The 57,671-nt window shown below is 34.1% G+C and carries 38 protein-coding genes and 23 tRNA genes (2 of these 61 only partly in view); 40 read left to right on the top strand and 21 right to left on the bottom strand.

What is annotated here, in order from left to right; translation table 11 throughout:
- From CHB80_RS06760 to CHB80_RS24555, 32 genes are all read left to right on the top strand, one after another.
- Window positions 1-296, top strand: partial view of a PKD domain-containing protein gene (locus CHB80_RS06760; protein WP_089370632.1) — the 3' end only. The gene continues 5,467 nt to the left of window position 1, outside the view; 296 of the gene's 5,763 nt are visible here — the last part of the coding sequence; its start codon lies beyond the left edge, outside the window; the stop codon is at window positions 294-296.
- Window positions 296-2,230: a contractile injection system tape measure protein gene (locus CHB80_RS06755; RefSeq protein ID WP_089370631.1), complete on the top strand. Its 1,935-nt coding sequence runs from the start codon at window positions 296-298 to the stop codon at window positions 2,228-2,230. Before CHB80_RS06760 ends, CHB80_RS06755 begins: the two co-directional genes overlap by 1 nt.
- Window positions 2,231-2,251: 21 nt before the next feature.
- Complete coding sequence (locus CHB80_RS06750) at window positions 2,252-4,213, top strand: eCIS core domain-containing protein (protein ID WP_089370630.1); 1,962 nt, start codon at window positions 2,252-2,254, stop codon at window positions 4,211-4,213.
- 13 nt (window positions 4,214-4,226) lie between these two features.
- The gene (locus tag CHB80_RS06745; RefSeq protein WP_218823077.1) at window positions 4,227-4,829 is read left to right on the top strand and encodes a hypothetical protein; all 603 of its coding nucleotides are present in this window, start codon (window positions 4,227-4,229) and stop codon (window positions 4,827-4,829) included.
- A 22-nt stretch (window positions 4,830-4,851) separates the two neighbouring features.
- Window positions 4,852-5,301 (top strand): hypothetical protein, encoded by a 450-nt coding sequence (locus tag CHB80_RS06740; RefSeq protein ID WP_089370628.1) that lies wholly within the window; start codon window positions 4,852-4,854, stop codon window positions 5,299-5,301.
- Window positions 5,302-5,312: 11 nt separating this feature from the next.
- Window positions 5,313-5,636 (top strand): hypothetical protein, encoded by a 324-nt coding sequence (locus CHB80_RS06735; RefSeq protein ID WP_089370627.1) that lies wholly within the window; start codon window positions 5,313-5,315, stop codon window positions 5,634-5,636.
- A 78-nt stretch (window positions 5,637-5,714) separates the two neighbouring features.
- Window positions 5,715-10,268 carry an eCIS core domain-containing protein gene (locus CHB80_RS06730; protein ID WP_089370626.1) on the top strand — a complete coding sequence of 1,518 codons (4,554 nt, stop codon included), beginning with the start codon at window positions 5,715-5,717 and terminating at the stop codon, window positions 10,266-10,268.
- 33 nt (window positions 10,269-10,301) lie between these two features.
- The gene (locus CHB80_RS06725) at window positions 10,302-10,640 is read left to right on the top strand and encodes a hypothetical protein (RefSeq protein WP_089370625.1); all 339 of its coding nucleotides are present in this window, start codon (window positions 10,302-10,304) and stop codon (window positions 10,638-10,640) included.
- Window positions 10,641-10,643: 3 nt separating this feature from the next.
- Complete coding sequence (locus tag CHB80_RS06720; protein ID WP_089370624.1) at window positions 10,644-11,084, top strand: immunity 22 family protein; 441 nt, start codon at window positions 10,644-10,646, stop codon at window positions 11,082-11,084.
- A 60-nt stretch (window positions 11,085-11,144) separates the two neighbouring features.
- Window positions 11,145-15,422 (top strand): eCIS core domain-containing protein, encoded by a 4,278-nt coding sequence (locus tag CHB80_RS06715; protein ID WP_089370623.1) that lies wholly within the window; start codon window positions 11,145-11,147, stop codon window positions 15,420-15,422.
- The gene (locus CHB80_RS06710; RefSeq protein ID WP_089370622.1) at window positions 15,422-16,069 is read left to right on the top strand and encodes a hypothetical protein; all 648 of its coding nucleotides are present in this window, start codon (window positions 15,422-15,424) and stop codon (window positions 16,067-16,069) included. The genes CHB80_RS06715 and CHB80_RS06710 overlap by 1 nt, the downstream gene beginning before the upstream one ends.
- A gap of 19 nt (window positions 16,070-16,088) precedes the next feature.
- Complete coding sequence (locus tag CHB80_RS06705; protein ID WP_089370621.1) at window positions 16,089-16,904, top strand: peptidoglycan-binding protein; 816 nt, start codon at window positions 16,089-16,091, stop codon at window positions 16,902-16,904.
- A gap of 154 nt (window positions 16,905-17,058) precedes the next feature.
- Window positions 17,059-19,653 (top strand): patatin-like phospholipase family protein, encoded by a 2,595-nt coding sequence (locus tag CHB80_RS06700; protein WP_089370620.1) that lies wholly within the window; start codon window positions 17,059-17,061, stop codon window positions 19,651-19,653.
- An 18-nt stretch (window positions 19,654-19,671) separates the two neighbouring features.
- Window positions 19,672-21,018 carry an ATP-binding protein gene (locus CHB80_RS06695; RefSeq protein ID WP_229746907.1) on the top strand — a complete coding sequence of 449 codons (1,347 nt, stop codon included), beginning with the start codon at window positions 19,672-19,674 and terminating at the stop codon, window positions 21,016-21,018.
- Window positions 21,019-21,985: 967 nt separating this feature from the next.
- Window positions 21,986-22,057 (top strand) — tRNA-Lys (locus CHB80_RS06685).
- Between the two features lie 36 nt (window positions 22,058-22,093).
- Window positions 22,094-22,180: transfer RNA gene (locus CHB80_RS24565), tRNA-Ser, on the top strand.
- Between the two features lie 4 nt (window positions 22,181-22,184).
- Window positions 22,185-22,271, top strand: a tRNA-Ser gene (locus tag CHB80_RS24560).
- Window positions 22,272-22,277: 6 nt separating this feature from the next.
- Window positions 22,278-22,350 (top strand) — tRNA-Asn (locus CHB80_RS06680).
- Between the two features lie 5 nt (window positions 22,351-22,355).
- Window positions 22,356-22,428 (top strand) — tRNA-Cys (locus CHB80_RS06675).
- Window positions 22,429-22,526: 98 nt separating this feature from the next.
- Window positions 22,527-22,609: transfer RNA gene (locus CHB80_RS06670), tRNA-Tyr, on the top strand.
- Between the two features lie 6 nt (window positions 22,610-22,615).
- Window positions 22,616-22,687, top strand: a tRNA-Gly gene (locus CHB80_RS06665).
- Window positions 22,688-22,796: 109 nt separating this feature from the next.
- A tRNA-Asp gene (locus CHB80_RS06655) sits at window positions 22,797-22,869 on the top strand.
- 163 nt (window positions 22,870-23,032) lie between these two features.
- Window positions 23,033-23,104: transfer RNA gene (locus CHB80_RS06650), tRNA-Pro, on the top strand.
- A gap of 40 nt (window positions 23,105-23,144) precedes the next feature.
- Window positions 23,145-23,218: transfer RNA gene (locus tag CHB80_RS06645), tRNA-Ile, on the top strand.
- Window positions 23,219-23,329: 111 nt separating this feature from the next.
- A tRNA-Met gene (locus CHB80_RS06640) sits at window positions 23,330-23,403 on the top strand.
- Window positions 23,404-23,413: 10 nt separating this feature from the next.
- Window positions 23,414-23,485: transfer RNA gene (locus CHB80_RS06635), tRNA-Val, on the top strand.
- A 6-nt stretch (window positions 23,486-23,491) separates the two neighbouring features.
- A tRNA-Glu gene (locus tag CHB80_RS06630) sits at window positions 23,492-23,563 on the top strand.
- Window positions 23,564-23,572: 9 nt separating this feature from the next.
- A tRNA-Leu gene (locus CHB80_RS06625) sits at window positions 23,573-23,645 on the top strand.
- Between the two features lie 106 nt (window positions 23,646-23,751).
- Window positions 23,752-23,824 (top strand) — tRNA-Leu (locus CHB80_RS06620).
- Window positions 23,825-24,944: 1,120 nt separating this feature from the next.
- A tRNA-Arg gene (locus tag CHB80_RS06610) sits at window positions 24,945-25,016 on the top strand.
- Window positions 25,017-25,046: 30 nt separating this feature from the next.
- Window positions 25,047-25,117, top strand: a tRNA-Gln gene (locus CHB80_RS06605).
- Between the two features lie 32 nt (window positions 25,118-25,149).
- Window positions 25,150-25,220, top strand: a tRNA-His gene (locus CHB80_RS24555).
- Window positions 25,221-25,298: 78 nt separating this feature from the next.
- Here CHB80_RS24555 and CHB80_RS06600 read toward each other — a convergent pair.
- From CHB80_RS06600 to CHB80_RS24940, 3 genes are read right to left on the bottom strand one after another with little or no spacing between them, the layout of a single operon-like run.
- Window positions 25,299-25,607: an STAS-like domain-containing protein gene (locus tag CHB80_RS06600; protein ID WP_089370618.1), complete on the bottom strand. Its 309-nt coding sequence runs from the start codon at window positions 25,605-25,607 to the stop codon at window positions 25,299-25,301.
- Between the two features lie 19 nt (window positions 25,608-25,626).
- Window positions 25,627-26,508: a hypothetical protein gene (locus CHB80_RS06595; protein WP_089370617.1), complete on the bottom strand. Its 882-nt coding sequence runs from the start codon at window positions 26,506-26,508 to the stop codon at window positions 25,627-25,629.
- A 27-nt stretch (window positions 26,509-26,535) separates the two neighbouring features.
- Complete coding sequence (locus tag CHB80_RS24940) at window positions 26,536-28,578, bottom strand: cytidine/deoxycytidylate deaminase family protein (protein ID WP_089370616.1); 2,043 nt, start codon at window positions 28,576-28,578, stop codon at window positions 26,536-26,538.
- A 152-nt stretch (window positions 28,579-28,730) separates the two neighbouring features.
- On the opposite strand from CHB80_RS24940, the gene CHB80_RS24550 reads away from it, so the two are divergent.
- Window positions 28,731-28,801: transfer RNA gene (locus tag CHB80_RS24550), tRNA-His, on the top strand.
- 65 nt (window positions 28,802-28,866) lie between these two features.
- Here CHB80_RS24550 and CHB80_RS06585 read toward each other — a convergent pair.
- On the bottom strand, window positions 28,867-32,376 hold the full coding sequence (locus tag CHB80_RS06585; protein ID WP_089370615.1) for a T9SS type A sorting domain-containing protein: 3,510 nt from the start codon (window positions 32,374-32,376) through the stop codon (window positions 28,867-28,869).
- A 608-nt stretch (window positions 32,377-32,984) separates the two neighbouring features.
- Between CHB80_RS06585 and CHB80_RS24545 the strand changes: the two genes are divergently transcribed.
- The 6 genes from CHB80_RS24545 to CHB80_RS06570 all read left to right on the top strand — a co-directional run bounded on the left by CHB80_RS24545 (window position 32,985) and on the right by CHB80_RS06570 (window position 37,752).
- Window positions 32,985-33,057: transfer RNA gene (locus tag CHB80_RS24545), tRNA-Phe, on the top strand.
- A gap of 35 nt (window positions 33,058-33,092) precedes the next feature.
- Window positions 33,093-33,163 (top strand) — tRNA-Trp (locus CHB80_RS06580).
- Window positions 33,164-33,170: 7 nt separating this feature from the next.
- Window positions 33,171-33,243 (top strand) — tRNA-Phe (locus CHB80_RS24540).
- A gap of 161 nt (window positions 33,244-33,404) precedes the next feature.
- A tRNA-Leu gene (locus CHB80_RS24535) sits at window positions 33,405-33,483 on the top strand.
- Window positions 33,484-34,234: 751 nt separating this feature from the next.
- Entirely contained in the window at window positions 34,235-35,335 is a 1,101-nt protein-coding gene (locus CHB80_RS06575; RefSeq protein ID WP_089370614.1) for a slipin family protein, read from the top strand.
- A gap of 224 nt (window positions 35,336-35,559) precedes the next feature.
- Window positions 35,560-37,752 (top strand): T9SS type A sorting domain-containing protein, encoded by a 2,193-nt coding sequence (locus CHB80_RS06570; RefSeq protein WP_089370613.1) that lies wholly within the window; start codon window positions 35,560-35,562, stop codon window positions 37,750-37,752.
- Between the two features lie 275 nt (window positions 37,753-38,027).
- On the opposite strand, the gene CHB80_RS06565 is transcribed toward CHB80_RS06570, so the two are convergent.
- From CHB80_RS06565 to CHB80_RS06505, 12 genes are all read right to left on the bottom strand, one after another.
- Window positions 38,028-38,462 (bottom strand): phage holin family protein, encoded by a 435-nt coding sequence (locus tag CHB80_RS06565; protein ID WP_089370612.1) that lies wholly within the window; start codon window positions 38,460-38,462, stop codon window positions 38,028-38,030.
- Window positions 38,463-38,868: 406 nt separating this feature from the next.
- The gene (locus tag CHB80_RS06560; RefSeq protein ID WP_089370611.1) at window positions 38,869-39,447 is read right to left on the bottom strand and encodes a hypothetical protein; all 579 of its coding nucleotides are present in this window, start codon (window positions 39,445-39,447) and stop codon (window positions 38,869-38,871) included.
- A gap of 233 nt (window positions 39,448-39,680) precedes the next feature.
- Window positions 39,681-40,232 (bottom strand): hypothetical protein, encoded by a 552-nt coding sequence (locus CHB80_RS06555; protein ID WP_089370610.1) that lies wholly within the window; start codon window positions 40,230-40,232, stop codon window positions 39,681-39,683.
- A 77-nt stretch (window positions 40,233-40,309) separates the two neighbouring features.
- Window positions 40,310-40,567, bottom strand: coding sequence for a hypothetical protein (locus CHB80_RS06550; RefSeq protein ID WP_089370609.1), 258 nt, complete (start codon window positions 40,565-40,567; stop codon window positions 40,310-40,312).
- Window positions 40,568-40,636: 69 nt separating this feature from the next.
- Window positions 40,637-41,107 (bottom strand): hypothetical protein, encoded by a 471-nt coding sequence (locus CHB80_RS06545; protein ID WP_089370608.1) that lies wholly within the window; start codon window positions 41,105-41,107, stop codon window positions 40,637-40,639.
- Window positions 41,108-41,421: 314 nt separating this feature from the next.
- Complete coding sequence (locus tag CHB80_RS06540) at window positions 41,422-41,826, bottom strand: SMI1/KNR4 family protein (protein ID WP_089370607.1); 405 nt, start codon at window positions 41,824-41,826, stop codon at window positions 41,422-41,424.
- A gap of 171 nt (window positions 41,827-41,997) precedes the next feature.
- On the bottom strand, window positions 41,998-42,468 hold the full coding sequence (locus tag CHB80_RS06535; protein ID WP_089370606.1) for an SUKH-3 domain-containing protein: 471 nt from the start codon (window positions 42,466-42,468) through the stop codon (window positions 41,998-42,000).
- A 369-nt stretch (window positions 42,469-42,837) separates the two neighbouring features.
- A complete protein-coding gene (locus CHB80_RS06525; RefSeq protein ID WP_089370604.1) occupies window positions 42,838-43,260 on the bottom strand; it encodes a hypothetical protein in 423 nt (140 codons plus the stop codon).
- Window positions 43,261-43,264: 4 nt separating this feature from the next.
- Window positions 43,265-44,368, bottom strand: coding sequence for a hypothetical protein (locus CHB80_RS06520; RefSeq protein WP_089370603.1), 1,104 nt, complete (start codon window positions 44,366-44,368; stop codon window positions 43,265-43,267).
- 229 nt (window positions 44,369-44,597) lie between these two features.
- Window positions 44,598-45,008 carry a hypothetical protein gene (locus CHB80_RS06515; protein WP_089370602.1) on the bottom strand — a complete coding sequence of 137 codons (411 nt, stop codon included), beginning with the start codon at window positions 45,006-45,008 and terminating at the stop codon, window positions 44,598-44,600.
- Window position 45,009: 1 nt separating this feature from the next.
- Window positions 45,010-47,412, bottom strand: a complete 2,403-nt coding sequence (locus CHB80_RS06510) for a hypothetical protein (RefSeq protein ID WP_089370601.1) — start codon at window positions 47,410-47,412, stop codon at window positions 45,010-45,012.
- Between the two features lie 168 nt (window positions 47,413-47,580).
- Complete coding sequence (locus CHB80_RS06505) at window positions 47,581-51,051, bottom strand: hypothetical protein (RefSeq protein ID WP_089370600.1); 3,471 nt, start codon at window positions 51,049-51,051, stop codon at window positions 47,581-47,583.
- A gap of 683 nt (window positions 51,052-51,734) precedes the next feature.
- On the opposite strand from CHB80_RS06505, the gene CHB80_RS06500 reads away from it, so the two are divergent.
- Window positions 51,735-52,556, top strand: coding sequence for a S24 family peptidase (locus CHB80_RS06500; protein ID WP_229746906.1), 822 nt, complete (start codon window positions 51,735-51,737; stop codon window positions 52,554-52,556).
- A gap of 99 nt (window positions 52,557-52,655) precedes the next feature.
- On the opposite strand, the gene CHB80_RS06495 is transcribed toward CHB80_RS06500, so the two are convergent.
- The 5 genes from CHB80_RS06495 to CHB80_RS06470 all read right to left on the bottom strand — a co-directional run.
- Window positions 52,656-53,519, bottom strand: a complete 864-nt coding sequence (locus CHB80_RS06495) for a cupin-like domain-containing protein (RefSeq protein ID WP_089370599.1) — start codon at window positions 53,517-53,519, stop codon at window positions 52,656-52,658.
- A gap of 96 nt (window positions 53,520-53,615) precedes the next feature.
- The gene (bioB, locus tag CHB80_RS06490) at window positions 53,616-54,707 is read right to left on the bottom strand and encodes a biotin synthase BioB (RefSeq protein WP_089370598.1); all 1,092 of its coding nucleotides are present in this window, start codon (window positions 54,705-54,707) and stop codon (window positions 53,616-53,618) included.
- Between the two features lie 63 nt (window positions 54,708-54,770).
- A complete protein-coding gene (locus CHB80_RS06485) occupies window positions 54,771-55,736 on the bottom strand; it encodes an alpha/beta fold hydrolase (protein WP_089370597.1) in 966 nt (321 codons plus the stop codon).
- A gap of 217 nt (window positions 55,737-55,953) precedes the next feature.
- Window positions 55,954-57,384 (bottom strand): flotillin family protein, encoded by a 1,431-nt coding sequence (locus tag CHB80_RS06475; RefSeq protein ID WP_089370595.1) that lies wholly within the window; start codon window positions 57,382-57,384, stop codon window positions 55,954-55,956.
- 9 nt (window positions 57,385-57,393) lie between these two features.
- On the bottom strand, window positions 57,394-57,671 hold the end of the coding sequence (locus CHB80_RS06470) for a hypothetical protein (RefSeq protein ID WP_089370594.1). The gene runs 298 nt beyond the window's last position; 278 of the gene's 576 nt are visible here — the last part of the coding sequence; its start codon lies beyond the right edge, outside the window — the gene reads right to left on this strand; the stop codon is at window positions 57,394-57,396.

Raw genomic sequence — 57,671 nt, 5'->3', positions numbered from 1 at the left:
TTATATTTGCATCAAAGTACTTACGAGTACAAATTAGACTCCTAATACATATTCTCCATTGCCAAGATGATTTAAACGATCAAGATATAGCAAATCTAGATCCAGTTATGGATGTTGTTAAAACTGCACTAGGTTCACTTTCAAATACGGAATTTGATATAGGGGATCCTGATCCAAAAAAATTAGAAGGAACTTTAAGAGAATTCTTAATGCAATGTCTTAATAGTGATACGCTACCTAACTATACAAGAGTACGTATACAAGACTTTATAGACCTAATTGCACCTATATCATAATGATACTAGAACAAGAACATATCATAAACAAGGTTTTCCTTGAGATTGAGACCAACAGCACAACTGTAGCGTATGATCTCAAGGATCGCCTTGGAATGTTCTTAAAGGAAGATATTCTTCCCTATCTAGAAAATTATTTTAAAAGTATAGAGCAAAAACTTCCATCAGAAATTGTACAAATACCACAATTAAGACTGGATATCAAAGCGACAAATCACAATGATTTTAAAACTTTAAAAACAGATACAAAAGAAAAATTAGTTCAAAAAATTGATGCCATTTTAAAAGCACCTTCAAAAGCTACAGAAGAAGTACTGCTTATAAATACCCAAGAACACCATCAACGATCGTTACTTTTTTTTATTGAAAACGGATATACACCTTGGTGGAAATCTACAGGAGATTCATTGCAATTTACACATCAGGAAATTACAGAGATTGCTGCAAGTAGTTCTTTTGCAAACCAATACAAGAATTTACTTCACAAACCTATTTGTAAAAAACGCTCTATTCAACAGTTTACAGACCCAGAGTTACAAACAATACTGAAAGCTACCTTTAAAAACAGTGCTCAAACTAAAGTCCTACATGATGACATCATAAAGTCGTTCAGTTCTTTAAGCGAAATAGCTAGAGATTATATGTGGAGTGAACTCATCACTTATTTACAATCAAAAAATCTCACTGTTTTTATAGAAACGATTTCTTCGGTTGTTATAAAAAATACAGCGATTCAGGATAAAGATGTATACGCTTTCGCGAAAGCGGTCTTAGCCATGATACAACAGGCATTTAAAATTTCAAAACCTGATACCCTTACGATCTTACAAAGTGACGTAAAAAACACCTCTGAAACACACATATCACGAGTAGCACATCTCATACACACTTACAATGAGATAGGTCTTTCTGGGGAAGCATCAATAGTGTTACAACCAGTATTACAATTACAAAAATCGAACACTATAAAACCGAAAGAAATAGAAGAAAACACTGCAAATACTAATGAAAAATTTCCAAATGATAACGTCTTAACCAACCTCATAAAAGATAATGAACAAGTAATGTTTAAAGAAAATATAACTATTCAAAATGAGGCAGACAAAGAAGCATCATCAGAAGAAAATGATCTCAAATCACAAAAAGAAACACAGAGTATTACAGATATAAATGCAGATGTAGATGTAGACAATAAACCCAAAAAAGCATCACAACAAATCAATAAAACAGAAGACAATACAATAGCTGATTCTACACATATTTCAGGAGATAAAAAACGATTTGATAATCATCTTCAAAAAGAAGTATCAGAAAACAAAAACGAAGATGACAAAGAAATTACATCACTACCTCAAAAAGAAAACAAAAGCGAGTCCCTTACTATAGATACTTACATAAAAGAAATCACAACACAACGAGAAGAACTCGTATTTACAAATACAGGGACATACTATGTGCCTAATGCTGGGCTTATCATTTTACACCCTTATTTAAAACATTTTTTTAGGAATTGTGAAATCACAAATGACAATAATGAAATTATAAATAAGGAGTTAGCAATTCATGCATTACACTATCTAGCAACAAAAAAAGAGCAGCAATTAGAAAGTCAGATGCTATTTGAAAAATTTCTATGCGGTGTTCCTGTGAAAACACCCATTAGAAGACACATCCAATTATCAGATACTATTAAAGAGCAAGCAGAAGAATTGTTGACATCTGTGATTGAAAATTGGGGAGTACTTCATAATGCATCTACAGATTTATTACGTCACGAATTTTTACAAAGACAAGGTAAATTAAGTTTTAAAGAAGACAATCCTAAGATTGTTATAGAACGAAAAACACAAGACATTTTAGTAGATAAACTTCCATGGGGAATAGGCATTTGTAGATTCCCATGGCTTGATCATATGATATTTACTAATTGGTAATAAAAATATAAAACGCGGATTATGAGAAGGAGGCAATCAAAACTTCCACCAAACCAAGTTCTGGGTGGAGATTCATTTTTTAAACCAAAAGTCCAACCAAAATTGGCTATGGGAAGTCCTGGTGATAAGTATGAAGTAGAAGCAGATCATATGGCAGACAAAGTTGTCAATAAAACAGGATCTGGTGAGGCTGTACAAAAAATGGAAGGAGAAGAAGAAGTACAACAAAAACCACTTGCCGAAAGTGTGACTCCTTTAGTACAAAAAATGGAAGCTTCAGAAGAAGAAGCGCCTGTCCAGAAAATGGAGGAGGAAGAATCTGTGCAGATGATGGAAGAAGAAGAACCCGTTCAAAAAATGGAGGAGGAAGAACCTGTACAGATGATGGAAGAAGAAGAACCTGTACAGAAAATGGAGGAAGAGGAGCCTGTACAGATGATGGAAGAAGAAGAACCCGTACAGAAAATGGAGGAAGAGGAACCTGTTCAAAAAATGGAAGAAGAAGAACCCGTTCAAGCCATGGAGGAGGAAGAAGCTGTGCAAACAAAATGTGCAGAATGTGGACAAGAAAAAGAATCTGTACAAGCAAAATGTAGTGAGTGCGAAAAAAAGAAAATGTCAAAAAATGAAAATGAGGAATCTCCATTACAAAAAAGCAAATCCCAAAATTCCACACATTCAAAATTAGAAAGTTCCTTAAGAAAAGGAAGAGGTGGAAGAAAAATGGATCCTAGCACTTTATCTTCAATGGAATCAGGTTTCAATGCTGATTTTGGACATGTTAAAATTCATACAGATAGTGAATCTGTTCAAATGAATAAAGAAATAGGAGCACAAGCCTTTACGCATGGCAATGATATTTATTTCAATGAGGGAAAGTATAACCCAAATTCTAAAGACGGGAAGCATCTATTAGCTCATGAATTAACTCATACGATTCAGCAAAAAGGAATGGTTCAGAAAAAGGTCCAACTAAAAATAGGTGATGGCCATGATTTCCCTCCTGCTAGCCGATTTTCTAAAAATAAAGCTTTAGAAGCTACTTTTGATAATCACAGAACTATAACTAATGGAAACAAAGGAACCCATGTAAGAAGAATTCAAGAGGTATTAATAAAATTAGGGTATCCTTTACCTAATTTTGGGGTAGATGGTGATTTTGGATCAGAAACAAATAGAGCCGTTAGAGCATTTCAAACCGATGTAGGAATAACAGTAGATGGCATTGTAGGAACCAATACCATAGATTTTTTAGATAAAAGAGACCGAGGAGCAGAAGTAAATCCTCCTATAAGACCTGTAATTGCAAATGCTCCATTTAATGTGGCAAATGCAATTGTTCAACCTGGAGCCGTTCCTTCAATTCCTTTAGGAGCATGTGATTATGGGCTCACATTTCCAGAAAATGTTCAAGTAAGAGTAGATGTCATAAATACGGGTGCAACTTGGCAACCTATATTGTCTGAAGTAGTAGGTAATTACTCTTTACAACAAAGAATATTACCTAGTCAAACAGAAGTTACGGGACCTGGAGGGAATACAACAGCTGCAAACTATTGCGCTCAAATCACAGAATTAAATAGTTTAGGAAATTGTCCTCCTACAGCACAATGGTATATGCAAGAAGCAGTACTAGCACATGAGCGCGTTCATGCTACACGATTTAGAAATGCGCTTATAGACCCTTCTGTAATCACACCGTTAGAAACAGCCATAGAAGCTATAAATATCCCCGCATCCTTATTGGTAAATAACCCAACTATAGCAGAACTTTTTATAAGGTTTGACCCAAGATTTATCGCTGCTCTTAGAACTGCTCAAGCAAACTGGCTTACTCAAATCTTAGTTTTAGTTGCTAATGATCATAATGCAGGTGGAGCAACCGATACTGCCGAACACGCAATTGTTGACCCAATGGTAAGAAGAATTTGTAGACATGCTAGAAGAAATAGATGGCCATCTTGTCCTCCAGTGTGTCCATAATAACCAATATAGTATGAAAAGTAAGAGCCTATTTTTTATTACAATAATAACAATCGTTTTGTCAAATTGTAATCATAAAAACAAAACAAAAATGGAAGAAAACAAAACAACATATAAATTCGTAAATCATTCAGAATCCTCACCATTATCTGAACTCAAATCAATTGATGTTATCGCAATTATAGATTCTACAGAGATTGGTAATATTGAAGTAAAGCTTACAAACAATCATAGTAATTCAATATCATTAAATAACCCCATCTATTTTTTAACATATCAGCTATATGATAGAAAAGGGAAATTAATCCCAAGTATAAATAAACCTCCCATCCCATTAATTAATAATAAGGAAACACTCGATCCTAAAGAGGATTGGAATTTTGAAATATCTGGTATAAAAAACCATCAAGATTGGTTACCTGAAATAGAAGAAGTAAATAAACCAGTAATTACACTATTACCAGAAAAGTCATATACCTATAGATTAAAATTAAAAGAAGCAATTAATAATCAAAACAAGCCATATACTCTTAAAATGAGCTTGTCACTGATATCTCCCACATCAGAAGAAGGTTCAACTAGTAATGTCACATTACACACAGAAATACAATTATAAAATCATAGAAACCACAAAACTCATGAAAACACTAAAAATTTACTTCATCGCATTTGTTACCACCATATCAATAACCAGCTGTGGAAGCTCTTTGTATGATCATTTTACATACACAGAAACTATAGACACCAAACTTCAGGCATTAAGCCTTATGGATAAATCTGATGATGCCTTTTCTTCACATGAAAATGAGGTGATCGCTTTAAAAAATCAATTAGAAAAAATGCTCACTTATGAGAAAGGCAAAGGCAAGAATGAGATCACTACCAAAATGTGGGAGGTTCTTAATAATGACAATAAATTAATAAAAAGTTACCTAGCACTATGGGAGCAAAAAGGAAGTCTTAATGTTGCTTTTATTCAAGAAGCCAAACCACAAATTGAAGAAGCTTTTAATATCCTGATTCAATACGAAGAAAAAAAGGACAAAACCAATGAAAATGCAGTTGTAAACTTTATAAGTAACCTATAAAAAATAAGATTATGAATTTCGAAGAACTTTTTAACGATTTAAAAGAAGAGATTATCACAGAGGCCAAAGAAAAATTTGGCGAGCAAGGCAAGGATATTATTGCAGATATGGAAGAGTATTTAACCCATTCTAAAGAAAAACTCAAGAAATGGACACTCTTATTTGCAGAAGGCAAAATTGATAAAGAAGAACTCGCATGGTTATTACAAAGCCAAAAAGACCTTTTGATATTAAAAACACTTCAAAATGCAGGAATTAGCAGAATTAGTATTGGTCATTTCAAAAACAGAGTGATTGATAGTGTTTTCTCAAAGATTTTGGAGTTAGCCGTTTAATAAAATGAACCCTTACTATATACGCTTTCGCGAAAGCGTATAAAAACAATTCAAAAGTTTTAAAGAGACAAATAATACATGTTTGCTGCAAAAAACACAACACAATCTGCTTCTTCGGCTATAGCCAGTAAAGGAGAAAATGCTTTTATACAGCCTAAACTCAATGTTGGGAAACCAGATGATAGGTATGAAGTAGAAGCAGATAATGCAGCAGATCAAATTGTCTCAAAAAGTAATGAGCCTTCTACACAGTTCTTTCCTGCAACACCTGCTATTCAAAGACAACCTGACGAAGAAATTCAAACACAAGAAGGTAATGTAGAACAAGCTGTAGTAGCCCCAATAACCCCTGGAGTACAACTCAAGGAAGCTTCAACAGAACAGAAAACGGACGAAGAAGAAAATACGGGAGAAGAAGATCTTCAAATGATGACAGATAAAGAATCTGTAAAAGAAACATCTCCTGAAGATACGCTTCAAACAAAAGAAGCTATTGATATTACTCCTACCCTACTAGCGACACAAAAAACATCTCAAGAAGACCTTCAAAGCAAAGAAGAGGAGGACATTCAAGAAAAAGAGGATGAAGAAACTCAAACAGTACAAAAACAAGCATCTGGAGATGAAGGCAGTGTAAATCCTTCTGTAGAAAGTACATTACAAAATTCAAAAGGAGGCGGAAGTCCATTGGACACCAATACCAAAAACGAGATGGAGTCTGGTTTTGGAGCAGATTTTAGTGAGGTCCGTGTGCATAATGATAGTGATGCTATACAAATGAATCAACAACTAGGAGCGCAAGCGTTTACTAATGAGAATGATATTTATTTTAATGAAGGTAAATATGATCCTAAAAGTGATTCTGGCAAGCACTTATTAGCACACGAATTAACACACACAGTTCAACAAGGGGCTTCAAATTCAGTACAGGCAAAAGTTATTCAAAAACAGGATGCAGATCCTCCTACTGGAGATAAGAAAGACACGAATGTAAAAGTTAAAGAGAAAAAAAAGGTAACGGGTTCACAAGAAAAATACAACTCCGAAAAAGGAAAAGATAAAGGGAAAAAGGAAAAATTACCTGAGATAGAAAAAAAGGAAGGAAAAGATAAAGATATCCCTGAAAAAGGAAAAGATAAAGAAGAAAGTTATCCTGAAAAGTTAAATCAGATTTACGGTTTAGATCCTGACAAAGGAAAAAATAAGAAATCAAAAAAAGAGAAAGGCGAAAATAAAGAAAAGGAAGAAAAAGAACTTCAAGCAGAAGATTTATATAATGAACCTCAGCTTCCTGAAATTACAAAAGTATCAAAAGAGTATACTACTTTTAAGAATAATGTACTTACTCATCGTAAAGGTATTATAGAAAATAGTAAAGCTGTTAAAGAAAAAATTACTAACCGAAATAAAGCAGAAAAACAAGCTATTATCGCTGGCTTTTCATCACAAAAAGGCAACCTAAAACAGGGGCATGCTGGCAGAGTGAAAAAGATAAAAACGGCACTTACAAGAGAGAAGCTTCTCATTAGAAAAGCAGAAAAGAAAAAAATAGAAGAAGTACATGCTGCCTCATTACTAGAAGTAATTACATTATCAAATGAAAGAGATCTGCAAAAATCTGATTTAAAAGCTAAAGCAAAAAAACAATCAAAAATTGCTCGTTCTGCAGGTGATGCAGCAATGAAAGAGATTAAAGATGCTGCCGAAACAGAGTCTTTTGAAATGCTCTTTATTGCTATAAAAAAGGGAGATCAATATAAAAATTATGATAGAGCAAATCGTATCAAAGCGATGGCTAAAGAAAAAGCTAGTGCTCGAATAGAAGAAGTAAATGATATTGTAAAACAACTTAAAGATGTACGAAAACCTTTAGATGACCTAGCAGATCAAATTATAAAAGATGGAGATGAAAATGCTGGGAAATTTGATGAAGGATATACAGAAGGTGTCAAAGAAATCTGGAGGCAAAATGATGCTATTGCAAAAGCAATTAAAGAACATGCAGATAAGTCTGTAAAGCAATTAGATGAGAATGGTACACTTTTCATAGAAGCATTAAAAGCAAAAACAGATGGAGAAGAAGACAAGATGGAAAAACTGCTTGTATTGCTTAGTACTGAACTAGATAATCAAGCTCAAGATGCAATAAAACATGTAGATAAACAAACGGTAGAAGCCCTACAAATAGTTGATGATCTTCTTACTACCGTTACTACAGAAAATAGTAATTCTAAAGGAGAAGAAGCAAAAAAAGCTTTTACACAAGCCGAGGCAGAATTATTAACTATGATCGAGTCATTTAATAATGAGATAAACATTATTGGAAATGATACGATCAAGTCTATGGGTGGCACAAAAAACAATACACTTGGTAGTACTAAAAATAATAACAGCAAAGCAAGTTCTGGCATAGACGGTAGTGTAGATGCTATCATAGGAAACATTATACAAACTAGAACCAATACTGTAGATCAAATCAATAAGATTGCTCAAGATGGCAAATTAAGTATTGCAAAGATTACTACTTCATTTAAAGAAAAATCTGCTGAATCCATAAAGAAACAAAATGATGGGTGGGATAAAGCTATAGCTGACACAAAAGCAAAAGTTGATCAAAACGTTAAGCCTGCTGTTAAAAAGATTCAAGATAAATCCATAGGGCTTGAGGGAGAAATTGCCAAAGAAGCCGAGAGAATAGAAAATGAGAGTTGGTGGGAGCGTGCTTTAAATTTTATAGGAGGAATATTTGTTGGTTTCTTTATGGCTATTTATGATTTTCTGGCATTTATCTTTTCCAGTTTTTGGATGGCGGTACTTGCGATAGTTGTAATTATAGTTGTTGTAGTGCTTGCTGTTAAATTTGCAATAGTAGCAGCAGTGTTACTAGTCATAGGTATTATCGTAGCAATAGTTCTCGTTATTTATTATGTATATCAAGCAATAACTCGTGATGATCTTAGTGACTATGAAAGAGGTCAATTTGTAGGGAGAGCTGTTTTTGAAGTGGTACTTACTTTAATCCCAGCTAGATATCTAAAAATAGGAAAAGTTTTAAAAATAACAAGGAGTATAAAAGGCCTTAAAAATGCTGACCCCATCAGAATTAGCAAATTAATCAAGGCCATGGGTAGTGCTGATGAAGCAGAAAAACTATTAAAGTTAACCAAGGATGTCGCGCTTGCAGAAAAGCTTTTTAAGCAAATAGGTGATGTATCTAAAATTGAAAGATTTGTACTATCATTCAAGAGTGTTGATGATGCAATGGCAGCATTAAAAAAGCTAAAAGAAGTATCTCGAATTGAGAAAATAATAGCAAAAGTAGGGGCCGAAAACTTTGCAATTCTTATAAAAAACAGCAAGTTTAAAAACGCCTCTTTAAAACAAATTGATGACTTTTTCAATGTATTTGGTGCTGACGATATTGAAAAAATCATGAAACTTGTTGCATCTGATAAATTAAAATCATTACAACAAATTAATACTGCTATTTCTAGGTTTGGGAAGAAAAACTTTATGAGTTTCTTTACTAATTATAAGTTTAATAAAGCAACCTTAGCACAAGTAGATGAGTTATTAAAGTCCTCAAAAATTGCAAATGGAGAAGATTTTGTTAAACTAATACTATCAAGTAAGGTCAAATCAATAGAGCAACTCAATACTATTTTAGCTAATGCAAAAGTTCCTGGGTCAAAAAATATTTTAAAAGCATTTGACCAAACAAAGTTTACAGGAGAAACATTATTAAGAGCTCTTGATTCTAAACTAATAAATTCTATAGATGAGCTCACCTCTTTAGGAAGATTAGTAAAAAACAAAGGGAACTTTTCAGGTAAAGCCATTGCAGAATTACTACATCATTCTTCAGTAAAAAAGCTAGAAGATTTAAAGAATCTATTTAAATTTAGTAAAATTAAAGGAGGTACTAAACAAATTACCGATGCTTTAGCTACTGGAAAAATAGATGACATTAAAGATCTTAATATTGTTTTAGCTAGTGATAAAGTAGATTCTATGGCAGACTTATTGAAAGTGCTTAAAAGCGAAACAATCTCTGACATCGGATTATTAAAAAAATTAGTAGCTACTAATGATCTAACTAATCTTAAACAATTTCAAAAAATACTCGATAAAGGAGTATTAAAAACAGCAGATGAACTAAAAGATATATTAAAAGAACCTGGGAAATTAAAAGAAATATTAAAAGCTATTGATGCAGCAGTACATATTCCTGGAGTTGGAGGTGGTAAATTTGCAGCTTGGTTTGATGCATTAAGTAGTAAAGAATTAGCATTGTTATTAACCAATAAAGCAAATAAAGTTACAATAGGTAATAGAATACGACACCCTGGAGGTCAACATGAATGGCTTATGGTATCTAAAACTCCACATGTTAAAGGATGGGGAACTACCATTGCCGAAATCTGGTTGCATAGAACGCCAACAAAGGATATTAGGCTTACAAATAAGTTTCCGCCTCCTAGAGATCATGGTTCTGGGCTTATGCATATAGAACTAGCGGATATAATAAGTAAATCTAGTAGTTTAGATGACTTTGCAACCAGACTTAGCGCATGGGCAAAAACTGCACTTGTAGGTGGAGTATCAGACTTACCACCAGGATTACGAAGATAAAAACAATAATAGCGACATTAAAAAACTTTAATAATGAAAAAAGCAGATTTATATAAAAAAATACTAGAGTTTCTTCTTTGGGCACAAGAAGATCCTTCTTTAAAACATCCAAGTCTTAAAGAGTTTATAGATGGGATGAAACTACTTATTGATGGAGTTTCTGCAGATGTAGAGATTTGGATGGACTGGGACTCATTAGCGCCTGATGAATTTCTCATAGAAGATTCTTTTTCCCTTTTTAAAAGTTTTTTAGAACATTGGGTTAAAAAGAAAGGATTAAATCTTTTTGATGAAATGCTATACAAATTTGATCCTGATGATTTTGATTACGACGAAAAATTAGTTCAAAAATGGGAATCACTTTTAGTATAAACAATGGGAGAAAAAAAAGGAATATTATCTATTTGGGCCGGAACCATAAGTGACATTACTTATGAGCAATTCCGTGATGATTGGATGGAAGAAAAATATAATACTGGAAATTCTGATATAGAAGGGTTCTCAAAGTTCATGCAAGTATATAATACTGGATGGTATGACCACGATTTTCAAGACATACGATTTATAGAAAAACCCATTTTGTTTTCAGAGTTTATAAAAGATTGCTCCTATTATGAAAGCTATGCAGATACAGTTATAGAAGTAGCTAATAAAAAAAAAATACACACATGTAATGTAATCATTGTATTATTTGATTTTGAGCATCAGGAAGTCAAAGATCAAATAACAGAAAATCAAGCATTATCATTTTTAGGTTCATTCCCGTATAAAGTCATTTTATCTAAAGAATTCTTAGATATTTTAAATAAAAAGTAAACAAACAAGCATTTAAACATTGAAAACTCCCCCTAAATTTCAACATAAAGCAATAGAGCCATGTTTGCCGCTGCAACTAAAAATAGTACACCATCTCGAAATCCAAGTTTATTCAACTCTGGATCAAGTACTACTTTTATCCAGCCAAAACTAGATGTTGGAAAACCCGGAGACAAATATGAAGTAGAAGCCGATAAAGCTGCCGATCAGATTGTAGCAAAAAGTAATGACACAACTACACCTTTCTTCCCTCCTGCTCCTTCTATTCAAAAAAACGCAGAAGAAGAAGTTCAAAAACAAGAAACTCAAGAGACAGACATACAACAACAGCCTGTTGTAGATACTATAATTCCAGGAGTACAACTTAAAGAAACTACTCCTATTCAAAAGACAAAGGAAGAAGAAATTCAAACGATGACAGATACGGAGCAAATCCAAGAATCATCGATAGAAAATACAACTCAGTCTAAGGAAATGTCTCAAGAAATCACCCCTCCTCTTCCAATTGTGCAACAAATGTCTAGTGAAGATCTTCAGAAAAAGGAAGAGGAAGAAGTTCAAGAAAAAGAGGAAGAAGAAGTACAGACATTACAAAAACAAACATCTGGAGAAGATAGCACAGTAAGTCCTTCTGTAGAAAACACATTACAAAGTACAAAAGGAGGCGGAAGCCCTCTTGATAACGATACTAGAAACGAAATGGAATCTGGTTTTGGAGCAGATTTTAGTGGAGTTCGTGTGCATAATGATAGTACTGCTGTACAAATGAATCAGCAACTAGGAGCTCAAGCTTTTACAAATGGTTCCGATATTTATTTTAATGAAGGAAATTACAACCCAGGGAGTGATTCTGGCAAGCATTTATTAGCTCATGAATTAACTCATACCGTTCAACAAGGTGCTGCCGATGTACAACGCAAACCGCTACAAATATCATCTGCACCTATAATGATTCAAGGTTTTGCTATTAGTGATTTACCAAGTCTTGCTGTTGATGAAATTAGAGATATCGCTAGAAGAATTCCTGGATATACATTATTTACAGTCATTATTGAATACAACCCAATTACAAGCCAAAGAGTAGAAAGAACAGCCATTAATCTTGTACAAGGTCTCTTAGAACTCATCCCTGTAGCTGGACCTGCTATTTTTGATAAACTTCAAGAATATGGTATTCTAGAAAGAGCTTTTGATTGGGTGCGTGGACAACTCAGCGAACTAGGACTGACCTCTACAGCGTTATTAGATTTAATAGGAGAAGCATGGAATGAATTAGAATTTCCATACACCAATGCCCTTGATATTTTAACACGCAAATTCGATACATTATTAAATAGAGTAATTCGATTTGTGTCTTCTCTTACAGAACAATTACTTACTTGGATCAAAGAAGCACTTATTGATGTAGCCGAACCTTATCTAGAAGAAAATCAAGCATGGTCACTTCTTAAAAAAGTAATTCATTATGACCCTTTACGTGATGAAGAAGTAAGTGCTGAAACAGTAGAGATATTAGAAGACTTCCTTATGCTCATAGGAAAAGAAACCGAATTAGAGCAGATGAGAGAACGAGGCACCTTGCAAGAAACTGCAGATTGGTTAGACACTCAAATGGGAGCTTTCTCTTCTTTATTAGGACAACTTACTAGTTTAATTGATGCCGCATGGGATGCTATTCAACCAGAGAATTTACCTAATATTCTAGATAGTCTTAGTAGTCTAGCAACACAAGCGGGTGAATTCCTTGAAGGATTATGGGAGTTTGCGAGTACTATCGCTATAGAAGTATTGAAGCTTATAAAGGATGCCTTATTAGGTTGGTTAAGTACCGTAGCTGCAGAAATTCCTGGATTTACACTTCTTACCGTTATTATCCAAAGAAATCCGCTTACTGGTGAAGTAGTTCAGAGATCTATTCAAAATATCATTAGAGGTTTTATGGGATTAGTTCCTGGTGGGGAAGCAAAATATCAGGAATTAAGAGAGTCTGGAGTAATTCCAAGAGCTGCTGGACAAATAGAAGCCTTAATTGCTCAATTAGGGATGTCGGCAGAGACGATTATCCAATTATTTACTGATCTGTGGAATTCATTTACTATAGACGATTTAGTAGATCCGCTACCAGCATTTGAACGTATCACAGCACAGTTTGGAGAACCCATCATCAAATTATTCACATTTATAGTTAAGGTTGTTAAAGTACTTATCGAATTGATATTAGAAATCATGGGAATTCCACCAGATATGATTGCTAATATAATAGCAAATGCCATGTCTGCTTTTGAAGATATCAAGAATGATCCTGTGGCCTTCCTGATGCATTTAATGGATGCGCTTAAAAATGGATTTATCCAATTCCTTAATAATATAGGCACCCACTTATTAAGCGGATTGCAAAATTGGCTATTCGGTACACTCGCAGATGCTGGCGTTGAAATACCTTCTGATTTAAGTATCCGATCCTTACTAGGCATGGCCATGGATGTATTAGGCATCACATTAGATAATATTTTAGAACGTCTAGCCATTAGAATTGGACCTGAGAGAGTTGCACAAATACGAACAGTACTTGATACACTTACAGGTGTATGGGCCTTTGTGCGAGATGTGATAGAACGAGGCCCCATTGCTATTTGGGAATATATTCAAGATCAAATAAGCAATTTATGGAATGTCATCAAAGAAGGCATTATGGGATTCATTCAAGAAAGAGTCATCCAACAAGCCATGGGATGGTTACTATCATTCTTAGATGTTACTGGAATCATGCCTGTAATTAGAGGAGTACAAACTGCTTTTAATGCGATTTCTTCTTTTATAGAAAAACTACGCGAAATTCTAGAGATTGTCAATTCATTTGTAGCGGGTATTGCAGACATAGCAAGAGGAAATATACAATCTGCCGCTAACTTCTTAGAGACGGCTCTTGCCGATGGTATTCCTGTAGCGATATCCTTCTTAGCAAAACAATTAGGCTTAGGAGATATCAGTGAGAAAATTGCTGAAATGATCGAGAATACTCGAGCCATGATTAATGAAGGGATTGATTGGTTAATAGATAGAGCATTAGCCGCAGGAACAGCCTTTTTAAATGCTCTTGGATTGGGAGGAGGTGATGAGACAGAAGCAGAACCTGAAGAAGCAGAAGAAAGAAATAGTGGAGAATTTACAGGTATTGACGAAGAGATTGATACAGCATCTGGTGAAGATCATACATTATATATAAGAGAAAATAGTAATGGTGGATATGATATCATTATAGAAAGCACTCCAACTGTTTTTGAGGATTTTATCATGTTACATTTTAATAGAATTGAAGACCCTGACGATGATATGGTTGCAGCAAAAGATGCCGCTTTAGCAAAAGCTAGAGAGGTAGATAGAATAGTAACAAGTATTACTGCCGATGAAGAAGTCTCAGAAGAAGATAGGACTCAAGTTGACCAAAAGCTAGATGAGTTAGGTCGTGTGACAATTTCATTTATGGACGCTGCTCCCGTAAGTGATATTCCTGAACATAATATAACTTGGGGTAGTAGAATAGGAAGCTTTGGAAGTTCTATGAGTATCACATATTTAAAAAGCAAAACAACAGGTGCAGAATCTAGTAACTTACCTTTCCAAGAGAATCAGATACTCATGCAAAGAAAAAATACTGGAGGTCAAAAATATTATAGAAATGGGCATCTTTTAAATGCTAATTTACACGGACCTGATGATTGGAAAAACTTAACCCCATTAAGTTCCTCTGGAAATTCAAGACATTTACATCAAATAGAAGCTCCTCTAAAAGAAGCGCTACCTTCAGAAGGTAATCCTGAGTTTAAGGCTTTTAGATATGTAGTAACAGTAAGTTATACTAGAGGGATAAACACCTCATTAATTGCCCAAGTAGAAGCATCAGAAAATGAATATGTGGAAGCTAATAGAGATACTATTATAGAAATTATAAGAGCTGAAAGATATGTTCCTATATCTCTTAGAGCCCAATCTGTTGAACTTGAAGATGTAAATGGAAGTTGGGTAGAAAAATCTTCTGGAAGATATAATATTAGCACTCCAGACATTCCAAACCCTATTGGAGATCGCCCTGAAGATTATAGAGTTACTAATGAGAGAGTATTAAGCTATCCTGTATCATACCGTAATGCATCGAGAGAAGACTTTTTAATTGCTGGATTAACCGAACCAACTGTTAATGCCCTCTTGACTGTTAGGGAAAATCCAAGACTCTCTATTACTGACCATGATACATTACATAGTGAACTATTAAAAGTAATTTCTGGAAGTGGAGGAAGAGTAAGAAAACAAACATTAATTGATAGAATAAATTTATAATGAAAACAAAAGAAGAAATTGAAAACTGGTTTTTTGATATTTACGATTCAATTGTTCCTATAATTAGAGCAAAAGAAAAAATTCTAGACATTGACAGTAATTACGGCAGAGCCGAAAGTCAAATTAATGATACGCAAGAAAAAATAGTTTTAGATCAAAACATCATTGCTTTTTATAACTGTAATAAGTTTTGGAAATCTCATTGGAAAACTAAATCTGAATTAAATTTTAAGGCAGAAGGGACCTTTGACTTCATAACATTTGAACGAGTAATGAGTAATTCATGGGATGATGATTTAGGAGGTAATGATTGGGCGCCAGACATGAAAGGATTTAGACCACTAGACCTATTTTATGATAGCGATGGTTTTGTAGGTTTTTATGTAGAAAGGGAAGATAAAAAAGGGCTTTATCTAGTTCACTCTGACAGTTCTGTAAGCCCTCTTCATATTGATTTTGAAGGATATTTAAAACTGCTAAGTATATCTAGAGGTTTTGGATGGTGGCAAAATGCACTTGTAGAAATTTCAACAGGAAAACACCAACCTAATGTTGATAGTTTTAAAGAAAACATGCCTAAAATTTTTCCTGATTTTAAGTATGAAGAATTTAAAGAGCTATACGAATCATTACGAATTGATAAATAATCATTAAAACCAACACACCATGAAAAAAACAGATTACAAAAAAGAATTAGTTATAAAGGGAACACAAAAAAGAAACGGGTCTAATAACAGAGCGGATGTACGTAAAATACAATCATGGTTATCCCTCTATGCCATTGGCCATCCTAATGCTGGTACAGCAACAGGCATCGATGGGGATTATGGCCCTGCAACAGAACGTGCCGTAAAAAATTATCAAAAAGCAAATGATATTATGCCATCTGGCATGGTGACCCAAGCATTATTTGATAAGCTTTGCGCTCCTATGAGAGAAGCCTTTGAAACACCCTTGCAAAGCTCAAATCTTAGAAACTTAGTACTAGAAGTAGCTGAAAATCATGTGAAATCACACCCTAGAGAACTCATTATAAAAGGGCAATCTAATAGTGGTCCTTGGGTACGTAGTTATATGGATGGTCATGATGGGTCTATGTGGTTTTGGTGCATGGGTTTTGTACAAATGATTGTTGATCAAGCTGCCTCGGCACAGGGTAAAAATTTCACCACCTTAATGCCACAAACCGTAAGCTGTGATATTTTAGGAAATACGGGACTTGAAAAAGGAATTTTACACCGTAATCGCACCCTAAATCAAGATCCATCTCTCATCAAACCTGGGGATATCTTTTTAATCAAAAAATCAAGACTAGATTGGACACATACAGGAATTATCACAGATATTGACGGTACCACTATAGAAACTATTGAAGGGAATACTAATCATGAGGGCTCTAGAAATGGAATCGCAGCCATGAAGCGCACTCGGAATTTTAAAAAATCAAACATCGATGTTTTCTCAATAGAACCTTTAGTATGATTTAAAAAAAGAGAAGGTGGTATACGCTTTCGCGAAAGCGAACTTTGTGAGATTCATGACCAAAGGGAAAGTGAAACGGTAAAGCGTATAAATAAAAATTAATATATTCATAGTGAGTATTTTAACAAATTTACAAACTGTAAAAAATATACAAATGACAAAGAAATTGGTATCATTAATTAGAGGATTACGAAGCGCTACCAAAGACTTTACAAAATCTTCATTTCTAAGCTTACTAGTTTTAGGGCTTATATTATTGATCTTATTCAAAATGGATCAAGCCTATACGATGATGGTATACATGCTAGAAGAAGATAAGTCATCTTTATTCTTATGCTTCTTTTTTGTAAATGCACTAGCTGTTACATTATCACACTATCCTATCTACACCTACTACTCACAAGGATTTAATAAAAGTAAAGATGCTATTACATGGGAAGATAAAAGGATAAAATTTAGCATTTTCAAAAAGTTTAATTTCTCCTATCCATACTTTATCTACCGTTTAGACACCAAGGATTATAAGATGAGTGTTACTGCCAATGTATTACGTTATTGTATTGGTATTGTCATATATGCGGTTTGGGTCATTTTTATATACAAAAGTGTACGTCCCAACCTACTTTTTAATGATCAGTTAGGTTTATCATTACAAGCAATTGCTTGGATCATTGGGGTGTTTTTCATGTTTCCTATTATCATTTATTCGATTATTAAATATAGAATAGTCAAAGATAAAATCGTTAATAAGACCGCATTATATACCCGAATAACACGTTATTACTTTCTGGCAACACTACTCTCAGTAATACTCCTTACCTATATACTTATTAGTGACACAATATTTAGCAGGTATGGATTTATACTGGTGATGTTATGTACTTATTGTATGATGTTTTGTTATGTCTTTTTTAGATTAGTACGATCTAAAACATCAGATGTGTATGATAGTTTAGATCCTAAAAATAAGCTCCGAATCTTTATTAAAGCGCTTACGTTTTTTGAAAATCCATTGCGGTACTTACAGACATTTGTCTTTGTGTTTGTAATTGCGATGCTATTAATTACTTATTGGAGTATGATGGCTTTATTGGGAGGTGAACTAGGAAATAATGTAATCCCTATTTTACTCGTTTATTTATTTGCATATTATTGGATCATAGCTAATGTGGGAAAATATTTATTTGTAGCAAATAGCCCCTTGAAAGTTAAATCGCGTTCTGGAAAGAAAATAAAATACTGCGATACAAGAACTTATAAATTAACTTTTTTAGGCATTACCCTTCTTGCAGTACTTGCTTTTGTATCCTTCTTTTTTGCAGAACAAAAAACACATGAAATAGAAACCGTTGCTAATGTTACTAGTGCTTCGAAGGTAATTGATGAAGCTACTTTTATAAAAGCAGTAAAAGAGATCAAAGAAGATCGTGTCTTTTTTGTTTCTTCATATGGAGGAGGTCTTAAAGCCAATGCATGGACGATTAATGTTTTACAGAAAATTCAAGAAGAAACAAATCATGACTTTTTAAATCAAACCATCTCATTATCTGGAGCTTCTGGTGGTTCTTTAGGGCTTGCCATTTATACAGGATTATACGCACATTATGGTACCGATGATACTTTATTAAGGAAAAAAATAGATGCGATTTCTAGAGAGGATTATGCATCGGCAGATCTGACATTTACTTTAGGACTTGACCTTTATAGAAAACTTTGGCCACTTACCAATGGTTTAGGATTACAAGATAGATCTTATTATTCTATGATTAAATACCAAAACTTTATAGAAGAAACCCCTGATAGAAAAATATTGAGTGATATTGCCTATAGACAATATTGGGCTGATGCTTTTAAAAATGAAAAGAATGGTGCAAAAGGGTATTTTCCATCCCTTATTATGAATACTGCTGGAGTAAGAGCTAATAGAGGAATTTTATGGTCTGTTAAAGATAGTCTATCATTTGACGCTATATTTTCAAATGCCGATAACTTAGCCGATTTATATAAGAATAAAGATAAAACACTTCCCTACTACCAGGCCGTATCTATGACAAATAGATTTCCTGGGTTAAGTCCTGCGGCAAAAATTAAAGGTTACGGACATTATATGGATGCTGGAGTTATAGATAATAGTGGCTTACTGGGCAATCTAGATGTTTTCAATTATCTAAGAAATCAAACTAAAGACTCCTTATTCAGTAATAAAAAAGTAGTCTTTATTGATATTATAAATAGCAAAACTTTATACTTAGATCACTTAATGGATGAATTTATAGAAGGCGGGTTTGATGTGCGATCTATTGATGAATCAGAAAAAGACAATATTGTTGTAAATCTAACTACTGCTTTAAACTATAATAAAATACCTAAGTACTTAAGTGATTTCTTTACAAATTGGGGGAAATCTCCACATACAACTACAACATCTTTACAAGGTAAAGTAGCCTACTACCCTATTTATTTACCTCATAAAATTACGGTAAAGGATATCGAAAAACACATATCTGGCACATATGATAAAAGTAAAAAACAACAATTAGATACTCTCTTATCAAAACATAATGAGAAGATTCTTACTATGACAGGTACTGATACTATAGGCTTTTTTGATAAATGGCAATATTACGAACCCACCTTATCTAGACATATGGGAGAAAGTAGTTATAAATACATGAAACGTATGCTAGATAGTAATGAATATATAAATAAGGTAATTAATGAAGTAAATGGCTCTAAAAAAGCACATTAACTATCAATACAACAAACAATGATAGATCTTGAAATTGACAATACGACTAACACTTATGTGGCACCTATTTTTAGTTTTTTAAAAGAGTATATTAACTATAGACTCTCTTTAGAATTAATGAATGAAGAGCTTCCTATTCCAGTATTAAATATAGAAAATAACACCTCTATACTTGGACAATACATAAAAGACGAAAACCTTTCTTTTGAAGAAATCATATGCCTATGTTTAGCAATCATTCCTCATATTTCTCCTAAATTTTTAAGTAGTATTATATCTGACTTTTTACCTAATGGAGGAGAGTTTCCAGAATTTGGAGGTATAAAAGGAAAAAATCATAGGGGCATATTACCTACTGCAGAGACTGTAGTGTATATATTATCAGGAAGCGCCATTAATATGCGCCTAGAAGTCATCACATCTTTAAAAACTTCAAACAGATTACTTCAGAATAAAACCCTTTATATAGAACAAGTTCCAAAAGGAGAACCCTCTTTAAGTGGCAAGCTATTAATAAATGAGGAAGCCCTTACAAAACTGACTATTGGTTTAGAGATAAAGCCAACACTAAGTCAAGACTTCCCTGCTAGTTTAATAACTACAGAATTATCTTGGGATGATCTTGTATTAAATGACAAAACCTTAAACGAAGTTCAAGAAATCGAGACTTGGCTACAGTACAATGATATTTTATTAAATGACTGGAATATGAAAAGTAAAATAAAACCGGGTTATCGTGTTATGTTTTACGGACCTCCTGGTACTGGAAAAACATTAACCGCTGGTTTACTTGGAAAATATACAGAAAAGGATGTTTACAGAATAGATTTATCAATGGTAGTCTCAAAATATATTGGAGAAACAGAAAAAAATCTCTCTAGTTTATTTGATAGAGCTATTCACAAAGATTGGATTTTATTTTTTGATGAAGCCGATGCCATTTTTGGAAAACGAACGAATGTGAGAGACGCACATGATAAATATGCAAATCAAGAAGTGTCCTATTTATTACAGCGTATAGAGGCGCATCCAGGTCTTGTCATTCTTGCTTCTAATTTTAAAAATAATATTGATACCGCTTTTACACGTAGATTTCAATCTATAATAGAATTTGAAACTCCTACTCATAAAGAACGTTTACAATTATGGGAAAATAATTTGCCTAAGGGAGTATCTCTCGAAGAAAGTATTTCATTAGAGAGTATCTCTAGGAAATTTGCTATCACAGGCTCTAATATTGTAAACATTATACAATATGCATGCTTAAAAACAATTGCAAAAAGTACTACTATAATCACATATGATATCCTTCTAGAAGGAATCAAAAAAGAATATATAAAAGAGGGTAAAACATTAAGTATTTAGAAATTTTCTCAATCTTTTCAATAAAAAATTAGATCTATATTTTTCAGAAACCAAAAAAATATAACATATTTGTGCCGTAAATGATACGAAGAATACAACATACAGCACCGAAATCACTGTTAAGCCAGTGGTGCGATTACCGTGGGATAAATGAATTTATTGTTATGGATAAGGACGCTTGTATGTATTCTAAAGATTTTACACAATGATAGTATAACTAAGAAAAATCAAACATATATAAAGCAAGCGTCCGAGAAATTGGGCGCTTTTTTTATGCCAAAAATGTTTAAAAACCCTATGAATAAAACAAAAACAGAAAAAAAAATTAAAAAAATAGTTCATCTATTGAAAAAAGCATAATCACATAATAGAAAAACCATTTGGAAGCTAAGCAACAGAGAGACAGTCTACTGCATAAAAATCCAATATCTGTCATAAGACGGACAAGGATTCCTATGTTTAAAATTAGATATAACTATCTGATTATCAATAAAATAAATTGATTTTTTATTTGGAGAATTAAAAAATAATTCGATCTTTGCATCGCAATCAGAAACAATCTAATGTTGTTTCTAAATAGAGATAAAAACGTAATACATGAAAGCAAATAATAGGATACCGAGTTTTAGATTTCATTTAGGGAGTCGCTTTGAACAAAGAGTGCTCGGCTTATACATTGACTCGGACATATACGTCTTTTTTATAGAACAAAAACAGAAACGCATATAGGCATATATCGATTTCTTATACTATAAAAAAGGCGCCCAGAAAAGGCGTCTTTTTTTATGCACTACGATCATTGACATATTGAAAAACCAACATATATGAGTTACTTCATAAAGTACTAATGTATAATTATGAACTATTGATTTATGGTTTATTACGCTTTCGCGAAAGCGAACGCAGAAGAATCTCTATAAATCATATATCTAGAATACACTTTTATGAACTAATAAATATATACATTGACATGTAACTCAACTGGCAGAGTACCCGGCTTTTAACCGGGAGGTTATGAGTTCAAATCTCATCATGTCTACTTTAACTCGTATTCTATAGTAAAATATGAGTTTATGGAAGGGCAAGCCAATGGGCGGTGGTCGCTGTTTTGAAAACAGTTAGGAGCTAACGACTCGTGTGGGTTCGACTCCCACTCCTTCCGCTATGGAGAATAGGCAAATATTGGCTTGTTGCGCTCGACTGCTAATCGAGTCTGCGTTACAGCAGTGAAGGTTCGATCCCTTTGTTCTCCGCATTTTGATACTGTAGCTTAACTGGTAGAGCTGGGAGCTGTTAACTCTCAAAGTATAGGTTCAAATCCTATCAGTATCGCAAAAGACAAGGTGGCTGAATGGCGAAGGCAACGGATTGCAAACCCGTTATTTATGAGTTCGAATCTCATCCTTGTCTCAATGATTGAAACAGTATCAAACTTGTTTGAATACTGTAGAAATCCATTTTGTGATTTATGAAAAAGCGCGGCAATCTCATCCTTGTCTCTACTACTCGGAAGTATTGAGCAATTGGCTGGCTCGCCTGACTGTAAATCAGGTCTCGCAAGAGCATGTAGGTTCGAGTCCTACTACTTCCACAATAAGCAGTTATGGTGTTAATGGCAGCATAATAGACTTCCACTCTTTAGGTCTGAGTTCGAATCTCAGTAACTGCTCAACAGTGATAATGATCTTATTGGTAGATCAACACATACCTATGGTGTAACGGAAGCACAAAGGATTTCTAATCCCTAAGTCTAAGTTCGAATCTTAGTAGGTATTTATAGTATCGTAGCACAACGGCTAGTGCACCCGACTGTCTCTCGGAAGGTTGTGGGTTCGAATCCCATCGGTACTGCAAAGCAGCATGCGGGATGAGAAGTTTATCCTGAGCGAAATCGAAGGGAATCCCATCGGAACTGCAAAACAAATAGAGTCTAGAAAGGGCTTTCATCTAGGGATTATGATCGCAATACATAATCCCTAGATATCAAAAACAGTATGGATATATACTGTAATATCTAGGAGAATAACAATGGCTGTTTACCCGCTTTGGATGCGGGAGGTTGCAGGTTCGAATCCTGCCTCTTAGACAAAAGAATCAAATAAAGTATTCTTGAATTTGATTTTCAATGAGGTATGGCGCAATTGGTTAGCGCACCGTGCTGATGCCGCGGGGGTTTTGGGTTCGAGTCCCAATACCTCAACAATTATATAACAACAAGAGCACACTTACGTCTGAGCGCTACCCCTATATGGTAGAAGGTTCAGACGAGTGCTTTATGTTACATATTATAATAATGCATTTACTATAAACTTGGGGTATGACGCAATTGGCTAGCGTGCTGGTCTCATTAACCAGAGGTTTTAGGTTCGAGTCCTAATGCCCCAACAATTTATACTGGAGTATAACTCAGTGGTAGAGTGCTACCCTTACATGGTAGAGGTCTCAGGTTCGAATCCTGATACTCCAACTTATTGTTCCGTTGGTCAAATGGTGAAGACGCCACACTTTCTATGTGGAATTAGGGGTTCGATTCCCCTACGGAATACAACAAATTGCAGGAATGGCGGAACGGTAGACGCTCTTGATTTAGAATCAAGCTTTTGAGAGTTCGAATCTCTCTTCCTGTACTATTTATAGCTGTTTTTAATAGCAATGCTATATAAATTAAACAGAGAGATGAGAAGTTTATCCTGAGCGAAGTCAAAGGGAATCTCTCTTTCTGTACTATATAATGCTCCTCTGGCCAAACGGAAAAGGCATCAGGCTTAAAACCTGCGATTTCTTGGTTCGAATCCAAGGTGGAGCACAATACCCTTATCACATTTTGATAAGGTGAGGGCTGCTTATAGTCCTTAGATAAACTTGGTAACAAGGATAAATCTGTATGCTGGCACAGCATATGGAGACTTTTCTCTGTAAAGAAAAGAGTACACGTAAGCAAGCAACAAACATATTTCTATGAAGATTCAGGGGTAACCGCTGAGAAGATTTAGGGAGATATAGCCAACTTAAAAATAGGCTTGAGATGGAGACATCAATAGGAAAAGTTGTAGCTATTTGGTAACGTATTAACTATCCATTAGTGCGGTGCTGGTAGCAGTACGATAGGTTACCCAGCAGGAAACTGCCCGGTGATTTAAAAATACGGTGAGCTGAGAAGCTTGCAAGGAGAAGGTTGGTATTTTGTGGGCCAAAATCCATGAAGCCATCTCTGAAGCCCTTCTCCTAAGGTCAACTTGTATACCTGGGTTCGAGTCCCAGAAAAACATTCCATGTTTTTTAGCTCAGCTGGTAGAGCAGTAGATATTTAATCTACAGGACAGCAGTTCAATCTGCAACAATCAAACGCAAAAGACTTCAGGCGTTGTAACAGTTAGTAGTTGCCTAAACCCATTGCAATATATGGGATATTAGAGGCCGCAAGCCTTTAGTATGTGGTAAACATTCTCGCAAGCCGCTCGTAAGGGAGACGCTTGTTAATGGTGGGGGAGCCAACCCCTGTAGTTGCAAAGTGCGGACATAGAACCGCTATGCAAGCCTAGTCTAAGTTGCCGAACAGTTACATTGTAATCAGGCATCGGGTATGTACGTGCTTCCTCAATGCGAAGAGGAAAAGCGTGGAAAACAAGGGAAAGCATTGCTATAATCCTTGGAAAGCATATTCAAAACGACAGTATTCTCAAATCGTTTTTATTAAAATAATAATCGTATGTGATTCTTTCTGAGTACGCTTTAACGCTTCGCTCTCCCTAAGGTCGTGAATCTTACAAGTTCGATTTCTCGAAAGCATATAAAAGCGTTATACCACATACGTTCATTAGCCTAACAAACTTTAGTTGGGAAGTACGCTACGAATCTCACATAGAATATATGGGTATAGGTTACCTTCTAGTTTCTTGATCTCTATGTAACGTGGCGTACCATTTAGATCTATGGTGTAATGGATAGCACACAAGGCTACGAACCTTGGGGTAAGGGTTCAACTCCTTTTAGATCTGCAAAATCACACCTATTCTTAGGTATCATATTAACCTGTGATGTAACGGCAGCATACTAGACTTTGACTCTGGCGGTATAGGTTCGAATCCTATCAGGTTATCTATAAAATGTACTTCTTATGAGTACAACATGGTGTTTTTAACTTATGTGGTAAAGTGCTAGACTGTGAATCTAGATAACAGGGTTCGAATCCCGAAAACACCCTAAAAATTATATGTTCTAATTATAAATGTTTTCAAACATCTTATATGGAAAAGAAGGTAAATTATAATAATAGATTTTCAACTTTCTTTCTGTGCAAAATATTGTTTAGCTCTGTTAGTCACTTTTTTGAAAAGGATTAAATCCTCATCATCAACATTATTAAGTATAAGGTATGGACTTATATCTTCGGAACTAAATTTATGGTATAATTGTCCAATGGCAGCATTAAGGAAAGCAGTTGTTACTATAGATATACCTTTAAAGTCTAATATAACCTTCTCCTTTTTTTCAAGATACTCATCAACCATAGCAAAGATGTTATTACCATCATCAGTTGTTACAGCAAAATTACCGTGTATAATATTAAAAACTATTATTGAATCCATTTTCTTAAGTTACGCAAAATTAAAAAATATTGTCGATATCTACCTCTTCTTTTAACATATAAGATTTTGTGTCCGAAAAATTAAACTCAAGATTAGCAATAGTACCAGGAAATGAAGAATCTAAAGTTTCCTTTTTTATTTTTCCTTTTCTAAATTCCCAATAACCATCTGACGAAACTATTTGGATTTTCCCCTTATTTTTCTCTATAAAATCAAAAATCAAAGCTAACCCTAAACCACCACTAACATTACCTGTTTTAGTCGTATTATTTTCTTTCATTGCCCACTCTATACAATCAGCTCCATTTAAAGATTCATTCAAAAAATTATTAACATTAGTTTTAATAGTTTGTCCTAAATCAACAATTGTAAAATCCATTGTGGATTTAGTTGGAAAGTATTGTCCACAAGTATGCATATTTTCACATAGACCGTGTGTTCTTGCATTCTCGAATAGTTCACAGATACTTTGATTTATTTTTTTATTTAATAACGGAGAGACTTTAGGGAAATCTTCATTATTTAAAACTTCATTATCTACATAATTGGAAAAATTTTTTCCTTGATGTTCCTTAAATGTTCTATACTCAATCTCTGTATTGTGTGTAAATTTTGGACGTTCATAACCATAAGATTTAAGAAAACCATTCCTTGCCAAAATGTCCTTAGGAGCTCTAATATTTACAATTTGGACTGAGTTATTACGCTTCTTTAAAAATTCAATCATAGCACCAAGAGCTGCACAAAGATTTGCTTCAAACCAATATGTATTTCGTAAATCTAATATTACATTACTATTTTCCAGAAATTCAAGTTGACGATAAAAATTTATTAAATTATTATATCCTGATATTTCAGAAGTTATTTTTGCTGGAAATATTTTTGTGATCTCTTTAATCAAATTATTTATAATCTTTTGTTTAGTATTCTAACTTTTACCTTTATCTCCTTTTAAAGCTTTTGATAATAAAGCAACTACGTCATCATCTGTAAAATCAAGTGTTTTGCTTAATAAATCACTTATTTGGTTATCTTTCTTTTTAATAGACTTTAATAGTTCTTTAAATTGAATTCCAATTTTGTTATCTACCTCCATTTCTAAGGTCATAGTAACCTCGTCCTTATATGACATAAAAGCATCATAACATTTATGATAAGCTAAACCAATCGCTCCTGAAAAAGGTATCATTTTCGGTTGTGTCTCATTTCTTCCTCCCCTAAGAATTTGATCATTCGAAATACCTGGATAAGGATCTATAAAATAAATTGTATTTATTCCTAGTTGATATGCTTTTTTAGAACACAATTCACAAGGACTCGCGGTAGTGAAAAGGATTCCGTTCTCGACACCTTGTCCTCCTAGTTTAGTAATTTGAAGCATTGCATTCTCTTCCGCATGTAATGATCTTGTATGCACTTGATTAGCTTCTCCTTCATAATGATTATGCACAGTTTTAAAGCAAAAAGCGCAAGGTTTCCCATTTAAATCATTTTTCTTGGAATCTAAAGAGTTTTTAAAATAATCAGTAAGTGCATCTTTAAAATTCCCTGGATTTTCATTCTTGTATTTATAAGAAGAATTATCTGAAACTTCTCCTTTTTCAAAAGGACTATAATGTTGAGAGTTATCTAACAAATCTTTTGATATTGGGGAAATTATATCCTCAACATTTCTAAGATTACAAGGTGTATGGCCCTTTGCCACATCATTCCATCCAATTGACTTAACATGGAATGAAGAATCAGTAATTGTTGCCCCTACATTTCTTGAGATACATCCTGAGTTGAGTTTTGCAGAATTAGCAACTTGCATTGATCTTTCTACAGAACTAGGGGTTATAATTCCAGGCTGGGATATTAAAGCAATTAATTTAAGTAATTGTTCTTCGCGAGTTAAAAAATTCAATTTACCATATGGTGGACTGTAGATATCTAGGTATTTATCAACATTCTCTTTTTTAAGATTTAAAATATGATAATCACTTTTTTGAATGCAATTTTCAACGTCTGGTGAAGAAAAAATACCTTTTGAGAAATCTTTTGTCTTATACTCAGTGTTATCTAAACTTAATATTTTTTGCACTATACCCTCGCGCTTAGACTTATCACCTATAGATTTGGGTAATCTTGTTTCAATTCTATCTCTTGAATTGCCAAGTACATCCTTAGTTGATAACATGTAAAACCCTGAATAACGTTCTTTAAAAAACATTATTTCTAGTGAATTACGCAACGAATCGATTACTATTCTTGTTGGAGCACTATTATTAATATGTTTTTTAGCTTTTATAATTCGATTTATTATACTAGCAATCTCAAAGAGATTTGAAATATTTTTTTTTATTCCACCTCTAGGGTTTCCTGATTGTCTTATATTACAAGAAATATTATGAAGTAAATACGCTCTTCTGTAATATCCATTAACTTGAAGAATATTAAACACCTCATCACTTAACTCTCTAAAAGGTTGGTCAAAAAAAACATTATTTAATTTTACTAAATCATCTGAAGACTTAATCTCAGTAAATTCTTTTAATGATTTTATATCCTCTATAATAACTTTATGTCTAAATTCTATTTGTTTTAACTCCTCAAATGTTTTTCGAATAATATTGGTATTATCTTCTTTATTAGATTCTCTATAATATTCTTTGAGGATTCGCCACAATCCAAAGTTTTTTGTTCCATATCTTTTTATCAAATAAAGAAGGAGGACATCTTTATAACTAATAACATTAAATGGAATCCAATTTTTACCAGTTTCCATAAAATTATTAATGATGCTATATTTTCTAGAAAAAGTTGAATTTAAATCTTCTTCCGAACTAAATTCTCTTAAACCTTCTTCTTTCAAGTCAGAATATGGTCCGGAAAGAAGTTTTGCAATTGTTGAACAACCAGATCCTGTACGACCAGTTAAACCAATCACCATAAAGTTACTACGTAAAGAATAAAGATGTTCTAATCTCATAATTTAAATTATATTTTATTCTACTATTAGCCTGTAAGATAAGTTTTTGAGAAGATTAGCACTTCAATAAAAATAACTAAATATTTAAAAGTTCTTAACATGATTTAAACTCTATTAGAATATCAAAAATTCATTGTTATGAGTGCAATATGGTGTTTTTAACTTATGTGGTAAAGTGCTAGACTGTGAATCTAGATAACAGGGTTCGAATCCCGAAAACACCCTTATTTTTTTAGCATAAAAAATGCCTCCCAATAGGGAGGCATCTTATACTAAAAATAACGTTGGTTATTTCTTTATGAATCTTCTTGTGATAGTAATATCACCAGAAGTAATCCTAACAAAATAGGTTCCTGATTTATAATTAGACACATCAATACTTCGAATATCTGAATCATTTATTTCACTTACGAGCATTCCTAGCATAGAGAATACTTTGATATTGTCTATTGTTTTGTCTTGTACATCAATATTAAGTATTCTTTCAGCTGGATTAGGGAATATTCTAAACAGATTATTATCTTCTCTAGCGAGTGTTTGTGTTCTTAATGCTTGAGACTTTGTATCGTCTACACAAAAAGCAGTCACATCAGAAGCTCCAAAATCACCTCCAGAAGCAATCACGCCTTCAGAACTTTCTAGCGTATAAGATCCATTACCAAATCCGCAACAAATACCATCACCAAAAGAATCAGTAATCGTAAAAGTATAATCTCCAGAACTTAATCCATTAATATTTTCAACCACTGTAGATCCATCTGGATTTGCAGTAGAATAACTATTACTAGCTACTGTTGCTCCTCCGGATGTTAATGTCCAAGCAGTTTCTTCTGGATAGTTATCAAGATTGATGGTAAGTGTTAAATCACCAGCGGCACAATCATTACCTGGCCCTCCATCTGTAGTAAGAGAGATATCATCTATGGCAACATCTGCTTGCCATGTCCCTCCTGTAACTCTATTAAATCGTAACTGAAGCCCTCCACCTACATATGCGGCAAGGTCAAGAGTTACCGTATTCCATTGGTTTCCTTGGTTACCCGTTTGATTCCAAATAGAGGTCCATGTATTTCCATCATCATTACTAGCTTCAAGATCTATACTTCCTGCATCTGTAGATCCAAACATGTGGTATTGGAATGAGAAAGTTGCTTGTGAAGCACTATTCAAATCAAAACATGGAGAATTTAAAATCGCTTGCTTATTTGGGAAACCTGTACCATTTCCAGAAGCTTCTACATATACATAAAATGCACCATCTGCTCCAGTAGAAGGCCCTGTATTATTAGAAGGCGTTCCTCCAGAATCACGCGTCCAGTTCAAATCATCTCCTGTAGCTTGTGACCAAGCACCTAGCGAGCTTTCAAAACTTTCTGCATATGGGAATGCAGTGATACCTCCAGAACATCCTGTTCCTGGTCCTCCTCCTGAAGTAGTAAGAGCTATATCATCTATCGCAACATCTGCTTGCCATGTTCCTCCTGTAACTCTATTGAAACGTAACTGAACACCACTTCCAACATAAGCCGCTAGGTTTAGACTTACCGTATTCCATTGATTTCCTTGATTTCCTGTTTGACTCCAGATAGCCGTCCATGAAAGTCCATTATCATTACTAGCTTCTAATGCTATGCTACCTGCATCACTAGATCCAAACATATGGTATTGGAATGAGAAGGTTGCTTCTGTTTCATTACTCAAATCATAACATGGAGAATTGATGATCGCTTGCTTATTTGGGAATCCTGTTCCATTTCCAGAAGCTTCTACATAAATATAAAATGCACCATCAGCACCACTAGAAGGTCCTGTATTATTAGAAGGTGTTCCTCCAGAATCGCGCGTCCAGTTTAAATCATCTCCTGTTGCTTGTGTCCAATCTCCCAGCGAGCTTTCAAAACTTTCTGAATATGGGAATGAAGAAATTCCACCTGTACACGCAGTAATCGCTCCTGTGGTTACACTTACTGAATTACTTTGTCCTGATTGATTTCCTGCAGCATCTTTTGCAATCACAAAGAAACTATAGGTTGTTGTTGGGCTTAATCCTGTTACTGTAAAGCTAGTTCCAGACGCGGTTCCTACCACAACTCCATCTTGATACACATCATATCCAGTCACTCCAATATTATCTGTAGAAGCATTCCATGATAAATCAGTACTTGTTGCTGTTGTATTTGAAGCAGCTAAACTTGTAGGTGTAGATGGAGGGTCTGAATCTGGTACCGCCGAACCAATTTGGAAAGCAGCCACATGACTCTTTCTAACAGTTGCTGCACTTCCATTCATATATTCTCCAATATGCCAGAACGTTAAATCATCTGTTGGATCTATCGTAAGTTGTGAATAATCTCCATAACGTCCATCTGGTCTATTTGTTTGTGCATTTCCGTCTACAATATTTTGCTCAGCAACTGTCATGGTTCCTAATGGATCTGATGCTAATCGCCCTGTATATCGTAATGACGTAAATATAGAATTACTTACAATGGTATATCCCAATCCTATATTTCCTTGGAAGTCCATTCCTATACTTCCACAGAACACACTATAACTAGGCTGTGAGTAAGTACCTTCTTGATAAATAGTCCATGGTTGATTATCTCCTGTTTGGCGTAATTCATACCAACGTATTCCTGCTCTAGTATCATTTCCACTTACATCAACTACAAAGTTCATGACCGCAGAATTATGAGTTCCAAAACGTCTATAATTAGTCATGTACATCATCGTTGCTTGAATAGCATCAATATTAGGACCACTTCCTGGTTCATCGAGGTTATTAAACGACCCTCCATTAAACACAGCGTCAAAAGATGCGGTATTAATTTGTTGCGGACTTGAAATCGAAGAGCTCGTTGGGTTGTTCCAATTAACACTAATATCCCAGACCTTTAAATGATCTTGAGAAACACCACTCCAACTATCATCTTGCATATATACAATAGGATGCGGTACGCCTACTGGTGGTAATGTAGGTCCTGTAGCATTAAATCCTCCTGGGCTATAAAATCCATTATTTGATGCTCCTGGTAATGGAAATCCTATTAATTGAGCATTTGGATTTCCTACTAACATTTCATCTCTCTCTACAGCAAATACAACCTCACTTGTTGTAATAGAACCTTGATCCTTATTTGCAGTGATATAATAGCCATCACTCCAGATAGATAATTTTTCATAATCTGGAAATGATCCTGTATTAAAACGGTATGTAAACCAACCATCATTTACTGGATCTGGCCCTTGTCCTACTGCTATTAAGAAACCATTAGGTGTATTACTAAATTGCATAATAATAAAACGATCTGCATAACGATCATATACTACAACAGGATCTCCTAATGTCTCTCCTGGAAATATAGTTCCTAAAGATGCTTCAGGAAGCAATACATTTCCTGAGCGATCTAAGATTCCAAAACCAGAGTTAAAAGCATATACATAATGATTTGGGCCTATTGCTCCCGTTGGATCATTTAATACAGTTCCTTGATGAGCACCAAAAGAAGCCACAGGAGCTCTTCCTTGAATAGCTTGTACTTCTCCTTGTTTTTGAAGTAAAGGATCTGGTCCTGCAGGAAGTCCTTTTCCTGGAATAAATGTATTGGATCCTCTGCGTTTAGGAGGAGCTACATGTTCAAATCCAGCAGCAGCTATGATATTATCCATAGAAGATAGTGCTGGTATCTCTCTCATATATTCTGCTTGACCATATGAGGTAGGTGACATTGATCCGTCTTGGGCGTAAACTGTAAACGCACCAAAAAGGCATAAAATAAAAAGTGTAATTTTCTTCATTTTTGATTAGTATAAGGTGTTAAAAATAAGTTAGTTATTAGTTAAGTTATAAAAAACTCAAGGAACTATTGACAAGAATTTCCTTAAAAAACACAATACCCCTTATTTCTATGGAAAAGCCGTAAAACCCCTCTGGAAAAGGAGTATAAAAAACACCTGCTCAAAACAGAAAACCATTCTTTTTTAGGAAAAAAATATTTTTTAATTACTACGCAAAAAGACTGCGCAATAGCTTTTCACATTTGCACTGTGATTAATGATTGAGTGACCTCATCTTTTGGAATCAATGAGGTATTCAAAAAGGGGTATCCCGTCATAACATGGCGTATGGCGGGATTTTAAAATAAAATGATTAAGTATGAATAAAATTCATACTAAAAAAGAGTGTGGTCTGATGGTGGTGGTCAGCTTAGTAGTGCACATTTTTAAGCTACTAAGAATATTGTTTACGATACGTAAACTTCATTATCACACTCTGTATCCAACACTTACTATATGTAAGTATACATATGTGTCTGTAGTGTAATGGCTAGCACGGTAGGTAAATCCTACAAGTCTGAAGTTCGATTCTCGGGAGACACGTACATCAATATTCTTGATGTACACTTGAAACAGTAGCTTATGTGGTATAAGCGTCAGATTGAAGCTCTGAAGATATACGTTCGACTCGTATCTGTTTCACTATATATTGAGAGTACATATCTCAAATATGACACACGCTTATGGTGTAACGGTAGCATCTAAGTCTCCAAAACTTAGGGTTGAGGTTCAAATCCTTGTGGGCGTGCAATACTGAAACAGTAGCTTATGCGGTATAAGCGTCAGGTTGAAGCCCTGAAGATATACGTTCGACTCGTATCTGTTTCACACTATGCAAGTCTTGTTGGGTGTTTCTGTATAGCACTATTGTATGCGGTATTACATTTTTTGTATGATGGCTGCATATCCAACTTGACATAGAGGTTTTTGATTATCCAAAAATCAACACATCGTTATGTGGGTTCGAGTCCCACTCCTGCTTTCAGGATGGCGGAATTGGTAAACGCACCAGGTTTAGGCTCTGGCAAAAACGAGACGTAGCTGTCATAGGTTCGAATCCTATCAGACCCGCAATCATACAGAAAAATAAGGGTCTGTAGCTCAGCGGTAGAGCACTACACTTTTTTGACGTTAGGAGATACGTTACATCTCCACCATCAAGCTGATCATCTTTTAAAACTGATCAACAGACTGTTAATCTGTATAAATTATAAACAATGCAAGGGTTATCGGTTGTTTATCTCTTTAGGGAGATCACAACAAATCTTGTATGCACTTTGAATCATTGATTTTAGATGCTACAAAATTGTTGCTTTTTTATAGTACCTGTTTTCGGCAAAGAACTGTTTCTATACTTTTCTTTCTCGTTTACAATCTCTAAAAAACCAATAGTAGGCTAGTCTATAAAATCTCTTATTCCGTTCATAAAGGATGATAGTTCTTGTATTGTTTTTTAAAAGAATTACGCTTTCGCGAAAGCTATGCCAGAAACAATAGCACTAGCGAAATGAAAAATAATATATGAAGAAACTATTAAAAAGTAACTGAATACGTCATTCTGAATTCATTTCAGAATCTTATCAAATTCGTTACTCGTGTAATGAGAAACTGAAACAAGTTCAGTTTGACGAAAATTACACCTTTTAGATAGCATCTAGTTCAACTAACTATTCTGAATTTGCCCTTCAGACTTTTCATAATAGTGTTTTACTAATAAAATATAACTTCTATGTATACCGGTCATAGAAGTTTTATTCGGGCGATATGCCCAAAACCAATGTTTAATTAAAATGAAAGACCCTATTAGGGCATTTAAAAAATGAGAAAAGTACGTATTAATGCCGGTAAAGTCGGCTTAGTCTTCAAAAATGGAGATTACAAACGTGTCCTTACAGAGGGTGCACACTGGGTACGCTTTCGCGAAAGCGTAAACATATACAACACCTCTCTTTCTTTTACATCAAATGCATTAGACCTAGAAGTCTTTTTACGAGATAAAGAGCTTACTGACTTATGGCATGTTATTGATGTATTAGATCACGAGATTGTGATTGTATACAAAAATGGAAAATATAGCCAAACGCTTACTGCAGGACGTTATGTCTTCTGGAAAGGCCTTGTAACCTATGATTTTACTCGCGCTGATCTTACGAAGATTTACATCACAGAAAAGATAGACAAAGCTGTATTTGCTAAGTATGACTTACACAGTCACATTCGTGTGTTTGAAGTAGCTGCTCATGAAAAAGCAGTCATGTTAGTAAATGATGAATATGTAAAAACCTTAACTGGAGGTACGTATCGTTTTTGGCGTAATGACACTACTATTAAAATTGCAAAAGCAGATTTACGTCAATTGCAACTAGAAATAGCAGGTCAAGAGTTACTTACTAAAGATAAAGCGACGGTACGTTTAAACTTTTATGCACAGTATAAAGTAACGCATGTTGAGAAAGCATTGCTAGAAACAAAAGAGTATGAAAAGCAACTATATGTATCATTACAACTTGCATTACGTGCTTTTGTAGGAAGTTATACACTAGATGAATTACTAGAAAGTAAAGAAGCACTGGCGCAATCTGTTTTTGAAGACAGTAAAGACATTGCAAAAAAGCTAGGAGTTACGGTACTACATTGTGGCGTGCGTGATATTATTCTTACTGGAGAAATGAAAGACATTATGAATCGTGTGCTCATTGCACAAAAAACAGCGCAAGCAAATGTCATCACTCGTAGAGAAGAAACCGCAAGTACACGTAGTTTATTAAATACTGCAAAGCTTATGGAAGAAAATGAAATGCTTTATAAGCTGAAAGAAATGGAATATGTTGAAAAAATAGCTGACAAAATTGGTGAAATTACCCTTACTGGAAATAGTGGGATGGTTACACAATTAAAGGAACTATTTACAACAAAATAATCCATAAACTTATAAAAACACTAAGAGAACCTCTTAGTGTTTTTTATTTATAACATACTGTAAATACATATTTTACAGTCATTATTGGTAAAATAAAAGCACTAAACTGTGTTTTTAACAGGCAATATAAATGATACATTCTTAAGAATTCATACTTTTACAATAATCACAAAAATGTAGTATTGACTACATACTCACTAAACCAATCCTTAAAAGCTGAAATTATGATGCGAACATTACTCTGTGTACTTTTTTTATGTTTAGGTACGATCTCTATACATTCTCAGGAATCTATTGCTAGAGAATGGAATGAAGAACTTTTAGAAGCCGTCCGTAATGATTTTGCTCGTCCTACGGTACATGCACGTAATCTTTTTCACTCATCGGTATTGATGTATGATGCATGGGCTATTTTTGATGAAACCTCTGTTCCTTTATTTTTAGGAAAATCTTTTGGTGGTTTTCAAGTTCCCTATGAAGAAATCACAATTCCCACTGATGAAGCCGAATTAGAAGCGACAAGAGACGAAGTGATAAGTTATGCTGTATTTCGATTATTAATGCATCGATTTGCCAATTCGCCTGGAGCTGACGACACATTACCTGCACTAGAAGCCAAATTTTCTGAATTATCATATGATGCTTCTTTTACAGATACTGATTACTCTTCAGGATCGTTTGCTGCTTTAGGAAATTATATGGCTGAACAAATGATTGCTTTTGGATTACAAGATGGTTCTAATGAAGATTTTGATTATGGAAACACATCCTATCTTCCTGTAAATGATCCTTTATTATTAGATATGTATGAAGAAACTAATGATATAGATCCAAACAGGTGGCAACCGCTTTCTTTTGAGACATTTATAGATCAATCTGGAAATCCAATTCCTACGCAAGTACCTGATTTTTTAAGTCCAGAATGGGGCATTGTAACGCCTTTTGCACTAAGCGAAGATGATTTGGAAATCTTTCCTATAAACGGATTTGATTACTATGTATATAATGATCCTGGAAGTCCGTCATATATTCAAGATTCTGATGGCGATGCCTTACAAGATCCTTATAAATGGGGATTTGGATTAGTAGCTTCTTGGTCAAAACAGTTAGACCCAGCAGATGGGGTGATGATAGATATTTCTCCTGCAAGCATTGGAAATATACAAAGCTACCCTACTACCTTTGAAGAATATCAAACCTTTTATGATTTTGAAAATGGCGGTGATGCCAGTATTGGACATACTGTAAATCCAGCAACAGGACAGCCGTATGAAACACAAATGGTTCCTAGAGCAGATTATGCAAGAGTACTTGCCGAATTTTGGGCTGATGGTCCAGATTCTGAAACACCACCAGGACATTGGTTTACCATTTTGAATTATGTAAATGATAACCCTCTTCTAGAAAAGAAAATAGGTGGTGAAGGGGAAACGTTAAGTGATTTGGAATGGGATATCAAAACCTATTTCTTATTAGGCGCAGCTATGCATGACAGTGCTGTCAACACATGGGGATTAAAAGGATATTATGACTATGTACGCCCTATCTCTGCCATACGTTATATGGCTGGAAAAGGACAAAGTGATGACAACTCTTTGACTAACTATGATCCACATGGACTTCCACTTATTGACGGACTTATTGAAGTGATTGAAGAAGGAGATCCGCTAGCGGGTGATGCAAATGAATTTGTTGGGAAACTAAAAATGAATGCATGGAAAGGTCCTGATTTTATTGAAGACCCTGATACTGATGTTGCGGGTGTAGATTGGATTTATGCTAATAGATGGTGGCCATATCAAAGACCTACGTTTGTTACCCCTCCTTTTGCAGGGTATATCTCTGGGCACTCTACATTTTCTAGTGCGGCCGCTCAAATTCTTACGCTAGTAACGGGTGATCCGTTTTTCCCAGGAGGAATGGGAACCTTTGACATTGCTCAAAATGAATTTCTTGTATTTGAAGAAGGCCCTTCAGTAGATATGACACTACAATGGGCTACCTATAAAGATGCCTCTGATCAAACTAGTTTATCTAGAATCTGGGGAGGTATTCACCCTCCTATAGATGATATTCCTGGGCGTTTTTTAGGAGAAGAAATAGGAAACGATGTGTATGATAGAGGACTTGCCTATTTTTCTGGTGAAGCTTTAAGCACAGAAGAAGCAGTGATCACCCCTGTAACCGTATTTCCAAATCCTGTAGCAAACCTACTTCAAATTTCTGGAGCTTATCAAGGTGATGTAACTCTTACAGTGTATAGTATTGATGGAAAAAGAGTACTCTCTGAAACAAAGCAAATGACTGCCAATAGTACAACGCTAGATGTAGAGAAGTTAACGACTGGAATTTACTTTTTGTCTATTCTAGATAAAGCGCAAAACACCTCACAAACGGTGAAGATTATAAAGCAGTAGTTCGCTTATATTTAATAAAATACAAAAGGTGACTTCGATACCATTTACCTTCGGTAAATCACTCAGTCACCTTTTGTGTTTTAACTAGTTATTCTTTTTTTCATTGCCAAAAAAAGAATCAAAAAAGTCTAGACTTACAAAACCTTGTCTAAATTTATTGCTCAATTCCTGAATTTCCTAAACTCGCTTTGCTCAAACAATATGAAATTCTACGGAATCTTCACTTCAAATTTTACGACAACTTTTTGATAGGTCATTTAATTTTTGATCCAAATTCACACTTTCTTTTTCTTCTTTTTGGAAGGGTCTTCCGAAAGTTGATCTAAGGTATCTTTTAATGCGGTATTCTTTAAAAGATTGGTTAAGGCTTTAAAAGGATTCACCCCATAGATTTTATTAAAATTTTCTAGAATAGATTTGATTTCTGCAATGGCAATAAAGCCTGCAATAATTTTTAATAATGGGATTTCTTCCAGAATATGTTTTTCCATAAAGTAGGCTGCCAAAATCACCAGGTTATAGATAAAAAACTTTGAAATGGTATGCATGATACGATAGCTACGTATGGCCACTCCATTTTTAAAAGAAGCGTAGGATCCTGTGATAAAATCTACGATAATCAGGAAGATCATAGTCACCATCATCCCTTGTACAGGCGCTAGTATCGTACATACCCAAAATAGGACTTTTGTTATTTTTTCTGTTTCCATAGCAATTGTTTTTAAAAATTCAACATCATGTTTGGGGCGTTGCGATACAAGCTTCCTAGCTAGTAGCAAGCTTCACTATATTCTCGACTGTTTGTTGGTAAGACTAGAAACCTCAAGAATTTTTCATAGCATATATTCTGGTTTCTTAGTCGTAAGATTCTTTACAAATATACACATATTACAAATAAAATACAAATATTTATGTAATTTGTTTAAATTTATTATGTGTTATGTGTTATTTTCTATTCTTACGCTCCTGTCTGCCGACAGGCAGGTTCGCGAAAGCGTATAAGGAAATACTTAAAATACAAAAAGCTATGACGTAAGGTCATAGCTTTTGGTTATTGTTATTTTCTGATTACTCTTACTGCTACCAGTTGCAAACTAGCGAGGTAATAATGTTTAATTAGCCAAAGTATTTTATCCACTTATTTTCATTAATGACCATCTTAAAAGAGTCTGTACTAATCATAATATTAGCAATAGGAGAATTTAAAACTATAAATATGGTCTCATCTAGTATATCTTCTCTAGTAAATGAAACTCCCTCTAATCCATCTTCTATACTTTGAGCAATTGCAAGATAATTCTGTGATTCTTTAAAATTTATCACTATTTCTTTCACAAAAGAAGCGTTTCTATTAATATCGTTAAACATTTTGAAAGCTAGATATTGTAAGTCATCTCTAACCATTTTTTCTTCAGGAAGATAAAGGTCTATTTCTTCATCTAAATCATCTGGATAAATAGTTCGGATTTTATAAGCACCCTCAATCATAAATTGATCAAACCAATAATGCTCTTGACAATATTCTTTCTTATAGGATATACATAAAAGTTGAAGTAAATCTGAAATACTTGTCATATTAATAAATTCTCCAAATTTATTAATATGAGGATATAATTCTTGCATCTTAGGATCAACTCCATCTAAAATACCTTCTTCTTGATAATACAAAAAATCTAATTTAAAATCTATATTCATAATTATTTTTCTACATAAATGTCACCCACTAGCGCTCGTCTGTGACGAGTGCCGTACTGAGTAAAACTCTAAATAAATAACATCACAAAACACTTCTATTTAACCTAAAATACAAAAAGCTATGACTTGACATCATAGCTTTTGCTTATTGTTATTTTCTGATTACTCTTAACGCCACCTTTTACAAACTTGTGGTCAAGAAATACTTAAATTAATACTAATTTATAGTCAAGTTATAAACTTAAGTACACAAAATAAGCTTCATTTACAATGAGTTTAAAACTCTGAGGTGTAATAACAAGTTGTGCTATAGGGCTCTCTTCTACCGTATATGTAATCACATTTACATTAGTAACTTTTTCATACACTTTCCCTTCTAAAATGGTTTCTATTGGCACTTCTAGTTCATGAGAATCTGTAAACTCATATATTAATTCTGAGAGATAGCTTAAATCTTCATTATCTGTGTAATGTTTCTTCTTGATCTTCTTAATATCTTTTCTTATCATACTAGAAGATTCTATAAGAACATATCCTTCTTCTTCTTTGGGAGCATAGTTTTCAAGGTCTAAAAGAATCCCTCCTCCCCAATAACTGCGTGGATATTGATCTTTATAAGCTGTCACAATAAGCTGTATTAATTTAGGTATAGACTCTGTTTTTATAAAATTACTCAATTTTAATTTCTCTTTTCTCCATTTTTCCCAAAAGGGGTCTGGAGCATCAAGAATAGGTCCCCCTTTCGTTAACCATAAAAAATCTAATTGTATATCTGTTATTTCCATAGGTTATACTCGTTGACCTAAAATACAAAAAGCTATGACGTATGATCATAGCTTTTTGAAGATATATTTTAATTTACTTAATCTACTTCATATACACTAGGATCTTCTAATCCATTGATAAAATTCTCAAAAGAATCCATAATATATATTGGTTCATCTGCAGTACCATCTAAGAATACTTGATAAATTGAACCGAAATCTTCTTCTCTCATTGAGATACAAAATTTACCTCCCCCCGCTAGCGCTCGTCTGTGACGAGTGTCTCCAGAATTAAGAACACAAAAAACCTCTTTCCTATTTACCCCAAAATACAAAAAGCTATGATGCGTGATCATAGCTTTTATATATTGTTATTTTCTAATTACTCTTGACGGCACCCGTCATAGACGAGCGCTAGCGAGGGATTATCTCGCTTTCCAATCAACATCAATGTTTTCTTTCCACTCGTGTTTAAGCATTTTTATTAAAATATTTATTACATTAATCAAATCCTCAGTGTAAACATCTGATATCCATTCTATTTTTGTATCTGGCCAATCTTTCTTATCCTCTTCCCATTTATTTAACTTATTATAAGGAATTTTATCCCCTTCTAATGTAATTATATCTATAGCTTTTTCTAAAATGACTATTATTTCTTGTTCACGTTCCTCAATGAATTCTAAATCTCCTTCAAAATTAAAATAAGCATAGCCTTGAACATGCCCATTTGTTATATCTAAAAAATCTTCATATATATTTAGATACCATATAGGTTTGTCCTCTAATTCTTCGTTTATAAATGATTTTACTATAAAAAAACTTACTAATTCAAAGTAAGATTCCTTTATATAGAATCCTTTTTCTTTATTATAGGTATGATATGATGTTTTCATTATTACTCTAATATTTCAAATTTATCTTTGTTCTTTAAGAAGCTACTATAATTATCATGTAAATACTTTAAAATATCCCCCGCTAGCGCTCGTCTTTGACGAGTGCTGTATTGAGTAAAACTCTAAACAAATAACATCTCAAATCACAAAACACACTTCTATTTATTCTAAAATACAAAAAGCTATGACGTATAGTCATAGCTTTTGCTTATTGTTATTTTCTGACCACTCTTATTACCACCAGTTACAAACTGGCGGGAGCAGGAAGTAAATTATTAGGCTTAGAAGGAATCAAAGTACTAACAGTCATTCTCTTACATTAAGCTTAGTCCATTTATAAACTCTGTAAAAGAAGATGCCAAATCTATACGTTCACCATCTGAATAAAACACATAAATAGACCCATTATTTTCACCTAACGACATACATAATTCTCCCCCTCTTACTGCTCCAATATAGATGTCATTTATCGGTAAAACATCTTCTCTTGCTATCAAAGAGTTTTCCATGGTATCACTACCATATTTAATTGGCAGAAAATACATGAATTTAATATTTTCATTATCTCCACAAATGTAATCTTCAATAGTAATACCTCCATTATATTTTAGCATATGCGCTTTATAATCTTCAGGAAGTTTTAATCCATCTAATTGTTGCTCGAACTCTTCTAATTCTTCTTGAGTAATCAATTCATTTTCTATTTCAAATTGTATCATAATATTATTAACCTCATTATTAAGCCTCTATGTGAATAACAATACTAAACACACTTCTATTTGACCTAAAATACAAAAAGCTATGACGTAGGGTCATAGCTTTTGCTTATTGTTATTTTCTGATCACTCTTTACGCCACTAGTTATAAACTAATAGGAGCTAGTAAGTACTCTAATACTCTTTAACCCATATCTTTTTTTCTGGGTTCCATTCTAAAGTATTAGAATAATCTTCCATAATCACCTTTTCAACACCTTCCCTAAAGTCATTGGAAACTAAACACGGATAATCACCTGACATATATATATTACCTTCCAAATCACATTCTAGAGTTGTAACATCTAAATGATAATCTGCGATAGGAAATGTTATTATATTTCCATAATACCTAGGATTATCAAGATAATTATTTATTTTATAAATGCCCTTAGTTATAGCTTTTAGATTTAAATACGCCGTTACATCTTCCTCAGAATATTTATATGTTTCAACTTCTAAGTCGCCATATTCATATAAAAATTCTTTAAGAAATTCAGGAAACTCATTAAACCTAGGAATACCATCGAAAACTGATTGTATATTTCTACCTTCATACCAACCGGTTTTTTTAAAAAGCTCTTGTACTTCTTGTCTAAATTTCATTACTCTTAATTTTTATTTAAATACATAAACATCAAAACACACTTCTTTCCCCCACTAGCGCTCGTCTGTGACGAGTGCCGTATTGAGTAAAACTCTAAACAAATAATATCTCAAATCACAAAACACACTTCTATTTACCCCAAAATACAAAAAGCTATAACACATGGTCATAGCTTTTTGCAAATTGTTATTTTCTGATTACTCGTATGTGCCACCAATTACAAATTGGTGGGAGTGGAGTTATATTACTTCCTCTATATACGCGAACTATAGAGCTGAAAACCCTCACTCAATACAGCAACATTTGCCTAAATTTTATAGTTCCAAACTTATTTTTATCATAGAAATCTGGCAAAAAACATTTACCAATTAAGAAAGATTCCATTTTATAGCTGCTTCAACCCAACTATAATCTTCTCCCTTTATAAAAGGAATAAAAAATCCTTGCAAAATTTTAAACCTATTTCTAATTTGTCTTTTAGTATCTTCTATATTTGGCCATATTTCTATTATATCTTCTAATTCAAGAGTATTAGGATCAAAGTCTGTCACCTCAAATATAACTCCAGGGGTTATATTTAATGGCTTACCAGAATCATATGTTAAAAATTCCATTTCCACACCCCCTTGACCATCTGAAGATATATCTATAGTACAATTAGGAAATTTAATTTGAACAAAAAAATCACCATCTATTAATTGATATTCTATTGGCCATGAAAATTCTTCCATTATTTGTTTTACCAGTTCATGATTAAAAAAATCTTCCGCATAATATTGATCATCATTCATAATGTTATTTTATTTTCGAAGCAATTTCACCTTCTATTTTATACCCGTTTTTTATTAAATAATTTATTTCTCTACCAAATATAGAGAGAAATAACCCTCCCGATTCATCTTTTATGAGTTTACCTGTTTTTCTATCAGTACTATAAAGAGATTTTTTTGATTTAGGATTACTTACAAATCGAACACTATCTCCTCTAGCGATTACATCATCTAACCAAGGTTGATTAACCTCTCGCCAAAATTCATCTTTTACTGTTTCCCAATATAAATTGAGATTAGTAGATTTTATTTTAATAAATTTCTCTTGGATTTCAAACCATCTTTTAGATGATAGTATATCTATTCCTCCTATATTAACTCCTGTTTTCCATACTCTATTTCCTTTCCTAGAAAAAGTCTTAACAAATTCAACATCCTTAACTGTTCCTGTAACAACAACTGTAGATTCCCTGCTTAGTTTAATACTATTACCCCCAAATAATTTCCTGCCATCTTTGATTAAAATTTCGAAAATTTCTCCTCTTGTAAAAGACGCAACGGCTTTGCCTTTAACTTTTAGAATCTTTTCAACACCCATTCCTACTCTTTCAAACAACTCATCTAAACTTCGTGTCAAATTATTTTTATCTTGTTTTAAAAGTATTCGAAGTCTATCTGCTAATTCTTTCTCTGTTTTAAAAGCACCTAAAATAACACCTTTAAACTCAAATAAGAAAACACCTTTTCCTCTTTTAATAAAAACTTTAGCCTTCTCTAGTTTTAAAAGTCCCGCCTTTGTTATTTTTCTTATTAAAAATGGCGAAATAAAAGGTTCAAAAAAAGTAAATCCAACCCCTCCAAATTTCTTTGCAACAACAGCTTGAGCTTGCAGTTCTGCAAAAAACAGCCGTATCAACTTTACAATCTCATCGGTTCCTTTTCCTAAAAATTCTGTAATTTTTGTAAATAGTCCTACTAAATCATCGCCTAACTTCTTAAGGCTTTTCCCAAAGAAGGTCGTAATAGCACGCTGCATAAATGCCAGCATATTTTCTGCTATAGATCCTATTCTGGAAACAATACTTTGCACGTTTTTTATACCGCCTGTTAAGAAAGCTTCTATAACCATAGAAACTATAAATCCTATAAAAGCCCCCTCCGCTAGCGCTCGTCTGTGACGAGTGCCGTATTGAGTAAAACTCTAAACAAATAACATCACAAAACACACTTCTATTTGACCTAAAATACAAAAAGCTATAACACATGGTCATAGCTTTTTGCTTATTACTGTTATTTTGATCACTCTTAACGCCACCATGCTAAAGCGTGGCGGGAGCAGAGGTATCCATAGTTTATCTTTACTCTTTTAACCAAGCAGCAATATTTCCTGAATTTATATCTTCAATATTATAAAAATCTTCATAAAATTCATCAGTCACATTCATCTCCGGATATTGAGTCATAATATCTTTTAGCAAAATATTTAACTCACTTAACATTTCCGAATGATGTGTTATAAATATAGATATGTAATAATTATTACTATCTATCTCATAAACATCTTCAAAAAATCTTGACTTATCAATAACCCAAAAACCTATAGAATATGTCTCTTCATCTGATATGTCTCTATAAAAATCAATGTCATTAAGATCTAAAGCATCTACATCATTAATCCTATATTGGTATTTTTCTCCTAATTGCTTAAGTTTTTGTAAAACTTCTTCTTTGCTTATATACTCTTTAGAAAGCAAAATTGTATTTCTCATTTTAATATAATTTTTTTAAATTATTGATTCCCTCTATAAATATTACACCATCTTCTGCTAATTCTTTTAATAATGGATCACTCAAGGTAAAATTACCTAAATCTTCATAAACTAAAACCACTTGTTTTAGCTGTGGGTTTAAAAATTTTTCTTCAATTAATGAATTTTTATGCAAATATTTTTGAAGTTGTGCATGAACTTGTTCTATTATTTTAGAATTACTTAATTTAGATTTTACTTCACCTATATATTTTTTAGTTGCAAAATCAATATCTCCAAAATCATCTTTAAATTTACCTCTTACATTTTTACCCCATACCTGATTTGAAAAATCGACTAGTTCATCACCATGAATTTTGGACAGTTCAAGCATTCGTTTCCCTACTTCCCCTTCAAAAACATCTCCTTTTCTGATGGCTTCTAATTTTATATCAATATTCTTAGATATAATTTGAGGTTTAAGTTTTGCCCATCTTAACTCTCTACCAAAGCCATTTTTCCAAAACCAGTTTCCTGCTTCTAATCGTAATCCTAATTTTTCTATTTCTAATAACTCATCAAAAACTTTAATAATGTCTTCATTTTTTATACCATAAACAAAAATTTCGTTCTTTAAAAAGTTATTAATCTTCTTGGAGTTTCCTGTAAATAAAACTTCTCCTTGATACATCAGTCCATAAAATGCCTTTCCTTCTATTTGACTTTCCAATACTGTAATTCCGAGTTTCCATAAACGTTCTATATTTGACTGTAATATTTTCAATCTTAATGCAGAACGCATTATAGGCATTACCCTAAAAGTTGTTTTCCCAAAATTAGAAATCTCAACATTTATGATTGCTTGAAAAAGTAATCTTTGTATACGTTCTCTAATTAAAATAGAGCTGGCATCTTTTACTTTATTAAGCTTTCCTACAATACCAGGGCCATTTTTAATAAGACCTTGTCTTACGGCAGATGATACACTAACAATAGCAAAAGTACCGCTTATCGCTTCCCAATTCCTATCAAGCCATGCACCTTCTTGGGTTCCTCTTAATTCTGGTCTTCTCAGAATTACAGCAATGTCAATAGTGCTTATCACAATGTCTGCTGTGGCAATGATGGCTGTAAGACCTGTAGCTCCTGCAGATAAGGCTCCTGCAGATACTAGTATACCTACAATATTAACAATAATCAAAGTTGTATTGATTACAGTTTCCCACTCAGCTTCATCAGAAAGATACTTTACTTCTAATGCACAAACTGGCACTTCACCATTCCCATTTGCATCTTTTAAAATTACAAGATCTAATGGATGAAAAATAGTAGGACCCTCTAATAGAGCGTTAATAGGTACTTTTAATGGAATATCAACGGCTTCTCCATCTGTATTATTAAGTTGTATGTCAAATTCAAATTCTCTAGGTCCAAATCGTTCAAGTTTAATGTTTTTTTGATCATCTTTTATAAGAATATCACTATTCAGCCTGTAACCTTTACCTATATTGAAAGTTACAGCTCGTCTTGATGCTCCTTGTATAATGTTATCATTTTTAACCTCTCGAGTATATAACTGAGCTAACATTGTTAATAATGTTGTAAACTGCACTTCTGCATCGCCTTGAAGTGCGTCATATATACGTATAGCTTCTTCTGGTTTTGTATTAAAATAATCATACAAAACTTTTGGATCTGTAAACCCAAAAAGTAATTTCATAACAGCAGTACCACTATCCTTAAACCAACTTAAAGCACCTTCTAAATCATAAGCAAGCAGTGTTTTTAAATCTTTAATAAGAGTTTCATTGCCTCGTTGTTGTAATACAAACAGAGGTGCTTTTTCATACAGCCATTTTAAAGTCGCGTCATCTTTTACATTTCTAAAAGCTTCATTAAACTTTCTAATAATTAATGCATCTACTTCTTTATTGCTACTTGTCTTAACGATCTCTGATAATGATAGATAGTCTTCATAAACAGGTGTTTCTATTCGTATTGCAATTTCATTGCTTGTTTCATATTTAATCTTTTTTATGTAACTAATTATTCTCTTATTTGCATCTAGTTTAAAACTAAATAAAGAGCTCCCTTCATTCCTGTTTACTTTTCCTATTTTCTTATTTAACACTCCTGATAATTGTAACGTTCTTTCTCCTTTTTCCGGATCATTTATTACTAAAGGAATGTGAATTTTATAAGATTCAGGTTCTGTACCATCTATTGCATTTATAGAAGGCGTAGTTGTTTTATTTGAAATATACTCTCTATAATCAAACTCAAAACTTCTATACTTCCCAATAGTTTTAGCAAGTTTATCAAAATCAATTACATCATTATAAAGCCCTTCTTCAGAAACAGTATCATCTTCAAACACAATGGGCGGATTAAACCCCAATTGGTCTGCAAATTCAAATATGCTCATTGTTTTTATTTTTATTTAATTAAACATAGCATCCATGTGTGCAGACATAGACACTCATACTCCCTTATCGCAGCCCATATTCATCGTGAATATGGGCTGTGTTAGCTTTCGCGAAAGCGTGACCACTACTACCTTCGCAAAAGAGATAAGGTTTTTAAAAACTACTTCTTAAAAAGTGACTTGTCCACCATCACCTTCAGCAGGGGCTTCTGGTGTATTTTGAGCACCTGTCAATATGGTTTCACTAAGTAAAATGGTACTATCTCTTTCTTCATTTTCGCAATAGCACGGTAATCCACCTTCCATCAGTACCGCAGAATCTGCTTGTACAATGGTAAGGGCTGTAGGCACACGCGTTTCCCATTCTTTTTCTACTTCTCCATCTACAGATTGCAACTCTTCTGCAATAGATAGATAGAGCTCATCGTCAGAATCAATCGCAAGACCATTACCCATCCAAGTTCTACCTGTTGCTAAGAAATAGGCAACTGCTTCTTCAAATCCTGGACGTACTGGCACGACCATACGAGACATTCCTGCTTGTAAAAAGGCTTGGAAGATAGGGTCCAAACCATTACTTTCTTTAAATAAATCAATCCAATCGCTTTCTTCTGCATAGTAGTATGGATAGAAGGTATACGCCATAATTTCCCAATCAAACGCTTGCTCAAAAAACTTTACATAAGAAGCATGATTTTCAAACCCTGAACTTAAGTTGACACGTGTATAAGAATTACTCACATAATTATTTTTAGAGGTATCAATCCCGTGTGGACGTGTCATCATATCTATGGCAATACGCTTTAATTCACGTTTTTCCAATGTGCGATTAAGGGCAGATGAAAATTCAAGACGTGTATCTTCTCCTTCTGGCGTTGTAGGAATCGTACTCTCCAGTAATGCATCATTATATTCCTGCACTCGGATTTCATAGGCTTCTATAATAGCATTGTACGTTTCTACTTTCCATTGTTGATATGCTTTTTCGGTACGCTCACAAGAAATAGTCACATTAAGTGCAAAACTACCCATATCCCATCCTACTACACTCACAGGAATAGAACTATCTATATAATCTGGTACAGATAGACTTCCTGAATGAGGTGTTGATCTATATCCTAAACTTTCATTTGAAGATTTATTAATTCGGATTTCTTTATTTGCAATTTGGAGTTGTGCATTTAGGTTTTTATTATTAGCACGTCTAAAATCAAATTTCCAATTTGCATACGTTGCCTTATATCCTTCTGGCACTTCTAGATCATTGTATGAAAACTGACGTGATCCATTTGCTTCTGCAAATTCTCCTCCAGAATATGATTTTCCTATCTTAATATATTGTACAGGAGGCGCATTTACTTCTGCATTATACTTAGATGCGAGTACTTGATAATTACTTGGAAATATATATCTAGAATCCTTTATCTCGGCAGGAAGAGGTTCTGGCAATTCAGGTAAGATATATCCTTCTGGCAGTCCTTCTGGCGCTACTCCAGCTTCGGCTTTTTCTATAATGGCTTGTTTAAAGAAACGTGATGGTTCTGGGATATCAAATTCATACATCATACGTTTCCCATAGTTTACAAGCTTATTGTTGTAAATTTTATCTACCCAACGATATACACCTGTTACATGTTCCGTTCCTTGTGTATTATCAAAACCATGTTTATTGGTTTCTTCAAACTCACGAAGAATACGAGATGTACGTTTACGACTTACTTTTTGCACTACACGCTCAAGAGCTCTTGTAGTCACCTCTTCTGCATAGGTTTGTGAGGTCGTATTCGAATTTGACGATGATGATGATGATGCTCCATTGAAGTATCCATCTGCAAAGAAGCTTAGTTTTTTTCCAAAATTTCCTCTTACGCCTGCAGAAGCTCCATAATCTTTGGATTGATCTTCATTAAGCACTTGAGAGACCTCAGAACTTAATTCATTACGTTCTGAAGTGGTCGTATCAGTAAGCGATTCTGTTTCTGTTTCACTTGTAGTTTCTGTAGTTGTTTCAGAACTTATCAAGTTACGTGTAGAACGTTCTTTATACTCACGTGCTAGAATATTTTCAATATGCGATACTTCTCCTGGCACATAACAGCATACCTCTTGCTCCACACGTCTAAAATCTGCCACACCTACTTGTTTGATCCCATAAACAGGGTTGTGCTTAGCACTTGCGAAATAAAAATTGATTCCATTTCTGCTACCATCTTCCTCTATAATAGTCCCGTTGACAGGCAAAATCATATCAACATCTATTTCCCCAATTTCATGATTATACGTAGTAATAGTTGCTGTAATACTAACTTCCTTCGTTCCTTCTGGAATAGTAAATCCTTCAGTACTTTTCAAAATAATCCCTTCTTTTGTATGAGTAACATCATAAGAAGAAGATTCTGTACCAAATGACTTTCCATCGGAAATTTCAAAAAGCACTTCCTGAATACGAGTAGTAGCTATACCAGTTACAACATTAAAATGAAGGTTAACTTCGTTAGGTTTTCCTATAGAAGACACTGCCGCTCCAACAAAACTACCCGCTGGTAAAGAAGCTTTTTTCTCTTTGACAATGGTTCCTTTATAATTGATTGTCTTTTCTCGATTCTGACTTTCATTATCAAGCAAAACTCTTGTAAGTTCCCCTATTTCATCATCGATAGATTTTAAAATCTCATATCCATCATTAATTCCAGATTCCAATCTTTCATTAATAAAGCTTTTTGTTTTTGCAGAAGTCAAATCTTGAAAGCGTTGAGACTTATCAAAAGTAACTTCCTTAAAATTAAATTCTGGAAGCACTAAATCTGGATATGTATTTTCTTTTGTATCTGGATCAATAACTACAGTCGCTTTACTATATGCTAAATCAACTGCTCTTTGATGCGTTATATAAGCGGTCTCAAAGGTTTCTGCATTATCATTTTCCACTGTCTTAATTACAGCTTCCATTTCGCTATATATCTTTTGATAATCTTCGAGTTTACTTGTAGCAATATGGCTTTCTAATTGTGATTTTAAAATAGCATTATCTTTAGCGTCTGCTTTTCTATGAGTTATATCAGATATGGGTTCTCTAGCAGAAACATTTCTAGGAATTACTACATATGCACAGGCTAGGCGTTGTAATTCTTCGTCAGTATTAATCAATTTATCTACTCCTTCTGTAAGAAAATCATTTTTGCGCAAGAAATTATCCGCTACCAGCATTTGGATAACAGCTTCACGTATACTATCAGATCTTCTCTGTGAAGTTTGATAAATCAAATTATCCCACAACCTTACGCGCTCTGCACTGGCAAGTGGCGTTGCTGTTTCTGCTCTTGTCGTAAATTGATCTAGCGTAATTGTTTTTTTGTTTTTCATTAACCAAGCTGAAAATTCATACAAATCTTCAGATAACGCTTTAACATGACTTTTTCTCGTAAATGGAGCATACGTAGCAAACTTGGTTTGCATTGCTGCTCTGATGACATCATCATTTTCTTCTTCCTCATCTACATCTTTTAAAAAGGCACTTTGGCTTTTCTCTGATTTTGGAAAGAATACGAAACCACGTTCTCTCTCTTTTGAACATAAAAGTTGCGGATTTCTAAGTGTTACAAATCTAAATAGACTTGCTTTTGCAGGTTTTTTATTCATTTTTTGTTTTTTATTTTTCTACATGAGTGTCCCAGGCGGGAGCGCATCTCGCTTTTCTAATGTGGCGTGTGAAAAGAGGTTAGATACCTGAATAGAATAAGGCACCTTAGGTCATAGCAATACATCTTGTCTATAGAATAGTTGTTGAGAAAGACAGAAAAACTATTTTTGGTATGCAACATTTTACATATAACCATAGAAATCCCAGGTAAACATGTCAAAATGCTTATATATAGTCTTCTAGATCTTTTACAAAAGTTCTATAACAATAATGAGTGAGGGGTGTTCAACAAAATCTAAGATAATGCTGAATGTTTGATCTGAGTTTTAACGTACGCCTTGCGTGTTAAAACATAACGATACTTAAAAAAATACAATTGGTTTTTTCAAAACTTTAAAAATTAAAAAATTCATATTCATCCTTATAAAAGGACACGTATTACTCTTTTCTTAAAGTGGTGCTTGAAAAGGTCATATAATAATTCCCAAAAATGTTAGAATACATCTTTCAATTTAGGAATGGCAGTATTCTAGAATACTCGTAAAAAAGTTAAATTTCTGCACAAATGTTTAATTATTTAGCTTTTTTTTGTAAGTTAGCGCTTAACCACAGTACAAATATAAAACATTTTGCAGCTTAAAACAAACATTTGTGTTGTTTTTTTCACAAAAAGCAAAATAAAATGACACCCCTTATGGAAACTATAAATGATAAGATAAAAAACATTATCAGGCATTTTGGATTCAACAACTTCTCGTTCTCAAAACAAATAGGTGTTACTGGTACAACTATAGATAGTATCGTAAACGGGAGACCCCAGAAAGATGGGACTCGAAAGAAAACAAAGCCTGGGTATGACGTCCTACTATCCATTATAGAAACCTTTAAAATCAATCCTGATTACCTCTTTGGACAAAGCGAAATCATGCTTAAAGAGGACACTTCTCAAATTCAAACATATTCAGGAATGCCACAAGTGGTAGCTGTTAATAAATCAGGAGAAGAAAACGTAGTATACGTTCCTATAAAAGCAAGAGCTGGATATTTGGACGGTTATGGAGATACCGATTATATAGAAACCTTACCTACCTTCCATATGCCCCATCTTACCAATGGCACTTACCGCTGTTTTGAAGTGCACGGAAACTCTATGGTACGTACTTTTTTTGATGGTGATCTTGTCTTTGGAAAATACGTAGAAGATCTAAGTGATATTAAAGACGGCCGTGTATATGTGATTGTTAGTAAAAACGATGGTATTGTTTTAAAACGTACCATCAATAGAATTGCAGAGCGTGGCAAACTCATTTTAAAAAGTGATAATACAGATGGTAATTACCCTACTTATACGATGAATGCTGAAGATATTATGGAAGTATGGTATGTAACCATGTATGCTTCAAAACAAATGCCAGAACCTGTAGATATTTATCACCGTTTGCATGAATTGGAAAGTAAAGTGGTAGATCTTGAAGAAAACCTACAACAACGTTTACTTAATTAAGCTAGAAATCATTTTCTTGATTACGCTTTCGCGAAATGCAATACTAGATACATGAAAGCACGATACAAACCCATAAATCGCTAAGGGGGTTGAATTTACTTATATCAACTTGTGTAGTTTATGTGTATTAGAAATGGCTTGCTCATTTTTTTTATCAATCCAAGCCTGTCCCTTGCGACGACGCATGAAATTATCAAAAAATCGCATAATAAAAACATTGTATAATGCGTAACGAAGATGTTTCATATTTCGCGGAAGCGCACGCAAACTCATACTAAATCCGGGCGTTTCATATTTCATAAAATGCCAATATCCTTCTGGCATATATAACGTTTCTCCGTGATTAAGGTGACAGATATAGCCTTTTGCTTTCTTTAAAACAGGAAACTTTTCATAGTCAGGATTATCAAAATCTATATCTTCTCTTGTGATCAAACTATGCGGTACTTTATAAAGGTTTTTTGTCTCACTAGGAGGAAACAAAACACATTGTTTTTTTCCCTCAAAATGAAAATGCAAAATATTTGCCCAATCAATATCGTGATGCATAAATACTTTACTTCCCTCTCCCCCAAAAAAGAGCATAGGAATTTGTTTTAACAATCGAAGACCTATTTTAGGAAACTTAAAATCATCTTTTAAAGAAGGAACTTCTTTCATAAGATTGTACAGAAAAATACGATAATTTGTAGGTTCTTTTTTAAGAAGTGCTACGTAATCACTCATTTTCATCGTAGCATGTGCTTCGTTAAAACCCTCATCATGTTTTACAGGACGATCATCATATAATGGCACTTCTTTTTCTCCAGCAACCTCATTTACATAAGACAGAGACCATTTTTTATAGGCTGGCCAATCATCTATAAGATGTTCTATGACCAAAGGTTTTTGTGGTTTTACATAATCTTTTAAAAACGATGCTCTTGTAATCGTATGTACTCTTTCTATATTTTCTAATAGCATAAATAATCTAAAAAATAAAAGGTATTATAAGACTAAAGATAAGAAAAGCCCATTTTTGTTACAAAATGAGCTTTTCATATATTATTCATCTAGTAATTATTTATCCTTAGCAACCATTTTTGCAGCCTCGTTGCGTTCTATCTTATGCCCTGGACGTGTCCATTTTGGTTTTTCTCCTAGTGATTCGTATTGAGAATCTTCAGCTTCTACAGTTTCTGGTTGTGCCTTTTTAACAAATGGTTTTTGAGGGTTCAATCCTAACAATTCAAACATTTTCATGTCTTCATTTACATCTGGATTAGGAGTCGTTAATAACTTATCTCCAGCAAAAATTGAATTAGCTCCAGCAAAGAAACACATTGCCTGCCCTTCTCTACTCATATCTGTACGGCCTGCCGAAAGTCTTACTTGTGTTTGTGGCATCACAATACGTGTGGTAGCTACCATTCTGATCATTTCCCAAATAGAAATAGGCTCAATCTCTTCCATAGGAGTACCAGGAACAGCAACCAGTGCATTAATAGGCACCGATTCTGGTTGTGGGTCTAATGTTGCCAATGCTACAAGCATTCCTGCTCTATCTTCAATAGCCTCTCCCATTCCAATAATACCTCCACTACATACCGTTACATTGGTTTTACGCACATTTGAAATCGTATCTAGACGGTCTTCAAAAGCACGTGTAGAGATCACATCTTTATAGTAATCTTCAGATGTATCTAGGTTATGATTGTAAGCATATAGTCCTGCTTCTGCAAGACGTTGCGCTTGATTTTCGGTAACCATTCCTAGCGTACAACAAACTTCCATATCTAGTTTATTGATCGTACGTACCATTTCTAGCACATTATCAAACTCAGGTCCATCTTTTACATTACGCCATGCAGCTCCCATACATACCCTAGAGCTTCCTGAAGCTTTTGCACGTAACGCTTGTGCTTTTACCTGTTGTACAGACATCAAATCATTTCCTTCTATATCTGTGTGATATCTCGCAGCTTGTGGGCAATACCCACAATCCTCAGGACATCCTCCTGTTTTTATAGAAAGTAATGTAGATACCTGTACCGTATTAGGATCGTGATGTAATCTATGCACGGTAGCTGCTTCATAAAGCAACTCCATCATAGGTTTATTATAAATAGAAAGTATTTCTTCTTTGGTCCAATTGTGTCTGATTTCACTCATACGTCAAAAATAAGAAAAAGGGCGGTGATTGCTCCGTTAGTTTTTATAAATATGCTTCTTAATTTACTTTTTAATTCCAAAAAAATCGTCAAAAATATCATAGAATTTTTCTGGCTCTTCAAGATATGGATTATGTGCACTGTTTTCAAACATTTCAAAACGTGCTTGTGGCATAAATATTTTATACTGCACGGCAAATTCTGGTGTAGAGACTCCATCATACCTCCCTGCTATAATCAATGTTTTTGCAGATACATCTTTTAATTTTCTTCTATAATCTTGATGTATCATACTTCCGCTCACATCAAAATCTCCATCAGGACCTATAATTTGTTCATATACATCACCTGCCCATCCTCTATACTTTTCCGAAGGTACATTTTGTTTTAAACTCGTATTGTGATAATACACATATTTTGTAGGGAAATTTCCATACACTTCTTGCAAAGGTTTATCTGTAGATAGATATCCTAATGCCCGTAAGGAATCTACTTTTTTCCAACGTTCTGGAAAATGTGTTTTTGCATAATGATTATAGCTATCACAGTTTGCTTGCCACATAGCGCCACTATGAAATCCATTAATGAGTACCATATGCTGTACGCGATCTGGATATGCTATTGCATACCCTTGAGCAGGCACTGTACCGTATGAATGACCTACTACCGAAATTTTTTCCAATCCTAAATGTTTGCGTATTATTTCAATCATTTCGATATCTGCTTCTACAGAATATTCAGAGACATCTTTGGCGTTATCTGATTTCCCTCTTCCTAACCAATCAAAAAACACCACTTTATGTGTTTTGTAATACTGCCCGAAATTTCCTTGCATATAGTCATGAGAATTTCCGGGTCCTCCAGGCAAGAAAAAGATAGCATCGCCTTCTCCTTTTACTTCTAAATGGATGTTATACCCATCTATGTTGATGGTTTGCTCTGTAAACTTCTCATAGATGCTTGGATCTGTTTGTGCTAATGATGTCATTGAAATACTTATGACAAAAAGAAGGAGATGTATATTTTTCATGAGTGCATATTGTTGTGTTTGCTAACGCTTCGCTCTTCCTATAGTCATGAAACTGCCTACTGGCAGATAAGTCTCACAGGTTCGCTTTAACGTTTCACTTTCTCTTTGATCAAGAATCTCGTAAACTCGATTTCGCGAAAGCGTATAAAGCATCTTATCAAAAATAAAAAAATCCGCCATAACAGCGGATTTTTTATAATTTACAAAAAGGGTATGACTATTCAGTCTCGTCATCAGCTATTTCTGCATCTTCTACAACATCTGTATCAGATTTTGAAATGTCTTTTCCTTTTAAATACTCAGGCAATTCCATACCTGCCATATTAAACATTTCTTGTAATGGTGGTACGGCACCATACATTCCTGAAATAAAGTTTGAAGTAGACGTTTTCCCGTCTTTTCCACCACCATTTTCCCAAACAGTTACTTTATCTATTTTAATATTCTTAATCGCTTCTGCTTGTGTAGCTACTAACTCAGGAAGTTTATCTGCAATTAACAATAGTACTGCATCTTTAGAGTTATTACCCGCTGCTTTTACAATCTGATCAAGACCTGCTGCTTGTTTTGTTAATACTTCATAAAGACCTTGTGCTTCTGCTTGCGCTTTGAATAAGATAGCATCTGCCTCTCCTTTTGCACGACGTCTTATTTTTTCGGCTTCGGCTTCGGCGTCAATTTCTACTTTACGTTTATCGATTTCGGCTGGTACAATAACATCTGCTTCTTGAGAAGAACGCTCTCTATCTGCACGAGCAAGTTCGGCATCCTTTTCAGCTGCATACGACTCTTCCAATGCTTTTGCACTCTGTACTTTTTCTGCTGCAATTGCCACACGCTCTGCTTCTGCTTCACGCTGACGACGTAACGAATCTGAATTTGCTACAGCAATTTTTGCTTGGTTTTCACCTTCTACCGCTTGTGCGTTTGCTGCTGCAACTTGTGTACGTTCATCTTGCACTGCATTTGCTTCTCCAATAGACCCATCACGGGTCTTCTCTGCCACCGACTTACGCGCTGCATTAATCGCATGTGCTGCTGCTTCTTTTCCTAAAGCTTCAATATATCCAGATTCATCTACAATATCTGTAATATTTACGTTGATTAGTTTCAGACCTACTTTCTTTAATTCTCCTTCAACACTTTGTGAAATATTTGTCAAGAATTTATCACGGTCTGAGTTAATTTCTTCAATATCCATAGAAGCTACTACCAGACGTAATTGCCCAAAAATAATTTCCATGGCAAGTTCTTTTACATCTTCCATACGAAGTCCTAGTAAACGCTCGGCTGCATTTTGCATCACACCTGGCTCTGTAGAAATACCTATCGTAAATCGAGAAGGTACGTTTACACGAATGTTCTGCTTACTTAAGGCATTAATAAGGTTTACCTCAATAGACATCGGTGTTAAATCAAGAAACTCATAATCTTGAAAAACAGGGATTATAAAGGCGGCACCACCATGAATACACTTGGCCGATTGCCCTCCCCCTACTTTACCATAGACCACAAGGATACGGTCTGAAGGACATCGCTTGTAACGACGTATAATAAAAATAACAATAATAAAGAGGAATGCAATAGCTGCCCCAATAGCTATAACACTTGACATCCCTTCTATTTGTAATAACAATAGTTTTGACATAGATTTTAATTATTTAGTTGGTGATACGATTAGAATTCCGTTTGCCGTAACCTCTTTTACCTGCACGACAGTATTTGTTGTAATTTCCTCATTTTCATCAGTAAGCGCTTCTAGCTCGCGTAGTGCTCCTTGTACGGTAATTTGCACCTTTCCTATTCGTGAACGATTTGCTCCTATGGTAAGATATACAGATCCTATTTGACCGATAGCATTTTTCATTTTTAAAGTTCCGCTACTGGTCATTTTACGCATTTGATACAATAGAAATGCCATCACAAACATCATCG

Source organism: Dokdonia pacifica (assembly GCF_900188275.1).
GTDB lineage: Bacteria > Bacteroidota > Bacteroidia > Flavobacteriales > Flavobacteriaceae > Dokdonia > Dokdonia pacifica.
This window is presented reverse-complemented; position numbering and strand designations above follow the sequence as displayed.

Bases quoted from the DNA above. Each gene is read 5' to 3' on its own strand.
- CHB80_RS06755 (WP_089370631.1), top strand. From the start codon at position 296: ATGATACTAGAACAAGAACATATCATAAACAAGGTTTTCCTTGAGATT.
- CHB80_RS06750 (WP_089370630.1), top strand. From the start codon at position 2,252: ATGAGAAGGAGGCAATCAAAACTTCCACCAAACCAAGTTCTGGGTGGA.
- CHB80_RS06745 (WP_218823077.1), top strand. From the start codon at position 4,227: ATGAAAAGTAAGAGCCTATTTTTTATTACAATAATAACAATCGTTTTG.
- CHB80_RS06740 (WP_089370628.1), top strand. From the start codon at position 4,852: ATGAAAACACTAAAAATTTACTTCATCGCATTTGTTACCACCATATCA.
- CHB80_RS06735 (WP_089370627.1), top strand. From the start codon at position 5,313: ATGAATTTCGAAGAACTTTTTAACGATTTAAAAGAAGAGATTATCACA.
- CHB80_RS06730 (WP_089370626.1), top strand. From the start codon at position 5,715: ATGTTTGCTGCAAAAAACACAACACAATCTGCTTCTTCGGCTATAGCC.
- CHB80_RS06725 (WP_089370625.1), top strand. From the start codon at position 10,302: ATGAAAAAAGCAGATTTATATAAAAAAATACTAGAGTTTCTTCTTTGG.
- CHB80_RS06720 (WP_089370624.1), top strand. From the start codon at position 10,644: ATGGGAGAAAAAAAAGGAATATTATCTATTTGGGCCGGAACCATAAGT.
- CHB80_RS06715 (WP_089370623.1), top strand. From the start codon at position 11,145: ATGTTTGCCGCTGCAACTAAAAATAGTACACCATCTCGAAATCCAAGT.
- CHB80_RS06710 (WP_089370622.1), top strand. From the start codon at position 15,422: ATGAAAACAAAAGAAGAAATTGAAAACTGGTTTTTTGATATTTACGAT.
- CHB80_RS06705 (WP_089370621.1), top strand. From the start codon at position 16,089: ATGAAAAAAACAGATTACAAAAAAGAATTAGTTATAAAGGGAACACAA.
- CHB80_RS06700 (WP_089370620.1), top strand. From the start codon at position 17,059: ATGACAAAGAAATTGGTATCATTAATTAGAGGATTACGAAGCGCTACC.
- CHB80_RS06695 (WP_229746907.1), top strand. From the start codon at position 19,672: ATGATAGATCTTGAAATTGACAATACGACTAACACTTATGTGGCACCT.
- CHB80_RS06600 (WP_089370618.1), bottom strand. From the start codon at position 25,607: ATGGATTCAATAATAGTTTTTAATATTATACACGGTAATTTTGCTGTA.
- CHB80_RS24940 (WP_089370616.1), bottom strand. From the start codon at position 28,578: ATGAGATTAGAACATCTTTATTCTTTACGTAGTAACTTTATGGTGATT.
- CHB80_RS06585 (WP_089370615.1), bottom strand. From the start codon at position 32,376: ATGAAGAAAATTACACTTTTTATTTTATGCCTTTTTGGTGCGTTTACA.
- CHB80_RS06575 (WP_089370614.1), top strand. From the start codon at position 34,235: ATGAGAAAAGTACGTATTAATGCCGGTAAAGTCGGCTTAGTCTTCAAA.
- CHB80_RS06570 (WP_089370613.1), top strand. From the start codon at position 35,560: ATGATGCGAACATTACTCTGTGTACTTTTTTTATGTTTAGGTACGATC.
- CHB80_RS06565 (WP_089370612.1), bottom strand. From the start codon at position 38,462: ATGGAAACAGAAAAAATAACAAAAGTCCTATTTTGGGTATGTACGATA.
- CHB80_RS06560 (WP_089370611.1), bottom strand. From the start codon at position 39,447: ATGAATATAGATTTTAAATTAGATTTTTTGTATTATCAAGAAGAAGGT.
- CHB80_RS06555 (WP_089370610.1), bottom strand. From the start codon at position 40,232: ATGGAAATAACAGATATACAATTAGATTTTTTATGGTTAACGAAAGGG.
- CHB80_RS06550 (WP_089370609.1), bottom strand. From the start codon at position 40,567: ATGATCACGCATCATAGCTTTTTGTATTTTGGGGTAAATAGGAAAGAG.
- CHB80_RS06545 (WP_089370608.1), bottom strand. From the start codon at position 41,107: ATGAAAACATCATATCATACCTATAATAAAGAAAAAGGATTCTATATA.
- CHB80_RS06540 (WP_089370607.1), bottom strand. From the start codon at position 41,826: ATGATACAATTTGAAATAGAAAATGAATTGATTACTCAAGAAGAATTA.
- CHB80_RS06535 (WP_089370606.1), bottom strand. From the start codon at position 42,468: ATGAAATTTAGACAAGAAGTACAAGAGCTTTTTAAAAAAACCGGTTGG.
- CHB80_RS06525 (WP_089370604.1), bottom strand. From the start codon at position 43,260: ATGAATGATGATCAATATTATGCGGAAGATTTTTTTAATCATGAACTG.
- CHB80_RS06520 (WP_089370603.1), bottom strand. From the start codon at position 44,368: ATGGTTATAGAAGCTTTCTTAACAGGCGGTATAAAAAACGTGCAAAGT.
- CHB80_RS06515 (WP_089370602.1), bottom strand. From the start codon at position 45,008: ATGAGAAATACAATTTTGCTTTCTAAAGAGTATATAAGCAAAGAAGAA.
- CHB80_RS06510 (WP_089370601.1), bottom strand. From the start codon at position 47,412: ATGAGCATATTTGAATTTGCAGACCAATTGGGGTTTAATCCGCCCATT.
- CHB80_RS06505 (WP_089370600.1), bottom strand. From the start codon at position 51,051: ATGAATAAAAAACCTGCAAAAGCAAGTCTATTTAGATTTGTAACACTT.
- CHB80_RS06500 (WP_229746906.1), top strand. From the start codon at position 51,735: ATGACACCCCTTATGGAAACTATAAATGATAAGATAAAAAACATTATC.
- CHB80_RS06495 (WP_089370599.1), bottom strand. From the start codon at position 53,519: ATGCTATTAGAAAATATAGAAAGAGTACATACGATTACAAGAGCATCG.
- bioB (WP_089370598.1), bottom strand. From the start codon at position 54,707: ATGAGTGAAATCAGACACAATTGGACCAAAGAAGAAATACTTTCTATT.
- CHB80_RS06485 (WP_089370597.1), bottom strand. From the start codon at position 55,736: ATGAAAAATATACATCTCCTTCTTTTTGTCATAAGTATTTCAATGACA.
- CHB80_RS06475 (WP_089370595.1), bottom strand. From the start codon at position 57,384: ATGTCAAAACTATTGTTATTACAAATAGAAGGGATGTCAAGTGTTATA.